A 48,641-nucleotide genomic window follows, 5' to 3' on the forward strand; every position below is an offset into this window, starting at 1 on the left:
CCCGCCGCCGGGCCGCCCCATGGTGGCCTCAGTTCATGCCCACCGGCACGATGCGGTTCTCGATGAACTGCGCCCACACGTAGTCGCTGCTCTGCACCGCGTCGTGCACGCCGGGGCTGAAGGGCTTGTCGTAGGTCTTGATCAGGCCTTCGTACTTGCCGATTTTGTAGAAGCCCTGGCGCACCGCGTCGCCATCGGTGGAGCCGGCCGCTGCGATGGCCAGTGCCGCCAGGTGCGTGGCATCGAAGGCGTTGGCCACGCCCACGGCCGGCGTGATGTCGGCCGGGCCCTTGACGTTGGGGTACTTGGCCATGGCGGCCTTGATCACGCGCTCGCCCACGGGCGACTGCTTGCCAAAGAAGCTGTAGGTCTGCACGAAGTGCACGTCCTTGCCGCTGGGGCCAGCCAGTTCGGTGAAGCGGCCGCCGGCGGGGCCCCAGTGCGAGACGATCGGCACCTTCCAGCCCATGCGGTCGAGCGACTTGACCACCTGCGCCGAGGGGCCGACGTTGCCGACCATGAAGATCACGTCGGCGCCCGCGCTTTTCAGGCGCGTGAGCTGCGGCACCATGTCCACGTCGTTGCCTTCGAACTTCTCGATGCCCGCGGGCGTCACGCCCTTGGCGCTCATGGCCGCGGTCAGACCCTTGAAGTTGCTCTCGCCCCAGGGGTTGTTGACCAGCATCAGGCCGGGCTTCTTGGCGCCGAAGTTCTTCTGTGCATAGGCCAGCATGCCCTCGTCGACGATCTCGTCCACGGCCGAGACGCGGAAGGCGAAGTTGGGGTTGGCGCCGTTCTTGGTCACGCCGGTGCCAGCGGCCCAGGGGCCCATGAAAGGCACCTTCTCCTGGTTCATCAGCGGCACGATGGCCATGGACACCGGCGTGTCCAGACCACCGAACACCACCGCGACCTTCTCGCGGTAGATGAGCTCGCGCGCGGCCAGCACGCCCTTGGCGGGGTTGGCCTCGTCGTCGCGGCGCACCAGCTCGACCGGGCGACCCATCACGCCGCCCTTGGCGTTGATCTCGTCGATGGCCAGTTGCATGCCGCGGGTGATGGCCTCACCGGCCAGGGCAGACTGGCCCGACAGGGCGGTGACCAGCCCGAACTTGATCGGCTCGTTGGCCAGGGCGGTGCCGCCGGCGGTCGCGCCCGCAAGCGCCAGGGCCGCTGCCAGCACGTGGCGCCGCGAAGGAAGGAAAGGGGTGGATGACATGGCTGGACTCCTGGGGATGGGTGGGGTCGGAGGAATGCGCCGGCTCGCCCGGCACGCGGCGCTGGGTCGCAAGCTCCGTGCCAATGTCAGCAAAATGCCATTTCCCATGTAATCAATACAAATAGAAGATTGTTGACAATCTGGCACACGACTTGCGAACACACCGTTCGCGTGCCGGCACCATCCCGTGTCGGTGCAAACCGCCCCAGGTCGGTGCAATGCGCACCGACACCGCCGGAGGAAATGCCCCATGTCCACGCCCATCGCCGACCCACCCAGCACCCGGATGAGCCCCGCACAGATCGTTGACGAGTACCTGCGCATCCTCATGATTCCGGACCCGGCCAACGCGCGCCGATTCGTCGCGCCCGGCCTGCGCATCACCTTCACCGGTGGCCGCGCCATGGCCGAGCCGGCCGAGTGCGCGGCCTTCAACGCCACGCGCTACCGCTGGGTCAAGAAGCGCATCGAGCGCACCGAGACCGTGGCCGGCGGCAGCGACGCCGAGACCGTGGTCTACAGCCTGGGCACCCTGTACGGCGAATGGCCCGATGGCACGCCCTTCGAAGGCAACCGCTACGTCGACCGCTACGTCGTCAGCCACGGCCTGATCACCCACATGGACGTCTGGAACGACAGCGCCGAATGGCTGCTCGAGCCTTCGCTGAACCGGGTTGCCCAATGACCGCCCACTACCTCGGCCCCTTGCCCGACCACGGGCGCTTTGCCTACCGCGCCATCACCCAGCGGCCCGACTACCGCTGGCCCAATGGCGCAAGGCTGGCGGTCTACCTCGGCTTCAACATCGAGCACTTCGCCTTTGGCGAGGGCATGGGCGCCTGCATCGGCCCGGCCTCGCCGCAGCCCGACGTGCTCAACTTCAGCTGGCGGGAGTACGGCAACCGCGTGGGTGCCTGGCGCTGTCTGGAACTCTTCGACAGCCTGGGCCTGCCCAGCGCCGCGCTCATCAACACCGCGCTGTACCACCACTGCCCCGAGCTCGTGGCGGCCTTCGTGGCGCGTGGCGACGAGCTGGTCGGCCATGGCCACAGCAACGCCGAGCGCCAGGGCACGCTCGACGAAGCCGGCGAGCGCGAGTTGCTGCTGCATTGCCGCCATTTGATGCGCGAGCACAGCGGCGTCGAGCCGCAGGGCTGGCTGTCGCCCTGGATCTCCGAGAGCGCGCTCACCCCCGACCTGCTGGCCGAAACCGGCTACCGCTACAACCTCAACTGGTGCCACGATGACCAGCCGGTGCGCATGCGAACCCGCGGCGGTCAGACGATGTGGTCGATTCCGTATCCGCAGGAGCTCAACGACATTCCCATGATCGTGGCGCGCCAGATGGACGGCAAAGACTTCGCGCAGATGGTCATCGACAACACCGACGAAATGCTCGATCAGTCGCGCAGCCAGCCGCTGGTGATGGGCCTGGCGCTGCACCCCTATCTGGTGGGCCAGCCCTACCGCCTGCGCCACCTGCGCCGCGCCCTGCAGCACCTGGCCGCTGCGCGCGACCGGGGCGAGGTCTGGTTCACCACGCCCGGTGCCATAGCCGCGCACGTCAGCGAACTCGCCCAACAGCAACCCGAGGTCTTCGCATGAACTTCCCGATCCAGGACACCGTGGGCGCATGGGTGCCGCACGGCCGCTTCGTGGTCGACGGCCGCAGCAGCGGTCCACTGGCCGGCCTGCGCTTCGCGGCCAAAGACGTGTTCCACGTGGCCGGCCATCCGACGGCCGCCGGCAACCCCGACTGGCTTTCGTCGCACCCCGTGCCCACGGCCAACGCCGCCGTCATCGACCGCCTGCTCGGCGCCGGTGCCACGCTCGTGGGCAAGGTACTCACCGACGAACTGGCCTACAGCCTGCATGGTGACAACGCCCACTTCGGCACGCCCATCAACACGCGCTACCCCGATCGTGTGCCGGGTGGCTCTTCCAGCGGATCGGCCGCGGCGGTGGGCGCCCACCTGGTGGACTTCGCGCTCGGCACCGACACCGGCGGCTCCACCCGCGTACCCGCCAGCTACGGCGGCCTGTGGGGCCTGCGCACCACGCACGGCCTGGTGTCGGCCGAGGGCCTGGTGCCGCTGCACCCGAGCTTCGATACCGTGACCTGGCTGGCGCACGAGGCCGACACCTTCGAGCGCGTGGGCCGCGTGCTGCTGCCGGCGAGCGCCTGGGCGCCGCGGCGCCTGCTGGTGCCGCAGGACGCCTGGGACCTGGCCGACCCGCTGTTCGCCGAGCCGCTGGCGCGCGTGCGCGACGCCTTGGCCGCCCAACTGGGCGTGGGCGCGCAGGCCACGCGCTGGTCGGGCGACAGCACGCTCGACGCCTGGCGCCAAGTGTATGCCACCGCCGGCGCCTTCGACGGCTGGCAAACCCATGGCGACTGGATCACACAACACCAACCGGTGTTCGGCGACGCGATTGCCGCGCGCTGGGCCGCGGCCAGCCGCGTGAGCGAGGCCGACGCCACCCAGGCGCGCGCGCAATGGGCCCACATCCGTGCGCAGGTGCGCGACCTGCTGGGCCCCGATGGCGTGGCCGTGCTGCCCTCGGCCGCCAGCCTGGCACCGCGGCGCGACGCCAGCGCCGCCGACGTGGACGCGGTGCGCCTGCGCACCATGGCCATCACCTGCATCGCGGGGCTGGCCGGTCTGCCGCAGGTGAGCCTGCCGATCGACACCGCCGACGGCGAGGTCGTGGGCATCTCGCTGATGGGCCCGCCCGGCAGCGACCTTGAGCTGATCCGGCTCGCGACCCGGCTGCACCCGATGGTGCAGACTCCGCACCATGCCGAACGCTGCTGACCCCGCCGCCCCGTCCAAAAAACCTTCCGCACGCCGCGCGGCGCAGCGGGTGCCCGAGTTGGCGCTGGACCCCCGCCCGGCCGGGGCGCTGGCCAATGCCGACGGCGACGATGTCGAGGCGCGCATCTACCGCGCCGTCTTCGACAGCGTGATGAGCCAGCGCCTGCCGCCCGGCACCAAGCTGCCCGAGGCCGCGCTGTGCGAGCTGTTCGAGGTCAACCGCGGGGTGGTGCGCAAGGTGCTGCAAAAGCTCGCGCACGACCACATCGTGCAGCTGCGCCCCAACCGCGGCGCCATCGTGGCGGTGCCCACGCGCGAGGAAACGCAGCAGATCTTCGAGGCGCGCCGCGCGCTGGAGGCCGCCATCGTCCGCCTCGTGGCCGAGCGCGCCACGCCGGCCGACCTCAAGGCCTTGCGCAGCCAACTGCACGAAGAAAGCAAGGTCATGCACCGGCCCGACCAGCCGGCCTGGGCCCGCCTGGCCAGTACCTACCACCTGCGCCTGGCCGAGCTCTCGGGCAACCCCATCCTGCACCGCTACCTGGTCGAGATCGTCTCGCGCTGCTCGCTCATCGTCGCGCTCCACCAGCCGCCCGGCAACGCCGCCTGCGAGCACGACGAGCACGAACGCATCGTCGACCACATCGCGCGCGGCGATGCCGACGGCGCGGTGGCCTTGATGGACGAGCACTTGCGCGAACTGGAACGCCACCTGGCGCTGGAGCGGCCCACCCCGCGCAAGGACCTGGCGCACCTGCTGGGTCTGGGTTGAACAGGGCACCCCGCGTCGTGACGAGTCGCACGGTCGTGGCGTAGCCGCCGATCACCTCCGGGAAACTCCCGTCCCGCCAGCGTGGCGTTACCCCGGTCGGTACCGTACAGTGGGCCATCCATTCGGCGGCCAGTCGGCTGTGCATTCAGGGAGTCAAGGAGACGCCTGCCAGTGGCTCAAAACAAGAAACGCCTCGTCCAGGTCTGGTTGCCGCTGCTGCCCGCGGTGGTGGCTGTGCTGTTGCTGGCCATGGTGCTGTGGCTCGTCGACCGCACGGTCGGTGAAGAGCTGGTCCGCCGGGCGCACCAGCGCGTGGCCCAGACCGGCAGCATCTATGCCGACCAGGTCTCGCGCGTGCTGGCGCAACGCGCCGGCGAGCTGGAGCTGATGGCCGGCCTGCCGGCGCTGGGTCTGGGCGTCGACGACCTGCGCATGCAACTCACCCAGCTGCGCCGCAGTTCGCCGGCTTATGTCTGGATCGGCGCGACCGACAGCCACGGCAAGGTGATCGCCGGCAGCGACGGTTTGCTGGAGGGGCGCGACATCGGCAAGCGCCCTGTGTACCTGGAAGGCATCCGCGGTCTGTGGTTCGGCAGCCTGCACCCGCCGCTGGCGTTGGTCGATCCGCTGCGCTCCAGGCAGCTGCCGGTGCCCAGGGAGCTGGCCGACATTGCCCAACCCTACAAGGACGCACAGGGCGAGCGCGGCGTGCTGGCGGCGCACATGGACGGCGCCTACTTCGACCGCCTGCGCGCCAGTGCGGTGGGCCCGTCGCTGGCGCAACGCGGCATGCAGGTTGTGCTGGTCGAATCCAATGGCGCCTTGCTGCTGGGCGAGGCCCCCGGCTTGAGCCCCGAGCAGACCCAGCAGCTGATGGCCGCCCCGGCGGGTGTGCCGGCCACCTACGTCGTCGACGGCGATCAGCGCGTGATGGTGACCCGTGTGCCCATCCAGCCCGTCGACTCGCGCCTGCGTGCCGACTGGCAGGTCTTCGCCTGGCAGCCCTTGGCGCAAGTGCTGGCGCCGGTGCGCGAGCTGCAACGCCTGGTCACGCTGGTGGCGGGGGCGCTGGCCCTGGGGCTGGGCATCGCCGGGTTCTGGCTGTCGCGCCGCCTGGCCCAGCCCTACAGCGACCTGCTGGACGTGGTGGCCCAACGCGCGAGCCTGGGCGGACTCGGTGGTTCGGGCGAGACCTTGCGGGCGGTGACCGAGCAGCTGCGCCTGCTGCCCAGCGACGAACCCCACTCGCGGTCCGAGCAGACGCTGGCCCGCGTGCTGCAGGACGCGAGCCGCTTGCAGGCGGTGGTGGATCACCTGCCGGCACCGGTCTACCTGGTCGACATGGGCTTGCACATCACCTACTGGAACCGGGCCGCTGAGCGTGTCTTCGGCTGGTCGGCGGGCGAAGCCATGGGGCGCCACGTGGGCGAGCTGTTTCGCGACCGCACGCCCAGTGACGAGCGCGAACGGCTGCGCCGCGACTTTCTGGTCAGCCCCGGCCCCTGGCTGTTCACCGCCAACATGCTGCGCCGCGACGGCACCGACATGTGGGGCGAGTGGCGCCTGACCAAGCTGCTCGATGCCGACGGCGCGGCGCTGGGCATCATTGCGCAGGTGCGCGACATGACGGTCGAGCGCCAGAGCGAGCAGCGCCTGCGCGAGCAGGGCGAGGTGCTGGCGGGCGTGATCAATGGCGCCAGCGACGCTGTCATCAGCGTCAACATGCAAGGGCGCATCACCTTGTTCAACCCGGCCGCCGAGCGCATCTTCGGACGTGCCGCGGGGGACATGCTGGGGCAGCCGCTGGAGCGCTTGCTGCCACCCGCGTACCGCAACGAGCACGCGGGCCTGATGAAACGCTTCGCCGATTCGCAGAGCACCTCGCGCCGCATGGGCTTCGGGCGGGTGCAGGGCGTGCACGCCGACGGCGCCTTGCTGGAGCTGGAGGCGTCCATCTCGCAGGTGACGGTGCGCGGCGAGAAGCTGCTGACCGCCATCCTGCGCGACGTCACCGCACGCGTGCGCGACGAACAGGCACTGGCGCGCTACCAGCTTGAGCTGTCCGAGCTCACGCAGCGCTTGCTGCACCAGGAGCAGGTCACCACGCGCGAGCTGGCGCAGACGCTGCACGACCAGCTGGGCCAGACGCTGGGCGCCATTCGCCTGTCTTACGACGCGCTGGGCGGGGTGGCCCAGCAGCACCTGCCGGCCGCGGCCTTCGAGCGCGCGCAGATCGTGGGTCGCCAGATCGACCAGGCCATCGCCGAGGTGCGCCAAGCCCTGGTCAAGCTGCGCCCGCCGCTGCTGGAGGAGATGGGCCTGGTGGCCGCCATCGACAACGACGTGCAGCTGCGCGCGCCCGAGGCCGAGCCGGTGCGGCTCGAATTCGTCAACCTGGGCGACACCGCGCGCGTGCGCTGGCCCGAGGACGTGGAGTACGCCGCGTTCATGGTTGTGCGAGAGGCCGTGGCCAATGCCCTGCAACATGCGCAGGCCAGTTATGTGCTGGTGCGGGTGGACGGCGACCCCGATCGCCTGCGCCTGGACGTGGTCGATGACGGCGTGGGCCTGGCCGATGGCATGGCCCTAGGCCGCCCCGGGCACCTGGGCATCGTCGGCATGCGCGAGCGGGCCCTGGCCATCGGTGCCCGACTCAGCGCGCGGCGGCGCCAGTCGGGTGGCACCCGCGTTACGCTGATCTGGACCAGCAACCCCGATCAGATGGCGCCGGACCGCGATGAGCTGCTGGCCAACTCAACGATCTTCTGAAGCCTGGAGGCCATGACATGAGTGACGTCTACCTCGTTGACGACCACGCGATGATGCGCGACGGCCTGCGTGCCGTGCTGGAAGGAGCCGGCCACCGCGTGGTGGGCGAAGCCGAAAACCCCACTACCGCCCTGGCCGACATCGTGCGGCTGACGCCCTCCGTGGTGTTGCTCGACCTGCACCTGGGCACGCGCTCGGGCTTTGAGCTGCTGGAGCAGATCGCCAAGCGCAAGCTGTCCACGCGGGTGGTGATGCTCACCATGTCGGCGCAGGCGCGCCACGTGGCCGAGGCCATGCGACAAGGTGCCGACGGCTATGTGCTCAAGGGCTCACCGGCGCGCGAGGTGCTCAAGGCGGTGGCGGCTGTGCTCGAAGGGCGCAAATACCTCGGTGGCGAGGTGGCGCAGCTGGCCGTCGAAGGCCTCACCCAGACCGACGACAGCGGCGGCATCGCCTCGCTGTCGGTGCGCGAGCGCCAGGTCATCCAGCTCGTCGTGCAGGGGCGCACCAGCGTCGAGATCGGCGAGCAGCTGCACCTGTCGCCCAAGACGGTCGAGAGCTACCGCAGCCGCCTGATGGCCAAGCTGGGGGTCAGCGACCTGCCCGCGCTGGTGCGACTGGCGATCCGCGAGGGCCTGATCAGCGCCGACGAACTCTGATGGGGTGATCTGACCGAGCGCTGGTTGCGGGCGCAGGTTTTCCGCCGCCTTGCGTCCAGTTTTCCCGGCACCGCCGAAGCACGGGCTTGCGCACGATGCAAGCATGTCTTCCTCCCCCTCCACCCAGGACACGCATCCGGCCGCCGAACCCGTTGACGGTCCGGTGCTTCGCGTGCTGGCCGTCTGCGCGCGCGGCGAGCGGCTGCAGGCCTTGCGCGATGCGATCGCGCGCTGGCCCGTGCCCGCCCGGTTGATCTGGTCGCCCCTGCCCGAGCGCGCCCTGGCCAGCGTGGTGGCCGATGACCCCGATCTGGTGGTGCTGGACGCGCGCCTGGAGCCGGTGGGCGGCGCCGCACTGCGCCGCCACCTGATGCACCTGCGCCCGCACGCCATGGTGCTGAGCTTTGACGACGAGGCCAGCGAGCCGGGTGGCCACGCCAGCGTGTGGCATTGGTGTGAGCTGCCGGCCGTGATGCGCTGGTGGGCGCAGCGCCGTGCGCCGGCGCCTGTGCTGCCGGCATTGGCTTCTGCCAGGGCGCCCGCCGTGGGAGTGGCCTGATGGGCGAGTTGGTGTCCATCGCCCCCGCCGCCGACGCGCGCCGCGTGGCAGCGCTGGATCGCCTGGACCTGGCATCGCTGCCCGCCGACGACGTGCTCGACGGCCTGGTACGCGCTGCCGCGCGCAGCCTGCGCTGCCCGGCGGCCATGGTCAACCTCATCGGGGCCGACGCCGCCTGGTCGGTGGCCAGCACCGACGGCCAGCGCAGCTGGCTGCCGCGTGAGCTGGCCTTTTGCAACACGGTCGTCTCCGATCGCCAGCCACTGATGCTGGGCGACCTTCAAGCCGACACCCGCTTCGCACAACACCCGCTGGTGGTCGGTGAGCCCGGCCTGCGCTGCTACGCCGGCGTGCCGGTGGGCGACGGCGTCGAGGTGCTGGGCTCGCTGTGCGTGCTCGACACCAGCGAACACGCGTTCGATGCGGGCGATCACGAAGCCCTGGTCGACCTGGGGCGCGCGGTCTCGCAATGGCTGTCCTTGCGCCGGGTGCGCAGTGAGCGGCTGGCCCAGACCGCCCAGCAACGCGACCGCCTGGCCACCCTGGTGGCGCGGCGCACGGCCGAGCTGGAGCTGGCCCGCCAGAGCGCGGAAGCCGCCAGCGCGGCCAAGAGCACCTACCTGGCCACCATGAGCCACGAGATCCGCACGCCCCTCAACGGCGTGCTGGGGCTCATCGAGCTGGTGGACCGCAGCGGGCTGCCCGGTCCGCAGCAAGAGTTGCTGCACACCGCGCGCGATTCCGCGCGCGCATTGCTCGGCCTCATCGACGACGTGCTCGACTTCGCCAAGATCGAAGCCGGCCGCCTGGTCATCCACGAAGCCCCGCTGGACCTGAGCAGCCTGATCGAGCGCTGCGCCGAAGGCCACCTGGGCAGTGCCCTGGCGCACCGGGTGCGCTTGCAGGTGTTCGTGGACCCGGGTCTGGCCACCCAGCGCATGGGCGATGCCCTGCGCCTTCGGCAGGTGCTGGGCAACCTGGTGAGCAACGCCATCAAGTTCGCAGGTGGGCGTGACCGCGATGGCTGGGTGCGGGTGCGTGCACGCGCGGTGGACAGCGACGAGGTGTTCGTCGAGGTCTGCGACAACGGCCCCGGGCTCGACGCCGACACGGTCGCGCGGCTGTTTCAGCCCTTTGTCCAGGCCGAGGCGAGCACCAGCCTTCACTTTGGCGGCACCGGTCTCGGTCTGTCGATCTCGCAACGGCTGGCCCAGGCCATGGGCGGTTGCATCGATGTGCGCTCGGAGCGGGGTGCCGGTGCCTGCTTCACGCTGCAAGTGCCCTTGCGCCACCCCATGCCTGCGCTGGCGGATGGCGTGTCCGAACCCGCCGCCCCCGCGCTCGCCGGTGTGAGCTGTTGCTGGCTGCAGGCCCCCGCGGTCTGCGCCGACGACCTGGCGCGCTACCTGAGCGCCGAGGGGGCGCAATGGGTCGACATGCCACCGGGCCCGGTGGCGCCGTGCCCGGCGGGCGCCGATGGCCTGCTGCAGGTGGTGCGCGACGGTCGCGCCGCCTGGATCGCGCTCTGCCATGGCCAGCGCCGTGCCGCGCAAGCCATGGGCGACGGCATCTGGCGCCTGGACGTGGACGCGCTGCGGCGTCAGGTGCTGGTGGAAACCGTGCTGCGCGCGCTGACGCCCACCGAGCCCCTGGCCGAACTGCCACCCACATCGCGCCGCTCCGCGCCGCTGCTGAGCACGGTGCGACCGGTGCTGGTCGCCGAGGACAACCCGGTCAACCGATACGTGATTGCCCACCAGCTCCAGCACCTCGGGGTGCCCCACGAGCTGGCCGTCGACGGCGAAGAGGCGCTGGCCATGTGGTCGCGCGACCCGGGCCGCTACAGCCTGTTGCTCACCGATCTGCACATGCCCGGCCTGGGTGGCCATGGCCTGGTGAGCGCCATCCTCGATCGCGAACGTGCCACGCGCCTGCCGGTGGTGGCACTGACCGCCGATGTGGTGGACGGCGAAGCCGAGCGCGCCCTGGCCGCCGGCATGGACGACTACCTGACCAAGCCGATCGAGCTCGACCGGCTGGCGCAGGCGCTGCAGCGCTGGATCGGTGCTGATGCGGGGTCGCCTGCGATCCCGCTCGAGCCGTCGGCCCAGGGCGGGAAACCAGCGTTTGATCGAGACGCCCTGACCCGCCTGATCGGCGAGGCGCCCGAGGCCCGGGCCGAGGCCATCACCCTGTTTCTGCGCAACCTGCAGCGCGTGGAGGCCGACCTTGGCCAGGCCATTGCGCACCAGGACACCACCGCCCTGCGCGAGACGGCTCACCGTGCCCGCTCGTCCTCGCACGCCATGGGCGCGCACCGCCTGGGCGAGCTGCTGGGCGCGCTCGAATCGGCCGCTCGCGAAGGCCATGGCGGGCGGGCCGACGACCTGGTGCCCCTGATTTGCGAAGAAGCGGGTGTTGTGCGGCGTTGTTTGACGGATGAGTGACCGCCTGGGTCTTCGCGATCCAGTTTTCCCTACTTCAGTGGCTCCTCGCCCGGGCCGACATAACTGACACGAACCTTTCTTCCATCACCCAAGAGGCCATCATGAGAAACAACGGTCCGGTCACGCAGCGCGAATACGTCATGGAAGACGGTCAGACCCTGGTCTCGACCACCGACCTCAAGAGCCGAATCGTTTACTGCAACCCTTCATTCGTTGCCGTCAGCGGCTACGAGTCCGACGAACTGATCGGCCAACCCCACAACATGATCCGCCACCCGGACATGCCGCAGGAGGCCTTTCGCGACATGTGGGCCACGATCGAATCCGGCAAGCCCTGGTCGGGTCTGGTGAAGAACCGCCGCAAGAACGGCGACCACTACTGGGTGCAGGCCAACGTGACGCCGGTACTCGACGATGGGCGCGTGACCGGCTACATGTCGGTGCGCACCAAGCCCTCGCGCGAACAGGTGGCCGGCGCCGAAGCGCTGTATGCCCGCATGCGCCAGGAAGCGGCCAGCGGCCGACTGGTGCACGTGCTGTCCCGTGGTGAGGTGCGCCAGAAGACGCTGGGTGGTTCGGTGGTGCGCAGCCTGCGCTACATCGGCGCGCAGCGCAGCGTGATGGCCCTGGCGGTCATGGGTGCCGCCGGTGCGACCCTGGGCGCCTACCTGCCGAGTCATGCGCTGGCCATTGGCGTGACAACCCTGGTCGCCTTCGCGCTGGGCGGCTGGCTGCAACACATGGGTGTGCGTCCGCTCGATCGCATCCTGGCCTCGGCCAACCGGCTCGCCGCCGGCGACCTGGCCAACCGCCGCAGCGACGGCGGCGCCGGCATGATCGGGCAGATCCACCGCGGGCTGACCCAGCTCAACGTCAACCTGCAGGCCGTTGTCAGCGACGTGCGCACCCAGGTCGACGGCATGCACAGCGCCACGCGTGAAATCAGCGCCGGCAGCACCGACCTGAGCAACCGCACCGAAGCCCAGGCCAGCAACCTGCAACAGACCGCGGCGTCGCTCGAACAGATCACCGCCACCATCCGCTCCAACGCCGAGGCGGCACGCAGTGCGGCCGACCTGGCCAGCTCGGCGCGCGAGCAGGCCGTCAAGGGCGGTGAGGCGGTGGAATCCGTGGCGCGCCGCATGGCCGAGATCCAGGCCGCGAGTCACCGCATCAGCGAAATCGTCGGTGTGATCGATGGCATTTCGTTCCAGACCAACCTGCTGGCGCTCAACGCCGCGGTCGAGGCGGCGCGCGCCGGTGAACACGGCCGAGGCTTCTCCGTCGTGGCCGCCGAAGTGCGCTCGCTGGCCGCGCGGGCCCGCGAATCGGCCAGGGAAATCAAGACGCTCATCGAAGCCTCGGCCGAGCAGGTCGAGGCCGGCGTGGGCCTGGTGCAGCAGACGCGCAGCACCGTGCAGGAGACCGCGGGCACCATCGGCCGCGTAAGCGCCCTGGTGGCCGAAATCAGCGCCGCCTCGGCCGAGCAATCGCAAGGTGTGGCCCAGGTCAACGACGCGGTGACGCAGCTCGACAGCCTGACGCAGCAGAACGCGGCCATGGTCGAGCAGCTCTCGGCATCGGCCGCCGCCCTGTCGGCGCAGGCCGGTACGGTCACCGCGACGGTGCGGGTGTTCAAGCTGTGACACCAGCCGCCCCGCCGCGCGGATGGCGTGGCCATCCCCTGCCCTGGGTGCTGGTCACCCTGTTGGTCGGCGCCCTGGCCTCGGGGTTGGCCGGCCATCGGCAATTGAAGGCCAACGAGGCCTACATCGAGTCGCGCTTCGAAACCATCTCGCGCGGACTGGCCGACGCGGTGCAGGACCGCCTGCAGCTCTACGAATACGGTTTGCGTGGTGCGCGCGGTGTGTTGCAACTGGCGGGTGAGGAGGGTATCTCCGACGATGCGTTCCAGCGCTACATGCGCACGCGCGACATGCCGCGCGAGTTTCCGGGCTCGCGCGGTTTCGGCTTTATCCGGCGCCTGCCGGCCACGGTGCCTGTGGGGGTGCCCAGAGCCGATGGTCATGCACCGATCCGCCAACTGGCCCCGCACAACGGCGAGCGTTTCGTGATCGAGCGCATCGAGCCGCTGTCCATGAACCGGGAGGCGCTCGGGCTGGACGTGGCCTCCGAGACCACGCGCCGCGAGGCCGCGGTGGCCGCGATGCAGCGCAACCGGGCGGTGATGACCGCGCCCATCACGCTGGTGCAGGCCGAAAACGCGCGCCAGCGCGCCTTCCTGGTCTTGCTGCCCCTGTACCGCGACGGCCCCGTGCCATTGGACGCCGAACAGCGCGAGGCCGCTGCCTATGGCTGGGCCTACACGCCGCTGGTGATCGACGAGGTGCTGGCCGGCTTGTCCCTGCACAGCGAGCACATCGCGCTCACGCTCACCGACATCACCGATCCGCAGGACCCGCAGGCCTTCTTCGACACCACCGACCGTGGTGCGGCGGTGGCCCACAACGCCATGTCCGACAGCCTGCTGCGCACGCCCTTTGGCCGCTCGTGGGCGGTGCGCACCGAGGCCCGACCGTCGTTTGCCAGCCAGTTCAGCCTGCTCGCACCACAGACTGTGGCCTGGACAGGCTGCCTGGTCACCTTGCTGCTGGCGGCGCTGCAGTGGGCCTGGCTGGCCTTGCGCCAGCGACGCCTGCAGGCGCAGACGCTGCAGGCCCGACTGGCCACCATCATCGAGAACGCCAGCGACGCCATCGTTGGCCAGGACGTCGATGGCCGCGTGATGCTGTGGAACCAGGCGGCCGAGCGCCTCTTCGGCTGGTCCGCCGACGAAGCCATGGGCGACAGGGCGAGCGAGCTGTTGTTGCCCCCGGAGCGCCAGGACGAAGCGCGCCAGCTCGCCAGCCGGGTGCTGGCGGGTTCGCGCATTCCCCGCCAGGACACGCAGCTGCGTCACCGCGAAGGGCAAATGATGGCGGTGGCCATCACCGCCAGCGCGATCAGCGACCACAAGGGCCGCGCGGTGGGTATGGCGCTGGTGATCCGCGACATCCGCGACCGCAAGGCTTATGAGGAACAACTGCTGCAGCTCAACGCCGAGCTGGAATGCCGCGTGCAACAGCGCACCGAATCGCTGGAAGAGGTCGAGCGCTTTCTGCGCACCGTGCTCGACGCCGTGCCCTCGAAGATCGGCTACTGGGACAGGCACCAGATCAACCGCGCCGCCAACCGGGCCTACCTGGCCTGGCGAGCGCCGCAGGGCGGCACGCTCATCGGGCGCACCATCCATGAGGCGGTGGGCCACGCGGTGTACGAGCGGTTCAAACTGCGCATCGACGCCGTATTGCGAGGCGAGCCGCAGCACTTCGACGCCACGCTCGACGAACCCGGCACCGGCCGCCCGCGCGAGATGCGGCTGAGCTACCTGCCCGACGTGCAGAACGGCGAAGTGCGCGGCTTCTACACCATCGTCGACGACGTCAGCGAACTCAACCGGACCCAGCGCCAGCTCGAAGCCGCGGCGCGCCAGCAGGCTGCCGAACGGGTGCGCCTGCAGAGCATCCTGCAAGGCACCAATGCCGGCACCTGGGAATGGAACGTGCAGACCGGCGAGGTGGTGTTCAACGAGCGTTGGGCGGCCATGCTCGGTTTCGACTACGACGAGTGGCGACCCATGGGTGTGCAGGTGTGGCACGAGCGCACGCACGCCGACGACTTCCAGCGATCCAGCCTGCGGCTGCAGCGCCATTTCGATGGCGAAGACGATTTTTACGAGTGCGAGCTGCGCTTGCGCCATGCCGACGGCCACTGGGTCTGGGCGCTCGATCGCGGCCAAGTCTGCACCTATACCCCCGACGGGCGACCCGAGTGGATGTTCGGCACCACGCTGGACATCAGCGCCATCAAGGCGACCGAAGAACGTCTGCGCGACAGCGAGTCCTTTCTGGACCGGGTCAGTCAGGTGGCCGGTGTCGGAGGGTGGCAGTTCGAAGTCGCCTCGGGCCGCTTCACGTGGACGCGCCAGACCCGCCGCATCTGTGAGGCACCAGCCTGGTTCAAGGACGACGTGACGGGCGCGCTGTCGTTCTACGCCCCCGAGGCACGACCGGTGCTGCAAGCGGCCTTTGATCGCGCGCTCAGCGAGGGAGTGCCGTTCGACATCGCCTCGCCGTACCGCACCGCGGGTGGCCGCGAACTGTGGGTGCGCACCGTGGGTGTGCCCGAGTACGACCCCACGCACCCCATCGGCACACCGGTGCGCTTGGTGGGTGCCATTCAGGACGTCACCGACCGGCACCTGGCCGAGCAGGCCTTGCGCGACGCCACGCAAAAAGCGCAGGCGGCCAGCCAGGCCAAGAGCGCCTTCCTGGCCAACATGAGCCACGAAATCCGCACACCGCTGCACGCGGTGCTGGGTGTGGCGCACCTGCTGTCCGACACCGAGCTGAACGCCGACCAGCGTGCCTTGCTGGGCAAGGGGCAGGCGGCCGGGCGCGCCCTGCTGGGCATCGTCAACGACGTGCTCGACCTGGCCAAGATCGAAGCCGGCGAGATGCACCTGGCGCGCGAGCCGTTTGCGCTGGGGGCGCTGCTGCAGGAGCTGGTGGCGGTGTACGCCGTGCCGGCCCGCGACAAAGGCGTGACGCTCTCGCTCGACGGGCTCGATGGCTTGCCCGAGGCCATGCTGGGCGATGCGGCCCGCCTGCGCCAGGTGCTGGCCAACCTGGTGGGCAATGCGCTCAAATTCACCGAGCGCGGCGAAATCCGGGTGCAGGTGTCTGTCAGCGAGGTGGACGGTTCGCAGCGCATCCGCCTGAGCGTTCACGACAGCGGCATCGGCATCGCGCCCGACGTGCAGTCGCGGCTGTTCCAGCCCTTTACCCAGGCCGACGACACCACCACGCGCCGCTTCGGCGGCACCGGCCTTGGCCTGTCGATCGTCAAGCACCTGGTGGGCCTGATGGGGGGCTGCGTTGGCCTGCGCAGCACCGAGGGCCAGGGCAGCGAGTTCTGGATCGAGCTGCCGCTGGCGCGCGCGCAGCTGGCCGACGCCGCCCAGGCACCGAGCGCGCCAGTGGTGCGGCGGCTGCAGGGCGTGCGTGTGCTGCTGGTCGACGACAGCGAAATCAACCGCGAGATCGCCGGGCGCATGCTGACGCAAGTGGGTGCGCAGGTGCGCACCTGTGCCGATGGCGCGCAGGCCCTGGCGCAATTGCAGGCCGCGCCGCAGGCCTTCGACATCGTCCTCATGGACGTGCAGATGCCGGTGATGGACGGACTCGAAGCAACGCGCCACATCCGCGCCGATGCAACGCTGCGCGAACTGCCGGTGATCGCGCTGACCGCGGGTGCCCTGGCCGACGAGCGCCAGCGCGCCCTGGACGCGGGCTTCACCGCCTTCCTGCCCAAACCGCTGGAGCCGCGGGACTTGCTGGCCACCATGGGCCGACTGGTTGGCGTGGGGGCGGACGACGACAGGGCCATGGCGTCCTCGACCACCTCACCCGATTCGACCTGGCCCGCATTGCCCGGCGTCGACACCCGGCGCGCCAGCGTGCGCCTGGGCAATGACCTGGCGCTGTTTCGCAAGCTGCTGGGCCGCCTGCTGGACGAGCGTGGCGACTGGTCGCGCGAGGTGCCCGCCACTGCCGGCCACTGGACCGATCAGGCCCGGGCCGAGTGGCGCGCGCGGGCCCATCGCCTCAAAGGCAGCGCCAGCATGCTGGGCGCACAACCCGTGGCCAGCGTCGCGGCCAGGCTGGAGGTCTTGCTGCAGACACCGGGTGTGGACAACCAGGCGGCCGCGGCCATGCTCGGCGAATTGCACGCCGCGTTTGCCGGTATCGATGAGGGCGCCAGAGCGTGGCTCAACGACGCCAGTGCGCACGCCGCCGACGAAGACGGTCTCGCACTCGACGCCGATGCGCAAGCCGACGCCGAATCGCGCCTGCTGATCGAGCTGGGCGAGCAGGACCTGTCGGCCATCGACACGTTTGGCGCTTGCCGCCCCGGTCTGGTCCAGCGCCTGGGGCGCGAGACAGTGGCCGCCGTCTCGACCGCGCTGGACACGCTCGACTTCGCACGTGCGCTGCAACTGCTGATCGAAGCCAACGCGGAATCCACCTCGGAGGCAACGCCTTGAGTGCGACATCCGACACCGCGGCCCAAGGGGTCGCATCCCACAACTGACAGGAAGAACAACATGAACCTGCTCTCCAACCTGCGCATCGGCATGCGCCTGGCGCTCGCCTTCTCGATCACTCTGCTGCTGTCGTTGATCGTGGTGTTGATCGGCATCTCCCGCCTGGCCGATCTGAGCACCAGCCTCACCCTCATTGGCGAAGACCGCGTGCCCAAGGTGCAGCAGGTGGTCTCGGTGTCCGAGAACCTGAACCTGATTGCGCGCGAGCTGCGCAACACGCTGATCTTCGCCGACCCGGCGAAGCTGCAGGCCGCGATCGACACCATTGGCAAGGCGCGAGAAGACATCTCCGCGACGATCGACGCCATGGTGCCCACGATTGCCAGCGAGGCGGGCAAGGCCAAGTTGAAGCCGGTGCTGGATGCGCGCAGCGCGTTCCTGCCGTTGCAGCAGGAGATGATCGACTTGGTGCGCGCGGGCAAGCGCGACGAGGCCACGGCCTTTCTGGGGGACCGCTTGCGGCCCGCTCAATTGACCTACATGGAGGCGCTCAACGAGTTCAAGGCCTTCCAGATCAGCCTGATCAATACCGCCGCCGTACACGGCAGCGAGACCTACGAGAGCGCCAAGCTGTTGATGGGTGCCCTGATGGTCGCCATGCTGGCCCTGGGTGGACTGACCGCCTGGTTCATCACACGATCGATCACACGGCCGATTGGCGAAGCGGTGCAACTGGCCGACAAAGTCGCCAACGGCGACCTCACCGCCCGCATCGATGCGAGCGCTCGCGACGAGACGGGTCAGCTGTTGCGCTCGCTCAAAGCCATGAACGACAACCTGGTGCGCATCGTGCAAGGCGTGCGCACCGGCAGCGACAGCATCGCCACCGGTTCGTCGCAGATTGCCATCGGCAACGCCGACCTGAGCCAGCGCACCGAAGAGCAGGCCAGCGCGCTGGAGCAGACCGCCGCCTCGATGGAGCAGCTGGGTTCGACCGTGCAACAGAACGCCGACAACGCGCGCACGGCCAACCAGCTCGCACAAAGCGCGTCCGAAGTCGCAGGGCGGGGCGGTGACGTCGTGGGTCAGGTGGTTACCACCATGCAGGACATTCAACACAGCAGCCAGAAGATCGCCGACATCATCGGCGTCATCGACGGCATTGCGTTCCAGACCAACATCCTTGCGCTCAACGCAGCGGTCGAAGCCGCACGCGCGGGTGAACAGGGCCGCGGCTTTGCGGTGGTGGCCGGCGAAGTGCGCAACCTGGCTCAGCGCAGCGCCGAAGCCGCCAAGGAGATCAAGTCGCTCATCGGCACCAGCGTCGACCGCGTGCAGGCAGGCAGCGACCTGGTGGCCCAGGCCGGCAGCACCATGAACGACATCGTGAGTTCGATCCGCCGGGTGACCGACATCATGGGTGAGATCAGCAGCGCCAGCGCCGAGCAGAGCGCCAGCGTGTCGCAGGTGGGTGACGCGGTGACGCAGATGGATCAGGTGACACAGCAAAACGCCGCGCTGGTCGAAGAAAGCGCCGCCGCCGCCGACAGCCTGAAGAAACAGGCCGAGGCGCTCGTTCAATCGGTGGCCGTCTTCAGGCTGTGAGGCCGAGGGGTCGGCGCTGCCGCCCCGATCGAACCTGCTTCAGCCCCGCACTTTTTCGGCCTGCACCCGGCGCACCAGCCGGTCGATGGCTTCGAGCAGCTCGTCGCCGGTGTTGGGCTTGTCGATGAGCTCGCTGATGCCGGCGCCGGGCGCTTCGCGACGCAGGTCGGGGCTGATGTAGCCCGAGGTCATGGCCACTTCGCGCGCGGGGTGAATGGCGCGCAGCGCGCGCGCCAGCTCCAGCCCGCTCATGCCGGGCATGGAGTGGTCGAGGATGGCGAGTTCGTAGTCCAGGTGCTGCTCGCGCACCGCGCGCAGCGCCTCCGTCGGACTGGTGAACACCAGCGGTTCGTGGCCCGCACGGCACAGCAGCCGGTGCATCAGGTCCGCGATCAGGGCATCGTCGTCCACATACAGGATGCGGGTGGACACAGGCGCGGTGGATAGGCCGCCGCTGTCGGTCCAGCGCGGCTCGCCCTGGGCGTCTTCGAGCAGCGAGGTGGCGGCTCGCAGGTAGACGTCGAACACCGTGCCTTCGCCGGGGCGGCTGGCCACGCGCACCGCGCCCTGGTGGTCGCGCACGATGCCGTGCACCACCGCCAGGCCCAGGCCGGTGCCTTCGCCCGGCGCCTTGGTGGTGAAGAAGGGCTCGAACAGCCGCGCCATGGTGGCTTCCTTCATGCCGTCGCCGTTGTCGGCCACGCTCAATCGCACCGAGGCCTCGGGCCAGTCGTCTTCGGCGCTGTCGATGCCGGCACCGGTCTTGAGCAGGGGCACCGGCCCGTGGTGCGGCGCCAGCTCGATGCGCAGCAGCCCATCCGGTCGATCGCCCATGGCCTGCCAGGCGTTGGTGCACAGGTTCAGCAGCACCTGCTGCAACTGCGTGGGGTCGGCCAGCACCACGGGCGTGGCCGGGTCGATGTCGACCCGCAGGTCCACACAGCGGGGAATGGTGGCGCGCAGCAGGCGCACCGACTCGTCGACCACGTCGCGCAGCGGCATCACGCGCCGCTGCAGCGTCTGGCGCCGGCTGAAGGCCAGGATGCGCTGCACCAGCTCCTTGGCGCGGGTGCCGGCCCTGAGGATCTCGCTCACGCTCTCGGTGATCTCGCTCTGGCCACGCGCGTCCTCGAACGCCAGCCGGGCGTTGCCCAGGATGGCGGCCAGGATGTTGTTGAAGTCGTGCGCGATGCCGCCGGCCAGCGTGCCCAGAGCCTCGAGCTTTTGCGACTCGCGCAACTGGGCCTCGAGTGCCATGCGCTGCTCTTCGGCGCGGCGGTGCTCGCTCAGGTCGAAGTCGATGCAGAAGATCTCGATGCCGCGCTCGGGGTGTTCGGTGATGATTTCGTTGGCGCTCACCTCGACCGGGCTGCCGTCCTTGCGCTGCAGCCAGTGCACGCCCGAGTTCAGGCTGGTCTTTCCATCCATGGACTGCAGAAAGTTGCGGTCGAAGCTGCCGCGCTGCGCCGGCGGCACCACCAGATCAAGCATGCTGCGGCCGATGGCTTCCTGGGCGCAGTAACCGTACAGGTGCTCCGAGCCCTTGTTCCAGTAGCGCACGATCATGTCGGTGCCATAGGCCTGCACCGCGATGCTGGGGATGCTGTCGAAGATGCGGCGGAAGCGGTCTTCGCTGGCCAGCTCCAGTGCCCGCGCGCGCACGCTGTCGGTGACGTCGCTGATGAACACCCGCCAGCGCCGGCGTCCGCCGTGCAGGTCGGCGGGCTTGCTGGTGCCGCGCAACCAGCGCGTATTGCCTTGCGCGTTGTGGATGCGCCATTCGTGCGCCCAGGCCTTGCCGTCGCGCGTGGCGCCGATGAACGAGTTGCGCAGGTAGCGGCGCTGGTCCTGCGGCGCCATGAGCCAGATTCGGGCCTCGTCGGCCATGATGGTCTGCGCGTCCAGGCCCCAGAGGTCGATGCAGCCATCGCTGATGTACACCAGCGCACCCTGACCGTGCTCGTCGAGGTCGTACACCAGCACGGCGCCGTGGACCATGTCGGCCAAGGCATCGAGGGTGTCGATTTCCTGCGCACTGAACGCTGGGTGGGCGGCGCTCATCGAAGGTGTCTCCATCGGGCCCGGTCGGGCCGGGCGGTGACGGAATGTAGACCCATGGTGTGTGCGATGGAACGACCGGCTGGCGCCGCAGAACCGGGTGTGTGCGCCAACCGTGACATAGGTCCCGCTCTGGGGTCAGGCCTCGATCAGGCGGGTTCCCGGATCTGGAAGGTCGACACCAGGCCCACCAGTTCGCCCGCCTGCGTTTTCAGGCTGGCGGCGGCGGCGGCCATCTCTTCCACCAGGGCCGCGTTCTGCTGCGTGCCCTCATCGATCTGGCCCACCGCCGCGGTGACCTGCTGCACGCCGCTGGCCTGCTCCTGGCTGGCGCCGCTGATGCGGGTCACGGTGTGGGTCACGCGCTCGATCGCCTCCACCACGCCGCTCATGGTCTGACCGGCGCGGTCCACCAGCGCACTGCCTTCGTCCACGCGGGACACGCTGGCGTCGATGAGGCCCTTGATCTCTTTGGCGGCTTCGGCACTGCGCTGCGCCAGGTTGCGCACCTCGCTGGCCACCACCGCAAAGCCGCGGCCTTGCTCGCCGGCGCGTGCGGCTTCCACCGCGGCGTTGAGCGCGAGGATGTTGGTCTGGAAGGCGATGCCGTCGATGACGCCGATGATGTCGGCGATCTTCTGGCTGCTGCCCTGGATGTCGCGCATGGTGCTGACCACCTGGCCCATCAGCGCACCGCCGTCGCGGGCCACGCCACTGGCGTGCTCGGCCAGGCTACTGGCCTCCTGGGCGGCTTGTGCATTGCCGCCGACCGTGGCGCCCAGCTGCTGCATGCTGGCCGCTGTCTCTTGCAGGGCGCTGGCCTGGCGCTCGGTGCGCGCCGACAGGTCCTGGTTGCCGCCGGCGATCTCGGCGCTGGCCGCGGCCACGTTCTGCGAGCCTTCGCGCACGCGCGAGACCAGGCTGCTGAGCTGGCCCTGCATGTGGCCCAGTGCCTTGAGCAACTCGGCCAGTTCGTCGCGACCATCGGCTTTCACCTCGCGAGTGAGGTCGCCACCGGCAATGGCCTGGGCAATGCCCACGGCCTCGCGCACCGGGCGCGTCACGCTGCGCGGAATCCAGATCACCAGCGCAATGCCGACGAGCAGCACCACGCCCACGGCCACCACCAGGGCACGCTCGGCGTTTTGCACCAGGTGCTCGGCCTTGCGTGCGGCCGCGGCGGTGCCTTCGAGGTTGAAGGCCAGGATGGCCTGCATGGCGGTCAGTGACTGGCGAAACGCGGCGGGGCCGACGTCGTCGTACAGGCTGCGGGCGAGTTCGATCTGCTCGTCGGCCAGCGAGGGGTCCGCGCCTTCGATGCCCTGCTGGGCGGCGGCGAACCACTTGTCGCGCTTGGCCTGGTAGTCGGCGTACAAGGCCTTCTCGATCGGACCTTGCGGGTCGTCGGCTTCGTAGGTCTCCAGCGTGGCGGCGTAGATGGCGGTGGCCTTGGCCAGGCGTTTCTCAATCACGTCAAGCTGGGCCCTGGCGGTGTCGGCGCCCTGGATGCGGCCGGTCACGAAGTCGCTCACCAGCAGGTAGTGGGCCGACAGGCTGTCCTTCATGACGCCCAGGTTCTCGATCGCGGGGATCCAGGAATCCGCCACTTCGGCGGTTTCGTACTTGATGGTCTTGTTCTGCCAAAGGGCCTGGGCGGTGCCGAGCACGGCCAGCACCAGGATCAGGGCCAACCCGGCGGTGATGCGGGCGCGGATGCTGAATCGGTTGAGCTTCATCGGTGCGAAAGGAGAAGCCGCCCTCCGGGGTGGGGCGGGTCCTGTCGCTTTCGGCCGTTCAGGGGTCGGACTTGAGCCGTCCGGGGCGGTGGACCTGCCCGACGGGCCTCAAATGGCCGCGCTGGTCAGGTCCGCGGGCAGCTCGGCGCAGGCCCCCTGGCGGATGGCTTGCAGTGCTTCTGCCTCGGTGCGGTAGAGGTGCAGGCGCTCACTTTCATACAGGTGACCCGCCTGGCGGAGCAGGGTTTCCACGGGGAGCTTGATGCCGACGAGGTGCAGGTGCACCCGGCGGTCGTCGAGCTGCTCGCGCACGCGGCCAAAGGCTTCAGCGCCGGTGGCGTCGATCCAGTTGATGGGGTGGGCGATCAGCATCACGTGCAGGGTGTCCGGGCTGGCCTGCATGTGGTCGGCGATGGCGCGCTCGAAGCCGGTGGCGGTGGCGAAGTCCAGCGCCGCGTCCATGCGCAGGGCGAACAGTTGCGGCGCCAGCGGCGGCAGCGCCCACAGGTGGCGGTCGCGCAGGCTGCCGTCGGCGTGCAGGCCGACCTCGATGATGCGCGGGTGCAGCCGCAGGTACAGGAAGTGGCTCAAGGCCATCACCACACCGGCCAGCACGCCCCAGTACAGGCGCGGTGCGGCCAGCAGCGTGATGGCCGCGGTGATGCCGGCAATGGTGGCTTCCACCCGCGACAGCCGCCACAGGTGGGTGAAGGCCCGCGGCTTGAGCAAGCCCCACACCGGCAGCACCACGATGGCCGCCAGCACGGCCAGTGGCACGTGGTACAGCATGGGCATGGCCACCAGCAGCGCCAGCAGCACCACCACCGCCGAGAACACCGTGGCCCAGCCGGTGCGCGCACCCGCGTACAGGTTGAGCGCCGAGCGCGAGAAGGACGAACTGGTCGGCATGGCACCGCTCAGACCCGAGGCGATCTTGGCCAGGCCCTGGCCGATGAGGTCCTGGTCCTGATCCCAGCGCTGGCCGCGCTGGCCGTTGTCCACCTTGGCGCTGCTGGCGGTCTCCAGAAAACTCACCAGCGTGATCATCAGCGTGGGCAACAGCAACGCGCTCAGGCGCTCCCAGCCGGGCCAGCCCGGCCAGTAGGGCATGGGCAGGCCGTGCGGCAGGTGCCCGATCACGGCGCCGCCGGCGGCCTCAAAGCCGCTCAAGCGGGCCAGCCCGGCGCTGGCCAGCACCAGCACCAGCACCGACGGAAAGCCCGGGCGGATGCGCCGCGCCGCCGCCAGCGCCACCAGCGCGCCCAGGCCAAAGGCCGCTTCGCGCCACTGCCAGCCTTGCAGGGTCTGCAGCGCCTCGCGATCCACGAAGCCCAGCAGCGCCGGCAGCTGCGAGCCGATGATGAGCACCGCCGCCGCCTGCGTGAAGGCCATCAGCACCGGCGAGTTGACGAGGTTGAGCAGCCAGCCGTAGCGCACCGCGCCCAGCAGCACCTGCAACAGGCCCGAGAGCACCGCCAGCCACACCGCCAGCTGCACCCATTCGGCGCTGCCGGGCGTGGCCAGCGGCGTGAGCGAGGCGCTGACCAGCAGGCAGGTGAGGGCCGTGGGACCCACCGACAGACGCGGCGAGGCCGAAAACAGCACCGCCACGATGGCCGGCAGCATGGCCGCATAGATGCCGGTCTGCAGCGGCATGCCCGCCAGCGCGGCGTAGGCCACGCCCTGCGGGATCACCATCAGGCCAACCGTCAGACCGGCGAGCGCCTCGCCACGCAGCAAGGCCGCGTCAGCGCGCGGCCATCGCAGAAAAGGGAAGAGGCGGGGCCACATTCGAGGTTGTGCGTTGGGGGTTTGGCGTTGGGCGAGGGGGGAAGCCGCGAGCGTAACGCGGTCGCGAGCCGTTTTGCGTTGAGGGTGGAGCGGCCACGCTCAAGGCACCCTACCGCCCAACGCCCAACGCCCAACGCCCAACGCCCAACGCCCAACGCCCAACGCCCAACGCCCAACGGGCCTCAGCGCTGCGGCATGTCCTGGTACGAGTAACCCAGGCTCACGGTGGCGTCGTCGGGGATGGGGGGCATGGTGGCGTGCCAGGCTTCCCATTGCGCGCGCAGCGAGGTCAGGCGCTCGGGCTCGCGTTTGGCGCGGTTGGCGCGCTCGCGCGCGTCCTGCGCAATGTTGAACAGGTAGTCGTGGCCGTCCACGCGCAGGTACTTCCAGTCGCCGTCGCGCAGGGCGCGCTGGCCGCGGTGGTTCATGCGCCAGTGCATGGGGCGCGCGAAGGTGGCCTCGGGCTGGCGCCACACCGGCAGCAGCGACACGCCGTCGGGCGCGTGCGAGGCCGCGGGCGCCACACCAGCGGCGTCGAGCAGCGTGCGCGAGAAGTCCATGCTCATGCCGTGCTGCGCGGTGGTGGTGCCGGCCGGCACCTGTGCGGGCCAGTGCACGATCCAGGGCACGCGGATGCCGCCTTCGGTGAGGTCCATCTTGCCGCCCACCAGCGGCCAGTTGTCCGAGAAGCGCTCGCCACCGTTGTCGCTGGTGAAGACCACGATGGTGTTCTCGGCCAGGCCATGGCGCTTGAGCGCCGCCATGATCCAGCCGATGCCCTCGTCCATGTGGTGGATCATGCGGCGGTAGCTCTCGATGTTGCCGCCGTCGAGGTGGAACAGGTTCTTCGCCACCTCGGGCGCCACGTGCGCGTCGTCGCGCGTCTCCCAGGGCCAGTGCGGCGCGGTGTAGTGCAGGCTGAGCATGAAGGGCGTGCCTGCCCTGGCGCCGTCGGCCATGCGGTCCACGTAGTCGACCGCGCGATGGCTCAGCAGATCGGTGAGGTAGCCGACCTCGGGCTTCTCTTCTTCGCCGAACCACAGGTCGTGGTCGCCGGTGCTGGAACAGTGGGTGAAATAGTCCACCCCGCCCGCCATGGGGCCGAAGAACTCTTCATAGCCCGAGCGCAGCGGCCCGAAGGCCGGTGGGTAGCCCAGGTGCCACTTGCCGATGAGTGCGGTGCGGTAGCCCGCATCGCGCAACAGCGAGGGCAGGGTGGGTTGCTCGGGTGGCAGGCCCAGGGTCTGGCTGTGGCGTGCCTTGCTGTTGATGGGCTCCTCGGCCGCGCCGCGCAGCCGGTACTGGTAGCGCATGGTCATCAGCGCAAAGCGCGTGGGCGAGCACACCGGCGAGTTGGAATAGCCTTCGTTGAACTTCAGGCCACCCTCGGCCAGCGCGTCGATGTGCGGCGAGACGCGGCCGAAGCCGGCCTCGCGTCCGCCGTAGCAACCCAGGTCGGCGTAGCCCAGGTCGTCGCAGACGATGTAGACGATGTTGGGTCGGGTCATGCCTTCTTACTCGACTTTCATCCCGGTGGCTTTGACCAGCGCGCCATAGCGGTTGCGCAGGTCGTCCAGACGCTTGGCGGCGTCGGCACCGCTCAGGCCTTCGTAGAACAGGTCGAGGCTGGCCATGCGGGCCTGCACCTCGGGCACGTGCAGCGCGTCGGCAATGGCCTTGGCCATGGTCTGCACCACCGCGTCGGGCGTGGCGGCGGGCGCCATCACCAGGTACAGCACCTCTTGCTCCAGGTCTTTGAGGCCGACCTCGCCGACGGTGGGCAGATCGGGCGCGAGCTTGGAGCGTTGGCGGCTGGTGACGGCCAGGGCCTGGATCTTGCCGGCCTTGACGTGCGGCAGCATGCCCGGCGTGGCCAGCGTGCCGCCGTCCACCTCACCGGCCAGCACCGCGGTCACGGCCGGCGTATTGCCGCGGTAGGGGATGTGGTTGAGCTTGTGCTTGGTCGCCTCGTTGAACAGCTCGATCGCCAGGTGGCCCGGGCTGCCGCTGCCGGCAGAGCTGAAGTTGAAGGCCTTGGTCTTGCTCTGCTCCACCAGTTGCGGCAGGGTCTTGAGCCCGGTGGAGGGGTGCACGCCGATCAGCAGGCCCGACGAGGCCATGATGATCACCGGCTTCATGTCGCCCACCTTGAAGCCCTGGTTGGCGTACAGGTGCGGGTTGATGGTGAAGGTCGAGTCGATGCCGAACATCACCGTGTAGCCATCGGGCGCGGCCTTGGCGACCTCGGCCGCGCCGATGTTGCCGGCCGCGCCGGGCTTGTTCTCGACCACGAAGCTCTGCTTGAGCGTGCCCTGCAGCACATTGGCCACCGAGCGCGCCAGCGTGTCGGACGGACCACCGGCGGGGAAGTTGTTGACGAAGCGAACCGCTTGCGTGGGCCAGTTGCCCTGGGCGTGCAGGGCGGGGGTGGTGAGTGTGGCGGCCAGGCAGATGCCCAGCAGGGCGCGGCGGCGAGTGGTCATGTGAGTTCCTTTCGGGTGCGGTGGTCAGTGGTGCGATGACGAATGACTTGGGCTTTGCCCGGGATGACGAATGACCGGAGACGCAGTCATTGAAGCGGCAGCGAAGTCATTCGTCCTTCGTCATTCGTCATCTCAGTCAAGCTGGATGCCGGTGGCCTTGATCGGGGCTTCCCAGCGTTTGAGGTCGGCAGCCTGGGCCGCGGCGAGTTCGGCCGAGGTCGAGCCCACGGCTTCGTAGCCCAGGCCCTTGAGGCGCTCGGCCAGGGCGGGCGATTTGACGGCGGCGCTGACGGCCTGCTGCAGCCGGTCGCGCGTGGCGGGCGCCATGCCGGCCGGGCCGTACATGGCGAACCAGGCGGTGGCCACCATGTCGATGCCGCTCTCCTTGAGCGTGGGCACCTCGGGCACCTGCGGGTCGCGCTGCTCGCCGGTCACGGCCAGGATGCGCACCTTGCCCGCGCGGTGGAACTCGGCGGTCTCGGAGACCACGTCGAACTTGTAGTCGATGTGCCCGCCCAGCAGCGCGGTGTTGGCGGGGCCACCACCCTGGAAGGGCACGTGGTTGAGCTTGGCACCCACCTGCTGCTCGAACAGCACACCCATGAAGTGCGGCAGCGTGCCCAGGCCCGGCGTGCCGTACGACGACACGCCCGGTTGCGCCTTGGCGTTGTTGATCATGTCGGTCAGCTTGGTGGCCTTGCTGGCGGGGCCCGCGACCACGCCGAACTGGAACTTGGCGATCAGCGAGACCGGGGTGAAGTCCTTCACCGCGTCGTAGTCGAGCTTCTTGTAGACATGGGGGAACAGCACCATCGGCCCGCTGGGCAGAATGATCACCGTCTGCCCGTCGGGGGCCGAGCGCTTGACCTGGCCCAGCGCGATGCGACCGCCCGCACCGGGGCGGTTCTCCACGATCACCGGGTCGTACTGGTTGTGCAGGTTCTCGCCGATCAGGCGCGCCAGCGTGTCGGCCGACCCCCCGGGCGGAAAGCCCACGACGATCTTGAGCGGGATCTTGTCTTGCGCAATGGCGCCGGTGGCGATGGTTGCCAGCAGGGCGCTGGCCAGCAGGGCACGGCGGATGGGGGTCATGTGTGTGTCTCCTCGCGAATGGGTGGCGATGGGTGGATCAACGCGGGTGTTTCCCCGCTGGAGCCGGCCATCCTAGGCAGTCACAATCGATTGCAGAAATCAACCATTGCAGGGGTTTACCCGCATGCCCATGGACCGCGCCGCGGCCGACACCCTCGCCCACCCCGATCACCAGGCCGAGTTCCTGCTCTACCGGCTCTACCGCATCCACGTCACGGCGGGGCGCAAGGTGGTGCAGATGTGCGACGAGCGCCACGGCATCACGCGGCGCGAATGGCGCGTGCTGTCCTTCCTGGCCGAGAACGAAGGCGTGCCGTCGTCCGAACTGGCCGAGCGCGCCATGCTCGACCGCGCGCGCACCTCGCGCACGCTGACCGCGCTGGCCGACAAGCAACTCATCGAGCGACGCCCCAAACCCAGCGACCGGCGCGAGGTGCACATCTTTCTGAGCGAACGCGGCCGCGCGGTGCATGACGACGTGTTCCCACGCATCGCGGCCATCAACCGCGAACTGGTGGCCGAGCTCAGCGCCGAAGAGCGCGCCGTTCTCGACCGCGCCGTGGCGCGGATCCAGGCCACGGCCGACCGGATGCTGGCCGGCGCGCCGCCGCTGGCGCGCGACAACCCGGACGACGAGCCCTGAGCTCGCCGGGGCCGGCCCCTCAGACCGGGTGCTTGCGCAGCAGCGCCGCGCGTTGCTCGAATTCTTCGGGTGTGATGTCGCCGCTGGCCAGGCGGCGTTTCAGGATGTCCATCGGGGTGTCGGGCGGGGTCGGACCTTGTGACGCGTCACGCGACGTGCCGCTGTTGCGCAAGACCAGGAACACCCCCACACCGATGACCAGCCAGACGAGCCACCAACCCAGGTGCATGCCGGCCATGTAGCCGTGGTCGTAGAACATTGCCGACTCCTTTGCTGCAAGGGCAGCTGTCGGTCACTGTCACGCCCTGCCCACCTGCGTGGTGTGAGGCGTGAGCGACCGAAGCATGCTAGGTCGGTCGCTTGTCGGTGTGTTGACCTGGATCAAGCGAGGGCTGTGCCCCGGTGCCTGTGCAGATGCGCCTCACGGCCTGAATGCCGGACGTGCGCCTGGATCTTCGTCGCTGCCCTGGGTTGGCCGGGCAGCCGATCTGGGGTGGACGGTCACTTCAGCGTTTGCCGCTGCCCCGCACCATCACCACCACCATCGTCACCACCGTCAGTGGCACGACGAAGCTGAGCATCACGGTGGAGAACGCGCTCAGCGCTGCCGCGTGGTGCTGGGCCGCCAGCACCAGGTAGGTGGTGTAGGCGAGGTAGTAGCCGACGAACACGGCACCTTCCCAGCGCGCGATCTCCCGGCCGCTGATGAACACCGGCAGGCAGGCCAGCGACACCGCTACCATCACCCACAGGTCGAAGTGCAGCACCGGCGCTGGAACCTGCAGACCCTGGCTGCCGGCCACCAGGCCCGAGATGCCGATACAGCCCAGGATGTTGAACGTGTTGCTGCCGACCACGTTGCCCACGGCCATGTCGCGCTCGCCCTTGAAAGCGGCCATCAGCGAGGTGGCGATCTCGGGCATGGAGGTGCCCAGCGCCACCACGGTGAGGCCGATCACCACGTCGGACTGCCCCAGCATTTGCGCGAAGGCCACGGCGGCGTGCACCAGCGCCTGTGCGCCGCCCACCAGCAGGGCCATGCCAGCGGCGATCAGCAGCAACTGCACCCACCAGCGTGCATCCCAGGCGCCGGTTTTCGCTGGGGCCACGCCGGTGTCGTAACTGCCACCGGCGCCGCTACCGGCGCGGCGCGACTGCACGATGAGAAAGACGGTGTAGGCCACCATACCCGCGCACAGCACCGCGGCTTCGTACCAGCGGACGGTGCCATCGATGGCGAACACCAGCAGCAGCACGGCCGCGCCGATCATGATGGGCGCTTCCTGGCGGATCAGCTGCACGTTGACCGCCAGTGGCGTGATCACGGCCGACACGCCCAGGATCAGCAGCACGTTGAGCACGTTGGAGCCGACCACGTTGCCGATGGCGATGTCGGTCTGGCCGCTGGCCACCGCGCCGACCGAGACCGCCAGCTCGGGCGCACTGGTGCCGAAGGCGACGATGGTCAGGCCCACCACCAGTGGCGACAGGCCAAAGGAAAGCGCCAGCTTCGAGGCGCCGCGCACCAGCAGCTCGGCGCCCGCTATCAGCCCCGCGATGCCGGCCGCGAAGATCAACAGGTTGGTCATGGGGCGCAGTATCGCGCGCCCGCATGACAGGGCGGCGCAGGCGGACTCAGGCCGGCACGGCCTGGTCGTATTCGCCGCGTGCGGGGTAGTCCTTGGCGATGGCGAAGTCCACCGCGGCCAGCAGCTCGTCGAAGTGCGGGCGTGCGAACGGCATGGTCTGCACGGCGCCGTAGTACAGCGTGCCGTCCGGTCGCACCAGATAGACCGCCGGCTCCGAGAACAAGGCGGGCTCCTCGATGCCGATCGAGGTGGTGCCGCGCGAGGTGCTGATGTACAGGCCCCATTGGCGCGCCAGGCTCAGCGGCAGGCTGTGCGCAAACGGCAGGTCGGGGGCGCGCACCTTGTCGGCCATGCCTTGCGCGCGCTCGGCGGTGTCGCTGGAGACGGCGACCACGCGCACGCCGCGTTGCACGAAGTCGGGCAACAGGCGACCGAGTTCGAGCAGGTACTTGTGGCAGATGGGACAGTGCAGGCCGCGGTAGAACACCACCAGGGTGAAGCGCTCGGGCACCGATTGCATCAGGTCGAAGTCGCCGTGCGCAAGCGTGGGCAGTTGCAGCGGGGGCACTGGCTGGCGCGGCATCAGGACGCTGGGGGTCATGGGGGTCTCCGTGGGTGGCCTGTGAAGGCGCGCACTGTAGGCCGCTCGCGCTGGCGCGGCTTGCCTTGCAGATTTGGGCCCACCTGCCGCAGGGCAATTGGTCCGCCACGCTGCAGCGCAGGCGCCGATAATGCAGGGCTGCCCCGGTGGTCGTTGCGCGCGCAACCATTTCGCCGGCCCTTGCTGGCGACAACCGTGCCGATCCCCTGAGTCGGCGCTGCACCCGGTTGCGTTCGCCACATCGGGCCGTGCCGCCACCGGCTTTCATCGTCCCCGACGCTTCGCACTGCCTCACCTGTCGTCCTCGCGCTCACGCGTCGGCAGCGCATTGGCGAAGCCGTCGCACTGGAGGAGAAGAACGCATGGAACTCATGATCTCGGCCGGGTTGATCCTGGCCATCGTGCTCTGGGGGGTCATTGCACCGGCCTCGCTGGGCTCGGCCTTTGACACCGCGCTGTCGGTCATCACGCGAGACTTTGGCTGGTTCTACCTGTGGGTGGTGCTGGGCCTGGTGGTGATGGCGCTGGTGCTGGCCGTCAGCCGCTATGGCGACCTCAAGCTCGGCGGCGAAGACGAAGAGCCCGAGTTCTCGCTGGGCGCCTGGTTCGCCATGCTGTTTGCCGCCGGCATGGGTATCGGCCTGGTGTTCTGGGGTGTGGCCGAGCCGATCTCGCACTACGGCGCGCCGCCCCCCGGCATTGCCCCACACACACCCGAGGCGGCGCACGCGGCCATGCGCTACAGCTTCTTTCACTGGGGCCTGCACCCCTGGGCGGTGTACAGCGTGGTGGCCCTGGCCATTGCCTTCTTCCAGTTCCGCAAGGGCGGCTCGGCCCTGGTGAGCACGGCGGTGCAGTCGCTGCCCTGGCGCTTTGCCAAGGGCCTGGCACCCATGGTCAATGTGCTGGCGGTCATCGCCACCGCGTTCGGCGTGGCCGCCTCGCTTGGCATGGGCGCGCTGCAGATCAACAGTGGCCTGGCCGCGGTGGCAGGCGTACCGGTGGGCGAGGCCTCGCAGGTCGCGATCATCGTGGTGACGACGGTGTTGTTCCTGGCTTCGGCCATCACCGGCGTGGCGCGCGGCATCAAGTGGCTCTCGACCTTCAACCTGATCGTAGCGGCCCTGCTGGCGCTGGCGGTGTTTGTGCTCGGCCCGACGGTGGCGATCATCGACACCTTCACCACCACGCTGGGTAACTACGCCAGCGAGTTCGTGCGCATGAGTCTGCGCATGACGCCGTTCCGCGACAGCGGCTGGGTGGGTGGCTGGACGGTCTTCTACTGGGCCTGGTGGGTGAGCTGGTCGCCCTTCGTGGGCCTGTTCATTGCGCGCGTGTCGCGCGGTCGCAGCATTCGCGAGTTCATCGTCGGCACGGTGCTGGCGCCCACGCTGGCGGCCTTCGTCTGGTTCTCGGTGTTCGGGGGTACGGCGCTCAACCTGGAAATCATGCGCAATGTGCCGATCGCCGAGGCGGTGTCGGCCGATGTGTCGACGGCGCTGTTTGCCCTGTTCGACGTGTTGCCCATGAGCGCCTTGCTCGCCGGCGTGGCCACAGTGCTGGTGCTGGTGTTCTTCGTCACCTCGGGCGATTCGGCCGTGCTGGTGCTGGGCATGATGAGCACGCAGGGCAATCAGAACCCGCCGCCGCGCGTGAAGATCGTCTGGGGTGTGCTGGTGGCCGGCATCGCCATCTCGCTGCTGCTGGCCGGCGGCCTCAAGGCAGTGCAGACCGCCACCATCGTGTTTGCGCTGCCTTTCACCGTGGTGATCGTGCTGATGGCCGTGGCGCTGTGGCGCGGCGTGCGCGAGGACTGGAACGAAGAGCAGCGACAGGAGCGCGCCGTGCGACGACGCATGCGCACCCTGACGCAAGGCGACGCACCGACAGGCCATGGCCATGGGGCACTGACCGGCGCGCAAAGTGCCGAACGCTGACCACCCATGGTCTGTTCTGCGTTGAGCGTTGAGGGTTGAGCGGCCAGACTCGCGGCACCCTCGCGCCCAACGCCCAACGCCCAACGCCCAACGCCCAACGCCCAACGCCCAACGCCACCATGACCCTCGACCTCGCACTGGCCGCTGGCAAGAGCTTCCTCATCGCTTTCGCGGCGCTGTTGCCCATCCTCAACCCGGCCGCCACCGCGCCGATCTTTCTCGGCCTCACGGAAGGCGCGTCTAAGGACACGCGCGCCATGCTGGCGCGGCGCATCGCGCGCAACATGGTGGTGCTGATGGCCGCGAGCATGCTGGTCGGCTCGTACGTGCTGGACTTTTTCGGTCTGTCGCTGCCCATCGTGCGCATCGGCGGCGGTCTGCTGTTGACGGCATCGGCCTGGCGCATGCTGAGCGTGACGCACCACACCGACGACCGCCGCGCCGAACTGGCCGAGGCCTTCACGCCCGAGATGGCCAAGCGCCAGGCGTTTTACCCGCTGACCTTTCCCGTCAGCTGCGGCCCGGGGTCCATCTCGGCGGCCATCACCATCGGTGTGTCGCTGGCCGACGATCGCCTGGCGCTGTCGGTGGCGCACATGGGCGGCGGGCTGCTGGCGCTGGTGGCCATCGGCGTGATCATGTTCCTGTGCTTTCGCTACGCGCAGCACCTGCTCAAACCCCTGGGCGAAGCCGGCTCCATCATCTTTCTGCGCCTGACGGCCTTCATCCTGCTGTGCCTGGGCGTGCAGATCATCTGGGACGGGGTGCGTGAACTGCTGCTGAGTTTGCCCGCGCGTTGAGGGCGTCACGGCGCACCTGCCGGCAGCGGTCCACCCCGCTTCCGCAACCGCCCGCGGGCCGCCATACTGGCGCCCATGCACACCAGCCGACAAGAAGAAGCAGGGGCGAGTCCGCGCACGCGGCTGCTGGCGGTGCTGGTGTTTTGCCTGACCGCGCTGGCGGCGGGCTTGCTCTGGTGGCAGGCGCAACGCACCCAGGCCTTGTTGCGCGAGCAGGTCATCACCGACGCCGAGCGCCGCAGCGTGCACCTGGCCGATGCCATGGCCGGGCAGATGGATGGCCTGCTGGCCCTGGCCGACCTGGAGCTGCACCACCTGCGCGACGCCTGGTTGCAGGACCCGGCGCACTTTGACGACACGGTCAACCATGTGCTCGACGTGCTGCCGGACTCCCTGGCCAGCCACGTCTCGGTGTCCGACGCCCAGGGCGTGCTGGTGTTCAACAGCCTGAGCCAGGAAGGCACCACCCGCATCGACGACAGGGAGCACTTCCGCGCCTTGCGCGAGGGGCCGGATCGCCTGTTCGTGGGCTCGCCCGTGCAGTCGCGCCTGTCGGGCGCCTGGGTTGTTCTGGTGGCGCGGCCCATCGAACGCAACGGCCGGTTCGCGGGCACCTTGCAGATGGCGCTGTCCACCGACTTCCTGGCGCGGCGGCTGGCCACGTTGAGCCTGTCGGGCCACGACATCGTGGCGCTGGTGGGGCGCGACGGGCGGTTTCTGGCGCGCAGTCAGAACAACGTGGCCGCCATGGGCCAGCGGCTGCCACCCGATCGCCCGTTTCTGGCCGACCAGCAGCTGGAGCAGGGCGCCTTTCATGTGGTCGGACAGCTCGACGGCCTGGCGCGCACCTACGGCTGGCGGCGCACTGGTACGGGAGGGCTGGTGGTGGCCGTGGGCTTGGCCGATGACGACGTGATGGCGCCGCTGCAGCCGGCCCTGACGCGTGCACGCAACCTGGCCGCCGGCCTGACTTTCCTGGTCGTGGCGGGTGGCGCCTTGCTGATCGCCTTGCTGTTGCGCCTGGCGCGCGACCAGGCGCAGGCCGACACGGCCAGGGCGCTGCGCTACCGATTGTTCGACAGTTCACCGGTGTCGTTGGTGGTGCTGGACCCGCAGACCATGACCCTGGTTGACTGCAACGACGCAGCCGCGCGCCTGTATGGGTTTGCCAGCCGGCAGGACGTGTTGGGACGCAAGGGGTTGGAGGTGTCGGCGCCCGTGCAATACGACGGCATGCCCTCGGAAGAGGCCGCGCGGCAGTGGGTCGAACGTGCACTCGCCACCGGTTCCGTGGTGTTCGAGTGGCTGCATCAGCGCCCCGATGGCGTGCAGTGGGACGCCGAGGTGCAACTCTCGCGCTTCGAGCTGCGCGGGCGCGCCATGCTGCAGTTTGCGTTGATCAACACCACGGCGCGGCGCCAGGCCGAATCGGCGCTGCGGGCCAGCGAAGCGCGGCTCAAAGAGGCGCAGCGCATTGCGGGCGTGGGTAGCTGGGAGTTTGACCTGCGCACACAGCACGTGAGCTGGTCCGACGAGCTGTTCCGGATCTTCGAGCTCGACCCGTCGGTGGCCACCGCGTCGTATGCCACCTTCATTGCCTGCGTGCATCCCGATGATCGCGCCGCGGTCAACCGTGCCTACCGCACCTCCGTCGAGCAGCGCAAGCCGCATGACGTGGTGCACCGCCTGCTCATGCCGGACGGCCGGGTGAAGTTCGTGCGCGAGACCGGGTTCACCGAGTTCGTGGGCGGTGAAGCGCGCCGCAGCGTCGGCACGGTGCAGGACATTACGCTGGTGCGCGATGCAGAGGACCGCCTGCGCCGCCTCAACGAGGAGCTGGAAGACCGGGTGGCCGAGCGCACGCGCGAACTGTCGCAGCTCAACCGCGAGCTGGAGGCCTTTGCCTATAGCGCCTCGCACGACCTGCGCACGCCGTTGCGCACCATCAACGGCTACGCGGCGCTGTTGGCCGATGACCTGAAAGACAAGCTCGACGACGGCACGCGTGCGCTGCTGGACCGCATCCGCCAGGCCGCCAACCGCATGGGCCAGCTCATCGACGCCATGCTGTCGCTGGCGCGCGTGAACCGGGGCGAACTCAAGCCCGAGCAGGTCGACGTGAGCGCCATGGCCCGTGCGCTGCTGGCGGAGCTGAAGGCCGACGAGCCGGCGCGCACGGTGCGTTGCCACGTGGACGATGGCCTGAGCGCCTGGGCCGACGCCGACCTGCTGCACGCGGTGCTGCAGAACCTGATCGGCAACGCCTGGAAGTACACCCGGCGCACCAGCGACCCCGAGATCCGCATCGAACGGGTGATCACGGATGGCGACGAAGACGTGTTCTGTGTGATCGACAACGGGGCGGGTTTCGACATGCAGTTTGCCCACCAGTTGTTCGAACCCTTCAAGCGGCTGCACGCGCCCAATGACTTCGAGGGCACGGGCGTGGGCCTGGCCACCGTCAAGCGCGTGGTCGAGCGCCACGATGGCTGGCTGCGCGGCGAGGGGTCTGTCGGGCGAGGCGCGCGCTTTTGCGTGGGTCTGCCGCGCCGCGTCGACCCGATGTGACGCGCGGGCGGTTCACGCAAGCCAGGCTTCAGGCCGGCGCGCCGCTTTCGCCGGTGGCGCTGGACGCGCCGTTGGGCCGCTGGTGCGATGCGTCTGCCGTCGCAGCGGCCAGCATCGTCGGGGCGATGTCGAGTGTGCTGCGAACGCCCAGGTCGCCGCGGTGCTGGTCGAGCCAGGCCTCGGCCGCTTCGCGACCCTGGCGGAACAGGCGATCGAGAAAGGCCGGGTCGGTGCGGGTCTTGCTGGTGGCGCCCAGGTCGGCCAGCCACTGACCCCCGTCGACGCGGTGCAAGCGCAGCGTGGCCAGGCGGCGAAACACCGGGTTGCGCAACTGGCGCGCAGCCCAGCCTTCGGCGGCCAGCAGCTCCTTGAGGGTGCCGATAGAGCGCAGCTCGCGCAGCAGGCTGGCGTTGAAGGTGACTTCGTTGATGCGGTCGAGGATGTCGCCGGCCTGGCGGGGCAGCTCGGCGCGCTCGCGCGGGTTGATCTGCACCACCAGCAGGTCGTCGGCCGGGCTGTCGAGCACCAGCGGCAGCAGCGAGGGGTTGCCTGCGTAGCCGCCGTCCCAGTAGGCCTCGCCCTCGATTTCGACCGCCTGGAACAACAGCGGCAGGCAGGCCGAGGCCAGCACCACGTCGGCGCTGAGCTCGTGCTGGTCGAAGACCCGCAGCTCGCCGGTGCGCACACGCGTGGCCGCGATGAACAAGCGGGTCTTGTCGCAGCCGCGCACGCGGTCGAAGTCGACGGTGTCGAGCAGGATGCGGCGCAGCGGGTTGAGGTTGAGCGGGTTGAGCTGGTAGGGCGAGACCTGCGTGCCCAGCCACTGCGTCATGTCGCGCAAGGGGGCCAGCCAGGGGTTGCCGGCGTCCAGCCAGGCCAGCGGCGCAGTGGGCACGGCGCCGAAGGGTGAGAGCTCACCGACCCGGCCCCAGAAGCGTTGCAAGGTCTCGCGTGCGCCCTGACGCCCGCCCTGCATCAGGCCGGCCGCCAGCGCCACGGCGTTCATGGCGCCGGCGCTGGTGCCGCTGATGCCGGCGATCTCCAGCGACTCGTCTTCGAGCAGGCGATCGAGCACGCCCCAGGTGAAGGCGCCGTGGGAACCCCCGCCCTGCAGGGCAAGGTCCAGGCGAAGCAGGTTGGATCGGGCCATGGGCGGTATTGTTGCACTGCAGCAATTCCCCTGGGGTGACAGTTGGTGAGCGGCGACAATCGCGGGCCACATGGACACCCGCACCCCCGATCAGCCCGAATCACCCCAGCCCGAAGGACCGCTGGCGCGCGAAGCGCTGGCGCTGGCCGCGTTCGATCACGTGGTGGCGCGCGCACCGGGTTTCCGGGCCCGGGACGGGCAGCGCGAAATGGCGGCGTTCATCGCAGAGACGCTGGCCGGTGTGAAGCTGGGCGATGACGCCGTCTCCAGCGAGGCGGGCATGCCCGATCGCGGCATCGCGGTGGTGCAGGCCGGCACCGGCGTCGGCAAATCGGCCGCCTACGCGGCCACGGTCATTCCCCTGGCGCTGGCCCAGGACCGGCGCGTGCTGATCAGCACCGCCACCGTTGCGCTGCAGGAGCAGCTCATCGCCAAGGACCTGCCGGCGCTGTCGGCGCTGATGCCACAGCCGTTCTCGTACGCGCTGGCCAAAGGGCGTGGGCGCTACGTGTGCCGCCTCAAACTCGACCAGCTGGCCTCGGGCGACGAAGCGGGCGCGGACCTGTTCGACGGCGAAGCGACGGCCAGCCCCCGCGGCGACAGCGCCCAACGCAGCCAGCGCTACGCGCAATGGACCATCGCGCTTGACCAGGGCGACTGGGACGGCGACCGCGATCGGCTGAGCGAGCCCCCCGAGCCGGACGAGTGGGCCCCGGTGGCGGCCGAGCGCCACACCTGCACCGCGCGGCATTGCCCGGCCTACAACAGCTGCAGCTACTACCAGGCACGCAACCGCCTGGCCCACGCCAACGTGATCGTGGTGAACCACGATCTGCTGCTGTCCACGCTGGGCCTGCACGCCCTGCCCAAACCGCAGGACTGCTACGTGGTGCTCGACGAGGCGCACCACCTGCCCGACGTGGCGCAGGGCCAGTTCACCGCCCACATGGACCTGATGCACAGCGGCTGGCTCGACCGCCTGCCCAAGGCCTTCGACGAGGTGGCGCGCGCCATTGCCCACGCGCACGGGCTGGACATCGCCGACGCCGCGCGCGGCGCCAAGGCGGCGCTGGCCGACCTGGCCCGGCTCGGCATGGCCGCGGTGGGGCCAGCGGTGCGCGACCTGGCTTCCGAGGCGCCACCGCTCACCCACCGCTTCGATGCGGGTGGCTTGCCGACCGAATGGCTGGAGCCGCTGCGCAGCCTGCAGGCGCACGCAGGTTCGCTGCTCAAGCTGGCCGAGGCCCTGGCCACCCAGCTGCGCGCCAACGCGCGCGACAACCCCGGCGAGGCCACGCGCAGCGCCGAGCATTACGCCCGCGTGGGCCGCTTCGCGCCACGCCTGCAAAGCCTGCACGAGACGGCCACGCTCTGGTTGCAGCCCACCGAAGCCGGCACACCGCCACTGGCCCGTTGGCTGCAGGCCGGCGTGGCGCACGGCATGGTCACGCTCAGCGCGCACGCCTGCCCGCTGCAGCCCGGCAGCCTGTTGCACCACCATCTGTGGCGCCAGGTGCGTGGGGCGGTGGTCACCTCGGCCTCGCTGGTCACCTGCGGCAACTTCAATCACTTTCTGCACGAGGCCGGTCTGGCCTGGGACGCGGCGGTGCGCACGCGCGAAGTGCAAAGCCCCTTCGACCACGCCCGCCAGGGCCGCCTGGTGGTGGTGCAGACCAGCGCCGACCCCAAGGACGTGGACGGCTATACGCGCGAAATGCTTGAGCTCTTGTTGGCCGACCTGCGCGAGGTGCGGCGCGGTGCGCTGGTGCTGTTCACCTCCCGGGCGCAGATGCGCTCGGCCACTTCACTGCTCGAGCGTGGTGAGCACGCCGCGCTGCGCCAGCGCGTGCAGGTGCAGGGCGAGGCGTCGCGCACGGCGCTGCTCAAACGCCACGCGCAGCGCGTGGCCGACGGCGAGCCCGCCATCCTGTTCGGCCTGCAGTCGTTTGGCGAAGGGCTGGACCTGCCGGGCGAGCTGTGCGAATGGGTGTTCATCACCAAGCTGCCCTTTGCATCGCCGAGCGACCCGGTGGGTCAGGCGCGCGCCGACTGGCTCAAGAGCCAGGGGCGCGATCCGTTCAGCGAACTGGTGGTGCCCGCCACCGGCGCGCGCTTGCTGCAGTGGACCGGGCGCGCCCTGCGCACCGAAACCGACGAGGCCACGGTGGTCTGCTACGACGCGCGCCTGCTGCGCCAGGCCTATGGCCGGCGCATGCTGCAAGGCTTGCCGCCCTACCGGCTGCAGCGCCGCCAGGGCGCCGAGCTGCAGGACCTGGCCTGATCGGCGTTGACGCGGATCAACCCAGCGTCAGCGCGCAGCCACGCCGGGTGGTGTCAGCGGCTCGCCCAAGGTGCGACGCCACAACCAGTTGAACGCCGAGGCCACGGCCGGGCGCTCGCCCACGCGGGTGGCGGTGTGGGCGCCATTGGCGCGCTCGCTGGCACTGCCCAGGTCGAAGCGGAAGATGTAGCTGGGCTCCTGGCCCATGCGCAGATCGGTGACCAGCAGGCGATCACCGCGCTCGTGCACGCTGAAGAAGCCGTCGGTGAAGCGCGCGATGCGGCGCAGGTGGGCCGCGTCGTCCTGGTGCCGTTCGAACAGATCGGCACCCCGGTCGTAGGCGCGCCATTCGATGCCGTCGCCACGGTCCAGCAGGGAGCGGTGACCTTCGAGGTAGTGGGTCGGTGTGATCGCCACCAGGCGCCAGAGCACGGTGTTGAACGGGGCCGGCGTGACCAGCAGGTGCTGCACCTCGACGCCTTGCTGCTGCAGCGAGGCGCGCGCGACCTGCGTCACCTGCTGCTGCGCCACCACGCTCCAGACGAGGTAGGCGCTGCTGAGCGCGAGGCCGATGGCGTTGGCCCGCAAACCCGCGGCAGGCGATGCGCGCAAGGCGATGAGCACGCCGATCAGCAAGGGCAGGGTGTAGGCGGGGTCGATGATGAACACGCTGCCCACGCCATAGGCCTCGTCGGTGAACGGGCGCAGCAGTTGCGTGCCGTAGACCGTCATCGCATCGAGCAGCGGGTGGGTAATGAGGGCCAGCCACAGCGCCAGCCACCAACGGCGGAATACGGCTGCTTCGCCATGGATGCGGCTCACCACCCAGGCCAGCAAAGGCGCCGCGAGCGTGAGAAAGAACAGCGCGTGGCTCTCGGCGCGGTGCAGCACCATGTTGAGCACCGCGTCGCCGTGGTCGATGAAGGCGTCGAGGTCGGGCAGCGTGCCGGCCACGCCGCCCCACAGCGCCGCCTTCCAGACGGCGGTGCGCCGGCCCATCGCGGCCACCGCCACGGCCGAGCCGAGCGCAATCTGGGTCAGCGAATCCATGCGTGGATCAGGCCCGCACGACGATGGGGAAGACCGCCCGCAGGCCGTCGCTCACACGCTGAAACGGCACCGTCACCGCGGCGCGGTCGGCCTCGCTCAACCGGCGCCAGATGCCGTCGCGGTCATTGCCGGGGTCGCCCTGCACATAGAGCTGGGTGGTCAGCAGCTCTGCCGTATCCAGGCGCACCTTGACGTGGATGTGGGGTGTGCGGCCGGTATAGGCCACTGGCCGGATGGTGCGGAAGCGGTAGCGCCCTTCGCGATCGACCGCGATCCGACCGAAGCCCTGGAACGCCGGGTCTGCGCGGCCGCCGTCGCCAGGGTGGTGGTAGTGGCCGTCGCTGTCGCATTGCCAGATCTCGACCACGCCGCCTTGCAGCGCACGGCCATCGAGGTCGAGCACCGTGCCTTCGACCCACACGGCGTCGCCTTTGGCGTAGCGCACCTGACCGTTGCGCAGCAGGTCGGCGTCGTGGTCGGCGGGAATCTCGACCGGATAGAACGGACCTTCGGTCTGGCTGGGGGTGGGGCGCAGCGCGGCGGCCCGGGCCAGGCGCTGGGCGAGCAGCCCGGGCAATGCCACGGCGCTGGCGGCGCCGATCAGCAGTCGGCGCCGGCTGGTGGGATGAGAGGTCATGGCTTGAGGGGCAGGGCGATGTGGTGGACGCCGCGGTCGTCGGCACCGGCGGGCGCGGGAACCGTTTGGAAGCCCATGTGCCGCGCGAGTTCCAGCATGCCGCGGTTTTCGTCCAGCACCGTGCCCACCAGGCGCAGGGTGCCATGCTCGCGCAGGCAGCGCACCAGCTTGTCCATCAGGCGCCCGCCCAGGCCCTGGCCCTTGAGGTCGGAGCGCACGATGACGCCGAACTCGGCGTCCTGGTTGTCCGGGTCGGTGATGGCGCGCACCGCACCCAGGGTTTCTTCGCCACCGTCGGGCAGTGCCCGCGTGGCCACGAAGGCGAGCTCGCGGTCGTAGTCGACCTGCGTGAGGCGGGCGAGTTCGCTGGGCTCGATGTGGCGACGGCTGTGGAACACGCGCAGGCGCACGTCCTCCGGGTCCAGCCGCTGCAGAAAGGCCAGGTGTTGCTCGCCGTCGTCGGCCCGGATCGGGCGCAGCGTGATGCGCTCGCCGCGCCAGTCCTGCGCCTCCACCCACTGCTGTGGGTAGGGGCGGATGGCGAAATGCGCGGGCCCGGCCGGGCAGCGCGCGCTCAGGCGCACGCGGGCGTCGAGCGCGATGGCACCGCCCGGGTGGGCCATCAGCGGGTTGATGTCGAGCTCGGCCAGCTCGGGCACATCCACCATCAGCTGCGAGATCGCCACCAGTGTGGTGGCCACGGCATCCAGGTCGGCCGCGGGTTCGTCGCGGTAGCCGTGCATCAGTCGGGCGATGCGGGTGCGATCGATCTGCGCCAGCGCCAGGGCGCGGTTGAGCGGTGGCAGTGCCAGGGCGCGATCGGCCAGCACCTCGACCGCCACGCCGCCGGCGCCGAACAGGATGACCGGGCCGAACACCGGGTCGACGATGGCGCCTGCGATGCATTCGTGCGCGTGTTGCAGCCGCACCATGGGCTGCACGGTGAAGCCGTCCAGGTGCGCGTCGGGGCGTTCGCGTCGCACGCGCTCGAGCATGCTTTGCGCGGCTGCCGCAACCTCCGCCGCGCTGCCGAGGTTCAGGCGCACCCCACCCACGTCGGACTTGTGCGTGATCTCGCGCGAGAGGATCTTGAGCACGGCGGGAAAGCCGGTTCGCGTGGCCGCATCGGCCGCCGCCCGGGCGTCGGGCGCCACCACCTCGGTGGGCACCGTGGGCACACCGGCCGCGGCGAGCAAGGCCTTGGCCTCGGCCTCGGTCAGCCATTCGCGGCCTTCGTCAAGCACGCTGCGCACGATGGCACGCAAGCGGTCGATGTCGGCCTTGGGTGCGTCGGCGCGCAAGGGTGGCGAATGCGGCAGCTCGCGCTGGTGCTGGCGGTAGCGGCTGAGCAGGCCGAAGGCCCGCACCCCGGCCTCTGGCGTGTCGACATCGGGCAGGCCGGCGCTTCGGAACTGTGCACGGGCGCCCGCCACGGCCGGTCCACCGAGCCAGCAGCCAATCAACCGGCGTGGGCGTTCGTTGAGCAGTGGCAGCAGCGCGCGGGCGACGTCGTCGCTGGGCACGATGGCCGTGGGCGCCTGGATGAACAGCACCGTGCTCTGGCGGTCTTGCTGCAGCACGCGCAGCGCGTCCGCGTAACGCGCGGCCGGCGCGTCTCCAATGATGTCCACCGGGTTGTTGCGCGACCAGTTGCCCGGCAGCACGGCATCGAGTGCCTCGCGCGCGGCGGCGTCCAGCTCGGCCAGCGGCACGCCTTCCTGCGCGGCGGCGTCGGCGGCCATCACACCGGCGCCGCCACCGTTGGTGAGCACCAGCAGGCGCTCGCCCACCAGGTCGTCCCGGTGCGCCAGGGTTTCGGCGGCCAGGAACAGGTCATCGAGCGTGGCCACACGCAGCAGGCCGGCGCGGGCAATGGCGGCGTCGAACACCGCGTCGGACGCAGCCAGTGCGCCGGTGTGTGAAGCGGCCGCGCGCGCACCGGCCTGCGAGCGCCCGGCCTTGACCAGGATCACCGGCTTGTTGCGCGAGGCCGCACGCGCCGCCGACAGAAACTTGCGCGGCGCATCGATGCTTTCGATGTAGAGCAGGATGGCGCGGGTGTGCGGGTCGCTGCCCAGGTAGTCGAGCAGGTCACCGAAATCCACGTCAGCGCGCTCGCCCAGCGAGACGAAATGCGAGAAGCCGATGTCGCGCGCGGCGGCCCAGTCCAGCAAGGCCGTGACCAGCGCACCCGATTGCGACAGAAAGGCCAGTGAGCCCGGTTGGGCGCCCACGTGCGCGAAGCTGGCGTTGAGGCGATGGTGTGGCGAGAGCAGACCGATGCCGTTGGGCCCCAGGATGCGCAGCGTGTGCACGCGCGCCGCGTCGAGCATGGCCTGCTTCTGTTCGTGGCTGAGGCCGGCGGTGATGACCACGGCGGCCCGGGTGCCCCGCTCACCGAGCTCGGCGATGAGCCCGGCCACTGAGGCCGGCGGTGTGCAGATGACGGCGAGGTCCGGCGCCTCGGGCAATGCACGCACGCTGGGCCACACCGGTTCACTGTCAATCTGCGTGTGGCGCGGGTTCACCGCGTAGCGTTGACCGGCGAAGCCGCCAGCGCGCAGGTTGCGCCACACCGTGGCACCCACGCTGCCCGGGCGTGGCGTGGCGCCGATCACCGCCACCGATGTCGGCGCAAACAGCGCGTCGAGGTGGCGGATGCTCATGGGCGCTCAGCCGTCCTTGCGCTGAGACGCCATCCAGGCGATGAGCGACGAGCGCATGGCTTCTTCGACCGACATCTCGATCGGCGTGACCCAGCTGCGGGGCACGAACAGGGTGTAGCCACCGATCATGTAACCCATGGGCAGGTACACCGCCACCTGGTCCAGCTCGCCCAGCACGCCCGGCATGCCCTCGAACGACTGGCGCGTGACCAGACCGACGATCGAGGCTTCGCCGTCCGGCATGCGCAGCAGCACCACCTGTTGCTGCGGCTCGGCGTGCGGCGCGAAATAGTCGGCGAAGTTCTTCAGCGACGAATAGATGCTCTTGACCACCGGCAGGTTGGTAAAGGGCAGCTCCAGCCAGGCCAGCAACCTGGCAATGCCGGGCTGAGACACCAGCACGCCGAGTCCGAAGATCAGGCCGGCCACCAGCACGATGCCCAGCCCGGGCAGGTAGAAGTCACCGACGAAGGGGTGGATGAGGCTGCGGGCCACCGATTCCGTCCACGCCACGAACAGGTACAGCGCGTACAGGGTCAGCGCCACCGGCAGGAAGGTGATCAGGCCGCGCAGGAAGTACTGGGTGATGCGTGATTTCATGGTGTGGGCAAGGGGCGCAGGGAGAATAGCAGCCACCCGTGACGGTGACGGAGCGATGGACGGTGCTTGCAAGGGCCGCACCAGGCCTCAGGTGATCGCTTCCCTCACTGCCGGAACTCCCGTGACCGCACCCACTCTGTCCCCCATGGATGCCATTGCCGATTTTCTGGGCCAACTGGGCCGCACCGTTCTGCGCCTCGCGTTGGCCCTGGCCGCCGCCGTGTTCCTGATGAGCCTGCTGGTGGCCTCGCTGGTGGTCGTGGCGGGTGTCTCGCTCTGGTCTCTGGTCACCGGTCGCAAACCCGCGCCAATGGTGCTGTTTGGCCGCATGCGCGAGCGTTCGCGCCAGGCCAGCCAGGGCGTGTGGCGTGGCCAGGCCGGCACGGCGCGCCAGGCCGATGTGGTCGACGTCGAGGCCCGCGAGGTGGACGACGACCGAAGCGGCCGTCAGTCCTGATCGGGCGCCGCGTCCTGCCCTTTTCGCGCCAGCGCGGCGTCGTACAGCGCATTGCGCGCGGCACCGGTGATCTGGGCCGCCAGCTTGACGGCGGCCTTGGTGGGCAGCTGCGCCAGCAACAGATCGAGCACGCGAAGCGTGTGGGTGTCCAGCGCGGCGTCTGCGTCGGTGGTTGCCGCGTGGCCGTGCACCAGCATCGCGAATTCGCCCCGCAGGCGCGACGGGTTTTGCGCCAGCCAGCCGGGCAGATCGGCGGCCTCGAGGCTGGCCACTTCTTCGAACTGCTTGGTCAGTTCGCGGCCGACCGTGACGCGACGCGCGCCCAGCCGATCGGCCAGCGACCGGGCCAGTGCCTCCATGCGGTGCGGTGATTCCAACAGCACGCTGGCTTGCGGGTCGTCGGCCAGGTCCTGCAGCGCATGCTCGCGCTCGGCACCTTTGGCCGGCAGAAAACCCACGAAGCGAAAGCGCCCGTCCTCGCCGTGCCAGCCGCCCACGCTGAGCAGCGCAGTGACGCTGCTGGCGCCGGGCACGGGGATGCAGCGCAGGCCGGCGGCCAGCACTTCGGCGGCCAGCCGCGCGCCCGGATCGCTCACACCGGGCGTACCAGCGTCGCTGACATAGACCACGCGCTCGCCCACGCGCAAGCGCGCCAGCACGGCCTGCGCGGCCTCGCGCTCGTTGTGCTCATGGGCCGCAATCAGCGGTTTGTGCAGGGCGTAACCCTGCAGCAGCTGGGCGGTGTGTCGGGTGTCCTCGCAGGCCACGGCATCGGCCAGGTCCAGCACGTGCAGGCCCCGCAGGCTGATGTCGGCGCGGTTGCCGATGGGGGTGGCCAGCATGTACAGCGCGCCCTGCGGATAATGCTGCGCCCCCGCCGCCTGGCGCGCGACGGTGAGCAGATCGAGGGAGGGGAGGGACACGTGTGGGGCTTCTTTGACAAACGCGCCGCGGGCACTTCGCGCCTGGCGGGGCAGCAGGCCGAGGACATCGCGCTGGCCTTGTTGCGCCGGGCCGGCCTCGAGCTGGTGGCGCGCAACTTCAAGACGCCAGGGCGCGGCGGAGGCGAGATCGACCTGATTATGCGGGAGCGTGACGGCACGCTGGTCTTCGTTGAGGTGCGCCAACGCAAGGGTTCGGGGCACGGTGGCGCGGGCGCCAGCATCGGTGTCACCAAGCAGCGACGCATCGTGCTGGCCGCACGGCACTTTCTGGCGCAAATGCGGTCCATGCCTGCATGCCGCTTCGACGCCGTGCTGTTCGAGGGTGATGCTGCGCCGCGCTGGCTGCGCGCTGCTTTCGATGCCGATGTCGCTTTTTGATACGAACCTCGCCGCTATCATCGCCCCATGCTTTTGCAGCGCATCCAGCAGTTGTTCATCGACAGCGCCGACCTGAAATACCAGTCCGCGCCGCAACTGGCACCGCAAGTGGAGGCCGCTGTCTCGGCCTTGCTGGCCGGCCTCACCGGCGGGGGCAAGGTGCTCACCTGTGGCAACGGCGCCGGCGCCGCACTGGCGCAGCAGTTTGCCGCGCACATCCTGGGTCGGCATGAGCGTGATCGCCCCGGCCTGGCGGCGTTTTCTCTGGCCGCCAACGCGGCGGTGATCACTGGCATTGCCAGCGACTTCGATGGCCGTCAGGTGTATGCGCGGCAGGTGCACGCGCTTGGGCTGGCCGGTGATGTGCTGCTCGTGGTGGGCGGCGATGGCCAGGCGGGCAATCTGGTGGCCGCGGTGGAAGCCGCCCACGAGCGCGACATGACCGTGATCGCGCTCACCGGTGCCAAAGGTGGTCAGCTCGCCGGCTTGCTGCGCGACACCGACGTGCTCGTGTGTGTGCCCAACGATCAACCGTCGCGGGTGCTCGAAGTGCACCTGCTCATCCTTCACTGCCTGGCCGACGGGCTCGACGCCCAGCTACTGGGTCTGCCAGACACCCCTTCGAACGAAACGGAGAACCCCGCATGAAGTCCCAGCAACTGATTCGCCTTGGTGCCGCCAGCCTGTCGGTGGTGGCCCTGTCCATGGCCCTGTCGGGCTGTGCGCCCTTGATCATTGGTGGCGCCGCCGTGGGGGGGACCCTGATGGCGGTGGACCGTCGCAGCTCCGGTGCGCAGATCGACGATCAGGCCATCGAGTTGCGCGCCAACAACCGCCTCACAGACCAGCTGGGGGGGCGGGCCAATGTGTACGTGACCAGCTACAACCGCCAGGTCTTGCTGACGGGTGAGGTGGCCAGCGAGGCAACGAGGCTTGATGCCGAGCGCATCGTCTCGGGCGTTGACAACGTGCGCAGCGTGGTCAACGAACTGAAAGTGATGAATTCGCCGGGCATCACGCAACGCACCTCGGACTCGCTCATCACCGGTCGCGTCAAAGCGGGCCTCGTCGACGCGCGCGACCTGCCGGTCACCGGTATCAAGGTGACCACGACGAACAACGTGGTCTACCTGATGGGGCGCGTGACCGCACGCGAATCCGAGCGCGCCACGGAAATCGCACGCAATGTGGACGGCGTGCAGCGCGTGGTGCGGGTGTTCGAGATCCTGACCGAAGACGAGCTGGCCCGTCTGGCGCCGCCGCCGGCTGCACCCGTCACCACCGGCAGCCCGGCACCCGCGCCCGCCGCGGCGCCTGCGCCGGCCGCGCCGCGGCAGTAAGGTCGGCGCTGCTCAGCGCAGCCGCTTGACCAGACTGGAGGTGTCGAAGCGGTTGCCGCCCATGGCCTGCACGTCGGCGTAGAACTGGTCCACCAGGGCGGTCACCGGCACGCGTGCGCCATTGCGACGGGCTTCGTCGAACACCAGGCCCAGGTCCTTGCGCATCCAGTCCACCGCGAAGCCGAAGTTGAACTGATCGGCCACCATGGTCTTGCCGCGGTTGTCCATCTGCCAGCTCTGGGCCGCGCCCTTGCCGATCACCTCCAGCACCTGGGTCATGTCCAGCCCGGCCTTTTGCCCGAAGGCAATGGCCTCGCTCAGGCCCTGCACCAGGCCTGCAATGGCGATCTGGTTGACCATCTTGGCCAGCTGGCCGGCCCCGCTCTCCCCGAGCCGCGTGAAGGCCCGCGCGAAGGCCATGCCCACCGGGCGAACGGCGTCAAAGGCCGCCGCATCGCCCCCGCACATGACCGTCAACAGCCCGTTCTGCGCGCCGGCCTGGCCACCGGACACCGGGGCGTCGACAAAGTGCAGGCCCAGGGCGCTGGCGGCGCCATGCAGTTCGCGCGCCACATTGGCCGACGCCGTGGTGTGGTCCACCAGCACGGCACCCGGCTTCATGCCGGCCAGCGCGCCGTCGGCGCCCAGCACCACCGAGCGCAGGTCGTCATCGTTGCCCACGCAGCAGAACACGATCCCGGCGCCCGCCGCCGCCTCGCGCGGCGTGGCCGCCGCGCGGCCGTCGAACTCCTTCGTCCAGGCGCTGGCCTTGGCCGCGCTGCGGTTGTAGACCGTGACCGAATGGCCGGCCTTGGCGAGGTGACCCGCCATGGGAAAGCCCATGACGCCAAGGCCCAGGAAGGCGACGGTCTGGGACGGAACAGGTTC

At 69.6% G+C, this 48,641-nt stretch carries 37 protein-coding genes; 20 read left to right on the top strand and 17 right to left on the bottom strand.

Going from position 1 to position 48,641, the window contains the following annotated elements; translation table 11 throughout:
- Positions 1-28: 28 nt before the first annotated feature.
- A complete protein-coding gene (locus KF871_RS02700; protein ID WP_291137933.1) occupies positions 29-1,219 on the bottom strand; it encodes an ABC transporter substrate-binding protein in 1,191 nt (396 codons plus the stop codon).
- Between the two features lie 250 nt (positions 1,220-1,469).
- Between KF871_RS02700 and KF871_RS02705 the strand changes: the two genes are divergently transcribed.
- From KF871_RS02705 to KF871_RS02755, 11 genes are all read left to right on the top strand, one after another.
- Positions 1,470-1,904 carry a nuclear transport factor 2 family protein gene (locus KF871_RS02705; RefSeq protein ID WP_291137936.1) on the top strand — a complete coding sequence of 145 codons (435 nt, stop codon included), beginning with the start codon at positions 1,470-1,472 and terminating at the stop codon, positions 1,902-1,904.
- Entirely contained in the window at positions 1,901-2,824 is a 924-nt protein-coding gene (locus KF871_RS02710; protein WP_291137939.1) for a polysaccharide deacetylase family protein, read from the top strand. The genes KF871_RS02705 and KF871_RS02710 overlap by 4 nt, the downstream gene beginning before the upstream one ends.
- Positions 2,821-4,035, top strand: a complete 1,215-nt coding sequence (locus KF871_RS02715) for an amidase (protein WP_291137942.1) — start codon at positions 2,821-2,823, stop codon at positions 4,033-4,035. Before KF871_RS02710 ends, KF871_RS02715 begins: the two co-directional genes overlap by 4 nt.
- Positions 4,019-4,807 carry a GntR family transcriptional regulator gene (locus KF871_RS02720; RefSeq protein WP_291137944.1) on the top strand — a complete coding sequence of 263 codons (789 nt, stop codon included), beginning with the start codon at positions 4,019-4,021 and terminating at the stop codon, positions 4,805-4,807. The genes KF871_RS02715 and KF871_RS02720 overlap by 17 nt, the downstream gene beginning before the upstream one ends.
- 171 nt (positions 4,808-4,978) lie before the next feature.
- On the top strand, positions 4,979-7,576 hold the full coding sequence (locus KF871_RS02725; RefSeq protein WP_291137946.1) for a PAS domain S-box protein: 2,598 nt from the start codon (positions 4,979-4,981) through the stop codon (positions 7,574-7,576).
- Positions 7,577-7,593: 17 nt separating this feature from the next.
- On the top strand, positions 7,594-8,235 hold the full coding sequence (locus tag KF871_RS02730; protein ID WP_291137949.1) for a response regulator transcription factor: 642 nt from the start codon (positions 7,594-7,596) through the stop codon (positions 8,233-8,235).
- 103 nt (positions 8,236-8,338) lie between these two features.
- Entirely contained in the window at positions 8,339-8,794 is a 456-nt protein-coding gene (locus KF871_RS02735; protein ID WP_291137953.1) for a hypothetical protein, read from the top strand.
- Positions 8,794-11,241, top strand: coding sequence for an ATP-binding protein (locus KF871_RS02740; protein ID WP_291137956.1), 2,448 nt, complete (start codon positions 8,794-8,796; stop codon positions 11,239-11,241). The genes KF871_RS02735 and KF871_RS02740 overlap by 1 nt, the downstream gene beginning before the upstream one ends.
- A gap of 101 nt (positions 11,242-11,342) precedes the next feature.
- Entirely contained in the window at positions 11,343-12,887 is a 1,545-nt protein-coding gene (locus KF871_RS02745; protein WP_291137959.1) for a PAS domain-containing methyl-accepting chemotaxis protein, read from the top strand.
- On the top strand, positions 12,884-17,347 hold the full coding sequence (locus KF871_RS02750; protein WP_291137962.1) for a PAS domain S-box protein: 4,464 nt from the start codon (positions 12,884-12,886) through the stop codon (positions 17,345-17,347). Before KF871_RS02745 ends, KF871_RS02750 begins: the two co-directional genes overlap by 4 nt.
- Positions 17,348-17,407: 60 nt before the next feature.
- The gene (locus KF871_RS02755) at positions 17,408-18,952 is read left to right on the top strand and encodes a methyl-accepting chemotaxis protein (RefSeq protein ID WP_291137964.1); all 1,545 of its coding nucleotides are present in this window, start codon (positions 17,408-17,410) and stop codon (positions 18,950-18,952) included.
- Between the two features lie 39 nt (positions 18,953-18,991).
- Here KF871_RS02755 and KF871_RS02760 read toward each other — a convergent pair whose 3' ends face one another.
- From KF871_RS02760 to KF871_RS02785, 6 genes are all read right to left on the bottom strand, one after another.
- Positions 18,992-21,013: a PAS domain S-box protein gene (locus KF871_RS02760; protein ID WP_291137966.1), complete on the bottom strand. Its 2,022-nt coding sequence runs from the start codon at positions 21,011-21,013 to the stop codon at positions 18,992-18,994.
- 146 nt (positions 21,014-21,159) lie between these two features.
- On the bottom strand, positions 21,160-22,746 hold the full coding sequence (locus tag KF871_RS02765; RefSeq protein WP_291137967.1) for a methyl-accepting chemotaxis protein: 1,587 nt from the start codon (positions 22,744-22,746) through the stop codon (positions 21,160-21,162).
- A gap of 108 nt (positions 22,747-22,854) precedes the next feature.
- Complete coding sequence (locus tag KF871_RS02770) at positions 22,855-24,537, bottom strand: SulP family inorganic anion transporter (protein WP_291137969.1); 1,683 nt, start codon at positions 24,535-24,537, stop codon at positions 22,855-22,857.
- Between the two features lie 182 nt (positions 24,538-24,719).
- The gene (locus KF871_RS02775) at positions 24,720-26,045 is read right to left on the bottom strand and encodes a sulfatase-like hydrolase/transferase (protein ID WP_291137971.1); all 1,326 of its coding nucleotides are present in this window, start codon (positions 26,043-26,045) and stop codon (positions 24,720-24,722) included.
- A 6-nt stretch (positions 26,046-26,051) separates the two neighbouring features.
- Positions 26,052-27,020, bottom strand: a complete 969-nt coding sequence (locus KF871_RS02780) for a tripartite tricarboxylate transporter substrate binding protein (RefSeq protein WP_291137973.1) — start codon at positions 27,018-27,020, stop codon at positions 26,052-26,054.
- Positions 27,021-27,152: 132 nt separating this feature from the next.
- Complete coding sequence (locus KF871_RS02785) at positions 27,153-28,112, bottom strand: tripartite tricarboxylate transporter substrate binding protein (RefSeq protein ID WP_291137975.1); 960 nt, start codon at positions 28,110-28,112, stop codon at positions 27,153-27,155.
- Positions 28,113-28,236: 124 nt separating this feature from the next.
- On the opposite strand from KF871_RS02785, the gene KF871_RS02790 reads away from it, so the two are divergent.
- Complete coding sequence (locus KF871_RS02790; protein ID WP_291137977.1) at positions 28,237-28,755, top strand: MarR family winged helix-turn-helix transcriptional regulator; 519 nt, start codon at positions 28,237-28,239, stop codon at positions 28,753-28,755.
- Between the two features lie 19 nt (positions 28,756-28,774).
- Here the strand turns inward: KF871_RS02790 and KF871_RS02795 are convergent, their stop codons facing one another.
- From KF871_RS02795 to KF871_RS02805, 3 genes are all read right to left on the bottom strand, one after another.
- On the bottom strand, positions 28,775-29,014 hold the full coding sequence (locus KF871_RS02795; RefSeq protein WP_291137979.1) for an SHOCT domain-containing protein: 240 nt from the start codon (positions 29,012-29,014) through the stop codon (positions 28,775-28,777).
- A 247-nt stretch (positions 29,015-29,261) separates the two neighbouring features.
- Complete coding sequence (locus KF871_RS02800) at positions 29,262-30,344, bottom strand: calcium/sodium antiporter (RefSeq protein WP_291137980.1); 1,083 nt, start codon at positions 30,342-30,344, stop codon at positions 29,262-29,264.
- 46 nt (positions 30,345-30,390) lie between these two features.
- A complete protein-coding gene (locus KF871_RS02805; RefSeq protein ID WP_291137982.1) occupies positions 30,391-30,945 on the bottom strand; it encodes a peroxiredoxin-like family protein in 555 nt (184 codons plus the stop codon).
- A 362-nt stretch (positions 30,946-31,307) separates the two neighbouring features.
- On the opposite strand from KF871_RS02805, the gene KF871_RS02810 reads away from it, so the two are divergent.
- The 3 genes from KF871_RS02810 to KF871_RS02820 all read left to right on the top strand — a co-directional run bounded on the left by KF871_RS02810 (position 31,308) and on the right by KF871_RS02820 (position 36,250).
- Positions 31,308-32,882, top strand: coding sequence for a BCCT family transporter (locus KF871_RS02810; protein ID WP_291137984.1), 1,575 nt, complete (start codon positions 31,308-31,310; stop codon positions 32,880-32,882).
- Positions 32,883-33,001: 119 nt separating this feature from the next.
- Entirely contained in the window at positions 33,002-33,682 is a 681-nt protein-coding gene (locus tag KF871_RS02815; protein WP_291137987.1) for a MarC family protein, read from the top strand.
- 75 nt (positions 33,683-33,757) lie between these two features.
- Positions 33,758-36,250 (top strand): ATP-binding protein, encoded by a 2,493-nt coding sequence (locus KF871_RS02820; RefSeq protein ID WP_291137990.1) that lies wholly within the window; start codon positions 33,758-33,760, stop codon positions 36,248-36,250.
- A gap of 28 nt (positions 36,251-36,278) precedes the next feature.
- Here the strand turns inward: KF871_RS02820 and KF871_RS02825 are convergent, their stop codons facing one another.
- A complete protein-coding gene (locus KF871_RS02825) occupies positions 36,279-37,400 on the bottom strand; it encodes a patatin-like phospholipase family protein (protein ID WP_291137993.1) in 1,122 nt (373 codons plus the stop codon).
- 70 nt (positions 37,401-37,470) lie between these two features.
- Here KF871_RS02825 and dinG point away from each other — a divergent pair, with 70 nt between their 5' ends.
- Positions 37,471-39,681 carry an ATP-dependent DNA helicase DinG gene (gene dinG / locus KF871_RS02830; protein WP_291137996.1) on the top strand — a complete coding sequence of 737 codons (2,211 nt, stop codon included), beginning with the start codon at positions 37,471-37,473 and terminating at the stop codon, positions 39,679-39,681.
- Positions 39,682-39,708: 27 nt separating this feature from the next.
- Here dinG and KF871_RS02835 read toward each other — a convergent pair whose 3' ends face one another.
- From KF871_RS02835 to KF871_RS02850, 4 genes are read right to left on the bottom strand one after another with little or no spacing between them, the layout of a single operon-like run.
- Positions 39,709-40,731 (bottom strand): metal-dependent hydrolase, encoded by a 1,023-nt coding sequence (locus KF871_RS02835; RefSeq protein WP_291137999.1) that lies wholly within the window; start codon positions 40,729-40,731, stop codon positions 39,709-39,711.
- A 7-nt stretch (positions 40,732-40,738) separates the two neighbouring features.
- Positions 40,739-41,368, bottom strand: coding sequence for a protocatechuate 3,4-dioxygenase (locus KF871_RS02840; protein ID WP_291138002.1), 630 nt, complete (start codon positions 41,366-41,368; stop codon positions 40,739-40,741).
- Positions 41,365-44,034 (bottom strand): bifunctional acetate--CoA ligase family protein/GNAT family N-acetyltransferase, encoded by a 2,670-nt coding sequence (locus KF871_RS02845; RefSeq protein ID WP_291138005.1) that lies wholly within the window; start codon positions 44,032-44,034, stop codon positions 41,365-41,367. The genes KF871_RS02840 and KF871_RS02845 overlap by 4 nt, the downstream gene beginning before the upstream one ends.
- 6 nt (positions 44,035-44,040) lie before the next feature.
- A complete protein-coding gene (locus tag KF871_RS02850) occupies positions 44,041-44,634 on the bottom strand; it encodes a DUF502 domain-containing protein (RefSeq protein WP_291138008.1) in 594 nt (197 codons plus the stop codon).
- Between the two features lie 121 nt (positions 44,635-44,755).
- Between KF871_RS02850 and KF871_RS02855 the strand changes: the two genes are divergently transcribed.
- Positions 44,756-45,091, top strand: a complete 336-nt coding sequence (locus tag KF871_RS02855; protein ID WP_291138011.1) for a hypothetical protein — start codon at positions 44,756-44,758, stop codon at positions 45,089-45,091.
- Here the strand turns inward: KF871_RS02855 and rsmI are convergent.
- Complete coding sequence (gene rsmI / locus KF871_RS02860; protein ID WP_291138032.1) at positions 45,082-45,933, bottom strand: 16S rRNA (cytidine(1402)-2'-O)-methyltransferase; 852 nt, start codon at positions 45,931-45,933, stop codon at positions 45,082-45,084. The genes KF871_RS02855 and rsmI overlap by 10 nt on opposite strands.
- Before the next feature lie 81 nt (positions 45,934-46,014).
- Between rsmI and KF871_RS02865 the strand changes: the two genes are divergently transcribed.
- Genes KF871_RS02865 through KF871_RS02875 form a run of 3 tightly spaced genes read left to right on the top strand, consistent with a single transcriptional unit; the run spans position 46,015 to position 47,753 of the window.
- A complete protein-coding gene (locus tag KF871_RS02865) occupies positions 46,015-46,413 on the top strand; it encodes a YraN family protein (RefSeq protein ID WP_291138014.1) in 399 nt (132 codons plus the stop codon).
- Positions 46,414-46,440: 27 nt separating this feature from the next.
- Positions 46,441-47,061 (top strand): SIS domain-containing protein, encoded by a 621-nt coding sequence (locus KF871_RS02870; RefSeq protein ID WP_291138017.1) that lies wholly within the window; start codon positions 46,441-46,443, stop codon positions 47,059-47,061.
- Positions 47,058-47,753 (top strand): BON domain-containing protein, encoded by a 696-nt coding sequence (locus KF871_RS02875; protein ID WP_291138020.1) that lies wholly within the window; start codon positions 47,058-47,060, stop codon positions 47,751-47,753. The genes KF871_RS02870 and KF871_RS02875 overlap by 4 nt, the downstream gene beginning before the upstream one ends.
- 12 nt (positions 47,754-47,765) lie before the next feature.
- On the opposite strand, the gene KF871_RS02880 is transcribed toward KF871_RS02875, so the two are convergent.
- Positions 47,766-48,641, bottom strand: an 876-nt coding sequence (locus KF871_RS02880) for an NAD(P)-dependent oxidoreductase (RefSeq protein WP_291138023.1), incomplete at its 5' end; no start/stop codon positions are given.

Origin of the sequence: Hydrogenophaga sp. (assembly GCF_019635465.1) — a bacterium.
Classification (GTDB): Bacteria; Pseudomonadota; Gammaproteobacteria; order Burkholderiales; family Burkholderiaceae_C; genus Hydrogenophaga.

What these genes read in the sequence shown, in the direction of transcription:
- KF871_RS02700 (WP_291137933.1), bottom strand. Translation starts at nt 1,219, where the DNA reads ATGTCATCCACCCCTTTCCTTCCTTCGCGGCGCCACGTGCTGGCAGCG.
- KF871_RS02705 (WP_291137936.1), top strand. Translation starts at nt 1,470, where the DNA reads ATGTCCACGCCCATCGCCGACCCACCCAGCACCCGGATGAGCCCCGCA.
- KF871_RS02710 (WP_291137939.1), top strand. Translation starts at nt 1,901, where the DNA reads ATGACCGCCCACTACCTCGGCCCCTTGCCCGACCACGGGCGCTTTGCC.
- KF871_RS02715 (WP_291137942.1), top strand. Translation starts at nt 2,821, where the DNA reads ATGAACTTCCCGATCCAGGACACCGTGGGCGCATGGGTGCCGCACGGC.
- KF871_RS02720 (WP_291137944.1), top strand. Translation starts at nt 4,019, where the DNA reads ATGCCGAACGCTGCTGACCCCGCCGCCCCGTCCAAAAAACCTTCCGCA.
- KF871_RS02730 (WP_291137949.1), top strand. Translation starts at nt 7,594, where the DNA reads ATGAGTGACGTCTACCTCGTTGACGACCACGCGATGATGCGCGACGGC.
- KF871_RS02735 (WP_291137953.1), top strand. Translation starts at nt 8,339, where the DNA reads ATGTCTTCCTCCCCCTCCACCCAGGACACGCATCCGGCCGCCGAACCC.
- KF871_RS02740 (WP_291137956.1), top strand. Translation starts at nt 8,794, where the DNA reads ATGGGCGAGTTGGTGTCCATCGCCCCCGCCGCCGACGCGCGCCGCGTG.
- KF871_RS02745 (WP_291137959.1), top strand. Translation starts at nt 11,343, where the DNA reads ATGAGAAACAACGGTCCGGTCACGCAGCGCGAATACGTCATGGAAGAC.
- KF871_RS02755 (WP_291137964.1), top strand. Translation starts at nt 17,408, where the DNA reads ATGAACCTGCTCTCCAACCTGCGCATCGGCATGCGCCTGGCGCTCGCC.
- KF871_RS02760 (WP_291137966.1), bottom strand. Translation starts at nt 21,013, where the DNA reads ATGAGCGCCGCCCACCCAGCGTTCAGTGCGCAGGAAATCGACACCCTC.
- KF871_RS02765 (WP_291137967.1), bottom strand. Translation starts at nt 22,746, where the DNA reads ATGAAGCTCAACCGATTCAGCATCCGCGCCCGCATCACCGCCGGGTTG.
- KF871_RS02770 (WP_291137969.1), bottom strand. Translation starts at nt 24,537, where the DNA reads ATGTGGCCCCGCCTCTTCCCTTTTCTGCGATGGCCGCGCGCTGACGCG.
- KF871_RS02775 (WP_291137971.1), bottom strand. Translation starts at nt 26,045, where the DNA reads ATGACCCGACCCAACATCGTCTACATCGTCTGCGACGACCTGGGCTAC.
- KF871_RS02780 (WP_291137973.1), bottom strand. Translation starts at nt 27,020, where the DNA reads ATGACCACTCGCCGCCGCGCCCTGCTGGGCATCTGCCTGGCCGCCACA.
- KF871_RS02785 (WP_291137975.1), bottom strand. Translation starts at nt 28,112, where the DNA reads ATGACCCCCATCCGCCGTGCCCTGCTGGCCAGCGCCCTGCTGGCAACC.
- KF871_RS02790 (WP_291137977.1), top strand. Translation starts at nt 28,237, where the DNA reads ATGCCCATGGACCGCGCCGCGGCCGACACCCTCGCCCACCCCGATCAC.
- KF871_RS02795 (WP_291137979.1), bottom strand. Translation starts at nt 29,014, where the DNA reads ATGTTCTACGACCACGGCTACATGGCCGGCATGCACCTGGGTTGGTGG.
- KF871_RS02800 (WP_291137980.1), bottom strand. Translation starts at nt 30,344, where the DNA reads ATGACCAACCTGTTGATCTTCGCGGCCGGCATCGCGGGGCTGATAGCG.
- KF871_RS02805 (WP_291137982.1), bottom strand. Translation starts at nt 30,945, where the DNA reads ATGACCCCCAGCGTCCTGATGCCGCGCCAGCCAGTGCCCCCGCTGCAA.
- KF871_RS02810 (WP_291137984.1), top strand. Translation starts at nt 31,308, where the DNA reads ATGGAACTCATGATCTCGGCCGGGTTGATCCTGGCCATCGTGCTCTGG.
- KF871_RS02815 (WP_291137987.1), top strand. Translation starts at nt 33,002, where the DNA reads ATGACCCTCGACCTCGCACTGGCCGCTGGCAAGAGCTTCCTCATCGCT.
- KF871_RS02820 (WP_291137990.1), top strand. Translation starts at nt 33,758, where the DNA reads ATGCACACCAGCCGACAAGAAGAAGCAGGGGCGAGTCCGCGCACGCGG.
- KF871_RS02825 (WP_291137993.1), bottom strand. Translation starts at nt 37,400, where the DNA reads ATGGCCCGATCCAACCTGCTTCGCCTGGACCTTGCCCTGCAGGGCGGG.
- dinG (WP_291137996.1), top strand. Translation starts at nt 37,471, where the DNA reads ATGGACACCCGCACCCCCGATCAGCCCGAATCACCCCAGCCCGAAGGA.
- KF871_RS02835 (WP_291137999.1), bottom strand. Translation starts at nt 40,731, where the DNA reads ATGGATTCGCTGACCCAGATTGCGCTCGGCTCGGCCGTGGCGGTGGCC.
- KF871_RS02840 (WP_291138002.1), bottom strand. Translation starts at nt 41,368, where the DNA reads ATGACCTCTCATCCCACCAGCCGGCGCCGACTGCTGATCGGCGCCGCC.
- KF871_RS02845 (WP_291138005.1), bottom strand. Translation starts at nt 44,034, where the DNA reads ATGAGCATCCGCCACCTCGACGCGCTGTTTGCGCCGACATCGGTGGCG.
- KF871_RS02850 (WP_291138008.1), bottom strand. Translation starts at nt 44,634, where the DNA reads ATGAAATCACGCATCACCCAGTACTTCCTGCGCGGCCTGATCACCTTC.
- rsmI (WP_291138032.1), bottom strand. Translation starts at nt 45,933, where the DNA reads ATGCTGGCCACCCCCATCGGCAACCGCGCCGACATCAGCCTGCGGGGC.
- KF871_RS02870 (WP_291138017.1), top strand. Translation starts at nt 46,441, where the DNA reads ATGCTTTTGCAGCGCATCCAGCAGTTGTTCATCGACAGCGCCGACCTG.
- KF871_RS02875 (WP_291138020.1), top strand. Translation starts at nt 47,058, where the DNA reads ATGAAGTCCCAGCAACTGATTCGCCTTGGTGCCGCCAGCCTGTCGGTG.